44 protein-coding genes and 2 tRNA genes are annotated in these 51,504 nt (G+C 56.2%); 8 read left to right on the top strand and 38 right to left on the bottom strand.

Annotated features, from left to right (window positions below):
• Positions 1–92: 92 nt before the first annotated feature.
• The 15 genes from DW211_RS04800 to DW211_RS04735 all read right to left on the bottom strand — a co-directional run bounded on the left by DW211_RS04800 (position 93) and on the right by DW211_RS04735 (position 9,231).
• A complete protein-coding gene (locus DW211_RS04800) occupies positions 93–1,250 on the bottom strand; it encodes a hypothetical protein (protein ID WP_118259560.1) in 1,158 nt (385 codons plus the stop codon).
• A gap of 392 nt (positions 1,251–1,642) precedes the next feature.
• A tRNA-Val gene (locus tag DW211_RS04795) sits at positions 1,643–1,717 on the bottom strand.
• A gap of 137 nt (positions 1,718–1,854) precedes the next feature.
• Entirely contained in the window at positions 1,855–2,466 is a 612-nt protein-coding gene (locus tag DW211_RS04790; RefSeq protein ID WP_147357244.1) for a DUF3825 domain-containing protein, read from the bottom strand.
• A gap of 33 nt (positions 2,467–2,499) precedes the next feature.
• On the bottom strand, positions 2,500–2,643 hold the full coding sequence (locus tag DW211_RS10135; RefSeq protein WP_158568493.1) for a hypothetical protein: 144 nt from the start codon (positions 2,641–2,643) through the stop codon (positions 2,500–2,502).
• Positions 2,644–2,688: 45 nt separating this feature from the next.
• Positions 2,689–3,204 (bottom strand): Fic family protein, encoded by a 516-nt coding sequence (locus DW211_RS04785; protein WP_118259556.1) that lies wholly within the window; start codon positions 3,202–3,204, stop codon positions 2,689–2,691.
• A complete protein-coding gene (locus DW211_RS04780; protein ID WP_118259555.1) occupies positions 3,201–3,386 on the bottom strand; it encodes a hypothetical protein in 186 nt (61 codons plus the stop codon). Before DW211_RS04780 ends, DW211_RS04785 begins: the two co-directional genes overlap by 4 nt.
• A gap of 11 nt (positions 3,387–3,397) precedes the next feature.
• Entirely contained in the window at positions 3,398–4,087 is a 690-nt protein-coding gene (locus DW211_RS04775) for a helix-turn-helix domain-containing protein (protein ID WP_118259553.1), read from the bottom strand.
• A complete protein-coding gene (locus tag DW211_RS04770) occupies positions 4,068–4,736 on the bottom strand; it encodes a DUF3990 domain-containing protein (protein ID WP_118259551.1) in 669 nt (222 codons plus the stop codon). The genes DW211_RS04775 and DW211_RS04770 overlap by 20 nt, the downstream gene beginning before the upstream one ends.
• 198 nt (positions 4,737–4,934) lie before the next feature.
• Positions 4,935–5,234, bottom strand: a complete 300-nt coding sequence (locus tag DW211_RS04765; protein WP_118259549.1) for a nucleotidyltransferase family protein — start codon at positions 5,232–5,234, stop codon at positions 4,935–4,937.
• A 27-nt stretch (positions 5,235–5,261) separates the two neighbouring features.
• A complete protein-coding gene (locus DW211_RS04760) occupies positions 5,262–5,540 on the bottom strand; it encodes a hypothetical protein (protein WP_118259547.1) in 279 nt (92 codons plus the stop codon).
• Positions 5,541–5,779: 239 nt separating this feature from the next.
• Positions 5,780–6,487, bottom strand: a complete 708-nt coding sequence (locus DW211_RS04755; protein WP_147357243.1) for a hypothetical protein — start codon at positions 6,485–6,487, stop codon at positions 5,780–5,782.
• Positions 6,488–6,629: 142 nt separating this feature from the next.
• Complete coding sequence (locus DW211_RS04750) at positions 6,630–7,910, bottom strand: IS256 family transposase (protein ID WP_118259543.1); 1,281 nt, start codon at positions 7,908–7,910, stop codon at positions 6,630–6,632.
• 96 nt (positions 7,911–8,006) lie between these two features.
• Entirely contained in the window at positions 8,007–8,360 is a 354-nt protein-coding gene (locus tag DW211_RS04745) for a hypothetical protein (RefSeq protein WP_147357242.1), read from the bottom strand.
• Positions 8,361–8,576: 216 nt separating this feature from the next.
• Entirely contained in the window at positions 8,577–8,945 is a 369-nt protein-coding gene (locus tag DW211_RS04740; RefSeq protein ID WP_158568492.1) for a DUF86 domain-containing protein, read from the bottom strand.
• Positions 8,932–9,231: a nucleotidyltransferase family protein gene (locus DW211_RS04735; RefSeq protein ID WP_118259537.1), complete on the bottom strand. Its 300-nt coding sequence runs from the start codon at positions 9,229–9,231 to the stop codon at positions 8,932–8,934. Before DW211_RS04735 ends, DW211_RS04740 begins: the two co-directional genes overlap by 14 nt.
• Before the next feature lie 337 nt (positions 9,232–9,568).
• Between DW211_RS04735 and DW211_RS10200 the strand changes: the two genes are divergently transcribed.
• Positions 9,569–10,036 (top strand): transposase, encoded by a 468-nt coding sequence (locus DW211_RS10200; RefSeq protein WP_199576688.1) that lies wholly within the window; start codon positions 9,569–9,571, stop codon positions 10,034–10,036.
• Here DW211_RS10200 and DW211_RS04725 read toward each other — a convergent pair.
• The 21 genes from DW211_RS04725 to DW211_RS04625 all read right to left on the bottom strand — a co-directional run bounded on the left by DW211_RS04725 (position 10,031) and on the right by DW211_RS04625 (position 34,851).
• A complete protein-coding gene (locus DW211_RS04725) occupies positions 10,031–13,105 on the bottom strand; it encodes a metallophosphoesterase (protein ID WP_118259535.1) in 3,075 nt (1,024 codons plus the stop codon). The two genes, DW211_RS10200 and DW211_RS04725, sit on opposite strands and share 6 nt — an antisense overlap.
• Positions 13,106–13,448: 343 nt before the next feature.
• On the bottom strand, positions 13,449–13,670 hold the full coding sequence (locus DW211_RS04720) for a hypothetical protein (protein WP_199576686.1): 222 nt from the start codon (positions 13,668–13,670) through the stop codon (positions 13,449–13,451).
• A 134-nt stretch (positions 13,671–13,804) separates the two neighbouring features.
• On the bottom strand, positions 13,805–16,204 hold the full coding sequence (locus tag DW211_RS04715; protein WP_118259533.1) for a tetratricopeptide repeat protein: 2,400 nt from the start codon (positions 16,202–16,204) through the stop codon (positions 13,805–13,807).
• A 383-nt stretch (positions 16,205–16,587) separates the two neighbouring features.
• A complete protein-coding gene (locus tag DW211_RS04710) occupies positions 16,588–17,847 on the bottom strand; it encodes a nucleotide sugar dehydrogenase (RefSeq protein ID WP_118259531.1) in 1,260 nt (419 codons plus the stop codon).
• A 163-nt stretch (positions 17,848–18,010) separates the two neighbouring features.
• Complete coding sequence (locus tag DW211_RS10395; protein ID WP_118259530.1) at positions 18,011–18,727, bottom strand: DapH/DapD/GlmU-related protein; 717 nt, start codon at positions 18,725–18,727, stop codon at positions 18,011–18,013.
• On the bottom strand, positions 18,724–19,293 hold the full coding sequence (locus DW211_RS04700) for a serine acetyltransferase (RefSeq protein ID WP_118259528.1): 570 nt from the start codon (positions 19,291–19,293) through the stop codon (positions 18,724–18,726). The genes DW211_RS10395 and DW211_RS04700 overlap by 4 nt, the downstream gene beginning before the upstream one ends.
• Positions 19,290–20,498, bottom strand: coding sequence for a glycosyltransferase (locus DW211_RS04695; protein ID WP_118259526.1), 1,209 nt, complete (start codon positions 20,496–20,498; stop codon positions 19,290–19,292). Before DW211_RS04695 ends, DW211_RS04700 begins: the two co-directional genes overlap by 4 nt.
• 3 nt (positions 20,499–20,501) lie before the next feature.
• Positions 20,502–21,491, bottom strand: a complete 990-nt coding sequence (locus DW211_RS04690; protein WP_118259524.1) for an ATP-grasp fold amidoligase family protein — start codon at positions 21,489–21,491, stop codon at positions 20,502–20,504.
• Positions 21,492–21,494: 3 nt separating this feature from the next.
• Positions 21,495–22,244, bottom strand: coding sequence for a hypothetical protein (locus DW211_RS04685; RefSeq protein ID WP_118259522.1), 750 nt, complete (start codon positions 22,242–22,244; stop codon positions 21,495–21,497).
• Positions 22,245–22,471: 227 nt separating this feature from the next.
• A complete protein-coding gene (locus DW211_RS04680) occupies positions 22,472–23,554 on the bottom strand; it encodes a Gfo/Idh/MocA family protein (RefSeq protein WP_118259520.1) in 1,083 nt (360 codons plus the stop codon).
• A 26-nt stretch (positions 23,555–23,580) separates the two neighbouring features.
• Positions 23,581–24,696: a DegT/DnrJ/EryC1/StrS aminotransferase family protein gene (locus DW211_RS04675; RefSeq protein ID WP_118259518.1), complete on the bottom strand. Its 1,116-nt coding sequence runs from the start codon at positions 24,694–24,696 to the stop codon at positions 23,581–23,583.
• Positions 24,697–24,707: 11 nt separating this feature from the next.
• On the bottom strand, positions 24,708–26,243 hold the full coding sequence (locus DW211_RS04670; RefSeq protein WP_118259516.1) for a lipopolysaccharide biosynthesis protein: 1,536 nt from the start codon (positions 26,241–26,243) through the stop codon (positions 24,708–24,710).
• On the bottom strand, positions 26,243–27,535 hold the full coding sequence (locus tag DW211_RS04665) for an O-antigen ligase (protein ID WP_118259514.1): 1,293 nt from the start codon (positions 27,533–27,535) through the stop codon (positions 26,243–26,245). The genes DW211_RS04670 and DW211_RS04665 overlap by 1 nt, the downstream gene beginning before the upstream one ends.
• Positions 27,529–28,467 (bottom strand): glycosyltransferase family A protein, encoded by a 939-nt coding sequence (locus DW211_RS04660; RefSeq protein ID WP_118259512.1) that lies wholly within the window; start codon positions 28,465–28,467, stop codon positions 27,529–27,531. The genes DW211_RS04665 and DW211_RS04660 overlap by 7 nt, the downstream gene beginning before the upstream one ends.
• A complete protein-coding gene (locus DW211_RS04655; RefSeq protein ID WP_158568491.1) occupies positions 28,457–29,308 on the bottom strand; it encodes a glycosyltransferase in 852 nt (283 codons plus the stop codon). The genes DW211_RS04660 and DW211_RS04655 overlap by 11 nt, the downstream gene beginning before the upstream one ends.
• Positions 29,301–30,056: a sugar transferase gene (locus DW211_RS04650; RefSeq protein ID WP_233540947.1), complete on the bottom strand. Its 756-nt coding sequence runs from the start codon at positions 30,054–30,056 to the stop codon at positions 29,301–29,303. Before DW211_RS04650 ends, DW211_RS04655 begins: the two co-directional genes overlap by 8 nt.
• 6 nt (positions 30,057–30,062) lie before the next feature.
• Positions 30,063–31,943: a nucleoside-diphosphate sugar epimerase/dehydratase gene (locus DW211_RS04645; protein ID WP_233540946.1), complete on the bottom strand. Its 1,881-nt coding sequence runs from the start codon at positions 31,941–31,943 to the stop codon at positions 30,063–30,065.
• An 81-nt stretch (positions 31,944–32,024) separates the two neighbouring features.
• Positions 32,025–32,570 carry an antiterminator LoaP gene (loaP, locus tag DW211_RS04640; RefSeq protein WP_233540945.1) on the bottom strand — a complete coding sequence of 182 codons (546 nt, stop codon included), beginning with the start codon at positions 32,568–32,570 and terminating at the stop codon, positions 32,025–32,027.
• Positions 32,571–33,365: 795 nt separating this feature from the next.
• Positions 33,366–33,441, bottom strand: a tRNA-Ala gene (locus DW211_RS04635).
• Positions 33,442–33,510: 69 nt separating this feature from the next.
• The gene (locus tag DW211_RS04630) at positions 33,511–34,152 is read right to left on the bottom strand and encodes a thiamine diphosphokinase (RefSeq protein WP_118259504.1); all 642 of its coding nucleotides are present in this window, start codon (positions 34,150–34,152) and stop codon (positions 33,511–33,513) included.
• A gap of 9 nt (positions 34,153–34,161) precedes the next feature.
• Positions 34,162–34,851 (bottom strand): HAD family phosphatase, encoded by a 690-nt coding sequence (locus tag DW211_RS04625; protein WP_118259502.1) that lies wholly within the window; start codon positions 34,849–34,851, stop codon positions 34,162–34,164.
• A 346-nt stretch (positions 34,852–35,197) separates the two neighbouring features.
• Here DW211_RS04625 and glgB point away from each other — a divergent pair, with 346 nt between their 5' ends.
• The 7 genes from glgB to DW211_RS04590 all read left to right on the top strand — a co-directional run bounded on the left by glgB (position 35,198) and on the right by DW211_RS04590 (position 48,599).
• Positions 35,198–37,420, top strand: a complete 2,223-nt coding sequence (gene glgB / locus DW211_RS04620; RefSeq protein WP_369832379.1) for a 1,4-alpha-glucan branching protein GlgB — start codon at positions 35,198–35,200, stop codon at positions 37,418–37,420.
• 116 nt (positions 37,421–37,536) lie between these two features.
• Positions 37,537–39,963, top strand: coding sequence for a glycogen/starch/alpha-glucan phosphorylase (locus DW211_RS04615; protein ID WP_118259499.1), 2,427 nt, complete (start codon positions 37,537–37,539; stop codon positions 39,961–39,963).
• A gap of 106 nt (positions 39,964–40,069) precedes the next feature.
• On the top strand, positions 40,070–41,218 hold the full coding sequence (locus DW211_RS04610) for a glucose-1-phosphate adenylyltransferase (RefSeq protein WP_117820213.1): 1,149 nt from the start codon (positions 40,070–40,072) through the stop codon (positions 41,216–41,218).
• Between the two features lie 4 nt (positions 41,219–41,222).
• Positions 41,223–42,350 (top strand): glucose-1-phosphate adenylyltransferase subunit GlgD, encoded by a 1,128-nt coding sequence (gene glgD, locus DW211_RS04605; RefSeq protein WP_118259497.1) that lies wholly within the window; start codon positions 41,223–41,225, stop codon positions 42,348–42,350.
• Positions 42,351–42,440: 90 nt separating this feature from the next.
• Entirely contained in the window at positions 42,441–44,759 is a 2,319-nt protein-coding gene (glgA, locus tag DW211_RS04600) for a glycogen synthase GlgA (protein WP_199576684.1), read from the top strand.
• A 218-nt stretch (positions 44,760–44,977) separates the two neighbouring features.
• Positions 44,978–48,274 carry a 4-alpha-glucanotransferase gene (locus DW211_RS04595; RefSeq protein WP_118259495.1) on the top strand — a complete coding sequence of 1,099 codons (3,297 nt, stop codon included), beginning with the start codon at positions 44,978–44,980 and terminating at the stop codon, positions 48,272–48,274.
• A gap of 88 nt (positions 48,275–48,362) precedes the next feature.
• The gene (locus DW211_RS04590; protein WP_089571835.1) at positions 48,363–48,599 is read left to right on the top strand and encodes an FmdB family zinc ribbon protein; all 237 of its coding nucleotides are present in this window, start codon (positions 48,363–48,365) and stop codon (positions 48,597–48,599) included.
• 280 nt (positions 48,600–48,879) lie between these two features.
• Here the strand turns inward: DW211_RS04590 and DW211_RS04585 are convergent, their stop codons facing one another.
• Both DW211_RS04585 and fmt read right to left on the bottom strand, forming a co-directional pair.
• Positions 48,880–50,280 carry an RsmB/NOP family class I SAM-dependent RNA methyltransferase gene (locus tag DW211_RS04585; protein WP_118259493.1) on the bottom strand — a complete coding sequence of 467 codons (1,401 nt, stop codon included), beginning with the start codon at positions 50,278–50,280 and terminating at the stop codon, positions 48,880–48,882.
• Positions 50,277–51,197 carry a methionyl-tRNA formyltransferase gene (gene fmt / locus DW211_RS04580; protein ID WP_118259491.1) on the bottom strand — a complete coding sequence of 307 codons (921 nt, stop codon included), beginning with the start codon at positions 51,195–51,197 and terminating at the stop codon, positions 50,277–50,279. The genes DW211_RS04585 and fmt overlap by 4 nt, the downstream gene beginning before the upstream one ends.
• Positions 51,198–51,504 lie beyond the last annotated feature (307 nt).

Genomic DNA, 51,504 nt, shown 5'->3' with positions numbered 1-51,504 from the left:
GGTCCGGGTCCAGCCCCGTAATCCGACATAGTTTTGAAATGACACTAATTCACTGGCAACCAAACTAGATCGATCTAGTTCCTTATCGCCGGCTAATTTCCGATGTCCATCCAGTTGCACAAAACATTTGCTCGCAGTCGCGTCTCGGCGCACTTCATTGCCTCGGATTTGGCTTTATATCGAATCCCCAAACGGCTGCAAACGCTTTTGACTATGGTATCTAGTTGCTTTTTATCGTTAAGCATATCGTGGGTTACCAGGAACACGTCGAAACCCATGCTCTGGAGCGCAGTCATGCGCTCCGCATCGTGATCAAGTACCGCGCCTGAGCCATGGATGACCTCACCTTGGATCTCGATAATTACTGCCTTCATTAGCATTGGGTTTACAATCACGATGTCCCCGTAGCAGACCTTTTGACCAGCGATGCTTTGGGCAGCCTCGGATAGAGGGGTTAAATCGTTGAGGTACACGTATCTGAATCCTGAACCACCTAGACGTCGAGAACGACTTAGGAGCAGGACCCCCGCAACCTCGAGTGGAGATGCAGCAATGCCGATAACCTGCTGAGCGGCATCATAAAACTGCTTTCCCCACATTTGACTTTTGACCTTGTCGGCGAAACGATGCAGGTCGCTCAGTTCGATGAGCGGCTTTCTCATCCAAAGAGAAGTACCTTTGAGTTTCGTAACCTCTCTTCCATCCTCACGCTTGCTTGTTTGGCCATCACTATCTGGGTCCTTTACGGTTGCGCGGGCATAAACTCGTTTCCAGGGAATCTCGTCTTCGCCTTCTCCAAGTTCGAACAGATCCTGCGTGCTGGAATTGCGATTCTTTTCTACCGCCAGTTTTAACCGCATTTCGGCAGCGGGAGCCGGCTCGAAAACAGAAAACCAGCCGCAAAGTTCGTACATAGCCAGTACGAGATCTATTTGAGACACAAAGCGTGTCATAGTAAATAACGTGTTTAGCGGATTGGTGACACTAAAGCCAAAATGAGTGTCGATTGTTGTGCCGGCATCCGATGCCCCATCCCAGCGAATTGTAGAGCGCAATCCTGAGTGGTGATTACAACAATCTGGCGAAGCAACAGCGATGATCGGGGTCTTGAGGACGTCGGTTACGAAAGGGGCTTGGGATAGAGCTCGCCAACCGTCTTCGGAGTTGGGCAGGCGCGGGTAGAGATCGCACACTTGCGGCGGGCAGCGCCAGTAGCGGAATGCGGTGTTTGCGCAGACGATTTCGTCCATTTGCGCCTCCCTTGGTATCGGCCATAGGCTGTGCGGATTGCGGACATCGCCGATTATCTAGTGGGGCATCATGCGGGTAAGTACCGGAAGCTGACCAAACGCTGACCAAAAGCTTGACGAGTTCTGTCGAAAATCCCTCGTGTGACAGAAATCCGCTGGAAAGAGCTCTGGGCGTGTGGTCCCCGTCTCCACATTTGTGCTCGGATCATATGAGTAATTCAATGAAATTACGCATGCGTTTTATACAAAACGTGCAATGGCGTCAGCAAAAAGGGTGCGATATAAAATGATGCCTTAGACTACGATTAATTTTTTGGTGTCAGTTTTGGTGTCACCCTTGGTGTCAAAAAGAAAAAGGCCAGAGGCTTAACACCTCTGACCTGCGCTTTAGATGGTGGGCGATACAAGATTCGAACTTGTGACCCCATCCGTGTGAAGGATATGCTCTACCCCTGAGCCAATCGCCCGTCGCCTTTCGGCAAAAGAGATACTATCATAGCCTCGCGTGGTTTACCAAGAACTTTTTGCCCTCGATTTTAAATTCGTGGGCGCTAGCCAAGCCAAAGCAACCAAAGCAATCGGCAAACCGCAGCTAAACCACCATTTACCGCTTGATCCACGAAGTCTCTGGGCGGCAGATCAACCGCGCGTTGTTGTAGGCCATGTCGAGCGTGAGGCAGGTGCGCGCGGCGTAAAAGCCGTCCTCGCGCTGGATGGTCAGCGCCAGCTCGGGGTTGTCGCCGGTCAGGCACAGCGGCAGCAGCAGCTGGATCCGGCCGCCGTAGAACTGCGGCACGGCGAGCGTGTAGTTGGCGGCGGCGCGGCGGGCGGCCTCGACGACGGCGCCCTCAAAGGCGCGGCGTAGCAGCAGCGAGTTGCCCTCCCCCATCAGGCTGGCGGGAATACGCGTAAGGTTTTCCTCGTCGCCCAGAATGTGGTCGATGTTGGAGCGGATGGGCAGTCGATAGTCAAAAACCAGCTCGGAAGGGCCCTCGGCAAAGCGCACGCGGCATGGCAGGTACTCAAACGAGACCAGCATGGGGTCGCTTTCCTTAAAGAAGCCCTTTAAAAACCAGCGCTGGCGCGCGTCGGTCTTGGTGTTGGGCTCAAACAGGCCGTAGATGGTCTCGTAGCGGCGCGTGTACAGGCCGGTGTTGAACAGGCAGCGGTCCTCGTCGAACAACAACGGCAGGTTGGACGGCGCGGTGTGGTCCACGTCGCGCTCGGTCAAAAGCACCGCGCGGCTAAACTAAAACGACAGGTAGTTTTTGAGGATGCGGTTGCTGGGACCCCAGTCTTCGGGATCGGCGAGGTCGGCCAGGCGGTCGTAGCAGGGCTCGGGGCAAAACGCGAAGTCGTACACATTGCTGCACAAGGTGATGGGGATCTCCATATGGCTTCCAATCAAGATAATGGCAGGCGTGCGGATGCTTTGATTCTATACGTGCGACGGGTCGCCCATGCCCGCAATGCAACCGCGGCGCAGCTCCTCGGCGAGCCCGCCGGTCGTACGGTTTCCGGATACGAGGTCCTGGATCCAGGCGTAGTACTGGTTGTCTTTGGGCTCGGGGCTGTCGGACAGCATGACCGGAGTGCCTGCGAACCTTAAGACGGACAACGCAAAGACAAGGCTGGTTCGTTTATTACCGTCTTCAAAGATGTGGTCCTTGACCATGTGCTCGGCCACGTGGGTGACCTGGTCAAAGATGTCTGCGAAGCGATCGGTTGGCGATTGGCCGAATATCGTACAGAATGCACCCGCAAGCACGGACTCGATGCGTCCAAGCTCAAGCGCGGCCCGGTCGCCTGTGGCGTCGGTCGTATAGCAGCGCCCGACCGTCATCAGCGTGCTGTGTAGGCGCATCACGGCCGCGGCCATAGCTTCGAGCGAACCGGCATCATCGAGCACGAGCGGCGCTAACGGATGCGCGCCTCGCTGCGTAGTCGCCATCATGAGTTCTCCAAGAGTCTGAGCGCGTTGGGCATGGCAGCGATGGTTAACTCAACTGCATGGTCGATCGACATAAAGCCGTCGAGCAAAATCGGTGATGCTGAATTTGCCTCGTGCGCTACTGAGTAATCTTCTTGAGTAGCGCGACCATTGCCGTCATCTGGCTGAACATGACTCCAAAGCATGTGCGTCTCCTTTATAGCTTCGTAGATGGAAAAGACTGCGAGTCGTACTCCAGAACGATCGGTTGCCAGATGAGGTCTTCGATAGTGCAGTCGAGCGTGTTTGCGAGCGCCAATGCCGAGGAGACCGAGGCGCGGCGTAGGTCGAGCTGGTTCTGCTCGTAGAGTTGTATGGCGCGAAGTTTAACCCCCGATTGGGCTGCGAGCTGTTTTTGCGTTAGGCCGGCCGCCTTTCGTGCCGCTTTGAGGCCCTTTTTGTCTGCCTGGGCGTTGTTCCATTTATCAATGACAATCTGGGCGAATTTGTCTTCGGAGACCTCGTGGAGCGGATGGTACGAGCCGATAATCCAATCGAGCGGAGCGACTTCGAGTAGCTCATTAAAGCCCAGGCTGCACATCCATTGCGCATAGGCCAAAACCCAGCCCGCCCAATACTGAGGCGAACGGTCGAACGAATAGGTCTCCCTGCATTCGACGGGGGTCAGTCCCGCATGTGCGATAATATCGCGCGCGAGCTCGTCGCCCGCCATGCCGCAGACGACGCGAGGTATACCGCGCTCAAACTGTTTCATCTCAAAAGCGTTCGACAGGATCGCCGTCAACTCGGTGGGAGTCAGCCCTTGGTCACAGAGGGCAAAATCGACCGCCTCGCCCAGCGTTCTCATGGCATCCTCGAGATACATCTCACTGTAGGCGTGGGTCATCGCCCGTCATCCCCTCTCGAATGATATCGACGATACGGATTCCCTCAAATGGATTTTCGGCAAGTAGCTCACGATACTGCGCCCTTGCCACTTCATCTCGTTCCTTGGCCAATGGACCATACAGAGCTTGCGGAGCACGTTCAAACCCAGCAAAACGAATGCTCTTAAACGCGCGATCGCTTTTGAGTGCAATCTGATCTCCCAAGTTGCCGAGCCTCATAGATCGACCAAGCTGATCGACGGTAATCGTATTGTTCACAAAAGCTCTGGCATAGCTAAAGTACGAGTCGTCCGCGCGCCATCCCCTTATTACGTCGCAAGTGCTAGTGTCAGGTAGAAAATGATCGTGGAGATATTCGCACGCCCCCACGGCAATAGCGGTGTCCTTGCGAAAAGAACGATGTTCTACAAGCAACTCTATCCAATGCAGAACTGAATATTGCGGCGATAGCAGGTCGAGTTCCTTGAGATTGGCCATATCGAGTTCATAGCGATTCGCAAAGCCATCGGCATCACGCGAACATGCCCATTCCCTTGCAAGGTCGAGGCTCTCTGTGCAATAGAATCCCTGTCCATAGTCGTTATGGACTTTCCCCAGGCCAAGCTGGGGAGTCTCAATGATTTTCTGAGAACCATGCCACAGTTCCACGCGAGTCTCCTAACAGGTATCGCCCTAGCGATAGTATAGCACACTATCGCTAGGGCGATACCTGTATTCAAAGAGCAAGAGGGTGCGTAGAACCGAGTTTTGAGTTCAATACTGGCTTCCAAGACTCTCCGAGTCCGGAAGTATGCTGCAAAATTCAGACTTGCTGATCACGACGGAGCACGCTAACGCCTCAGCCTGCTACAGCACTTCATAGATGCACACCTCATCCTGCTCGATGCTTTTGCGGAAGGCCGGGCGCATGTGCTCTGGTGGGTTGGTGACGATATCAACCTTTCGCCCAAGCTCCTTCTCGAGCTCATGGGAGAGTTCGTAAAGCGTGCAGAACGTCATGGTGTTGCCGCAGACTAGGCGCAAGTCAATATCGCTATCAGGCGTTTGCTCGCCTCGGGCAAACGAACCAAATAAATATGCCTCGCTGGCGTCGTAGCGAGCCAGCACGCGGGAGACCGCAGTGGATATGTCGGTAGGCGAGATCATGGATAATTGCCGTACAACAGTAGAAAGTCAGCGGGCCAGCGCCGAAACCGCCGGTCCGGCTTTTTGGCGTTCGGCGAGCTCGAAGATAAACGGGGCGTTTGATCTAACAAATTCGGTCAAGAAATTGAGGTCATCAGCAGTAAATCCTTCGACGTTGAACCATTTGACCGCAGGCAAGAAGCATTCCGCATGGTCAAAGCCAAAGTCAACCGGGCGCTCGACGGCCACGCGAACGGTTCCGTCTTCTCTTGTCTCTGAGTAGGCAAATTGGGTGCCATCATCAAGCTGAACATAGCTCCAAAACATGACTACCTCCTTAGTGTTTATATTCGAGTATAAAGAGCAGACTAGACTTAACGCGGCGTGAATTAAATTATTCCTATAAGACACGAACTCTGACAGCTGGCCTTGTCCAGAAGTGGTGGGGGCCGAGTTCTGCCGACCAGAACCCGGTTTTGCGCTTTCGCGACCTGCGGTTTTATTAACAGAATTTGGCTTGCGCTCGGCGGGCTCCGGTTTTCCCGCACATACGGAAATCGGGAGCATCAGCAACGGCGCGCAGCTTTAAGAACCGCTGTTCCCAGCACGAACAGCAAGCCGGACACGGCGATCCAGTTGTTGTCGCTGGTTTTGGGAAGTGATGAGGAGGTCGCGGTGGCGGTCTTGGGCCTAGAGGCCTTGGCGGCCGTGGTGTTGGTCACTGTAGTCGTGGTCACCGTCTTAGTCGCGGCCGCGGGCTTCAGCGTGGGAATCGTCGACGGATCCGCAGCGGGCTCGCCGGTAGCGGGGTCGGTGCCAGGGGCGGACGGACCATCGCCCGGCACCTCGGGCCCACCGGTCTCCCCCGCCGACGCCGTGGCATCCACGGGCTCGATCGTCACATGCGCTGCCACGGACCCATCGGCATCCACCACGCCGCCTGCGCCAAAGGCCCCGCCCGCAGGCGCCACAAAGCGCGCGGATGCAAGCGACCCGCCCAGGCAGGCGACGCCGCCGTCGGTGCCCGACGCATCAAGCCAGGACGCATCGACGGTAAGCTGCCCGGCCGCGCCACCGCCGGCAGCCCCGCCCAGCAAACACACACCATAGACGCGTACGCTCGTCCCGGAGCCCGTGCCCGCGGCGACAACGCGCCCATCGCCGCGAACGGCAAGTCCGTCCGCGATCACGCCGGCCACCCGCGCATCCGCGATGTCGGCGCCGTCGGCCCGCGCGTCAACCTTGCAGCCGTCCACCGCGAGCGTCCCCGACACGTAGATTCCGCACTGCGAGCCCGTGGCCACCAGCGACCCGGAGCCGCGGAGCGTCAGATCGGTAGTGTCGAGAAAGTTGGTGTAGCGCCCGATCCGAAGCGAGTCGGCCCGGCGTCCAGGAACCTGGAATACGTTTGATATCCTATGCCGTCTCGATCCTGTCCGCAAGCTCGAGGCCGGATTCGATCATCTTCCTGGCCTCAGCCTCCAGCCGCGACCAGTCGACCGTCCCGTCGACCCCGCGCGTTCGGCCCTCGTCGTAGAGCTCCCTCATCTTCGCCTCCGAGAAGTACCTGGACTCCTGCCATGTCTCGTCCTGCTCGCACATGACCGCGCCTGCCAGCCGCACCAGCGACGCCGTCGAGGGGAACGCCTGCACCACCCTCGACCTGCGCTTTATCTCGCGGTTCGTCCGCTCCTGGACGTTGTTGGTGCGCAGGCGCTTCCAGTGCGACGGCGGGAAGTCGAGGTATGCCAGGGCGTCCGGCTCGGCCTCCTCGAGGATCGCCGCCGCCCTCGGGCAGCACCCCTCCAGCATGTCGCACGCCACGTGGTACATGGCGGTCACGGTGGCGGCGTCGCGCCCGCGGAACACCTGCGAGACGATCCTGCCCACGCGGCGCCTGAGCTGCCAGGAGCCCGCCTCGCGCATGCAGTCGCGCATGAGGTGGACGGCGCAGCGCTGCCATGCCGCCCCCTGGAAGACCTCCGCCGCGGCCGCGGCGAGGCCCGCGTGCGCATCGGAGACGACGAGCTCCACGCCGGAGACGCCGCGGTCGCGGATCTTCCTGAGGAATGCCAGCCACGAGTCGTACGACTCCGTGTCCACCACGTCGACGCCCAGGACGCGCCTCCAGCCGCCCGCGTCGCAGCCGATGGCCGTGACGACGGCCGTGGAGGCCACGCGGCCCCCGCGGCGGCATTTGACGTAGGTGGCATCGAGCCAGACGTAGGGCACCGGCGAGCCGTCGAGGGGCCTCGCGCAGAGCTCCTCGATGTCGGCGTCAAGGCTCGACGCGATGGCGCTCACCTGGTCCTTGGAGAGCCTGGACACGCCCATCTTCTCCGCGACGCGCCGCACCTTGCGGGTGCTCGTGCCGGTGGCGTACATCTCGGCGACGGCGGCCACGAGGGCGCGGTCCGCGCGCTGGTAGCGCTCGATCACGTCGTCCGGGAAGAAGCTGCCGGTGCGGAGCTTCGGGATGCGCAGCGTCAGCGTGCCGATGCAGGTGGCGAGGCCGCGCTCCCGGTAGCCGTTGCGGCTGTTCGCCCCGCCTCCGCACAGCTGGTCGGCCTCGGCGTCCATCACGGCGTTCACGACCTGCTCGGCGAGGCGCCTGAGCAGCTCCTGCATGTCGATGGCACCGTCGTCGAACCGCGGCATGGCGAGCATGTCCGGCTTCGGGTCTGATAAGATTTCCATAGCGGTCTTCGTCCTTTCCTAGAACCTGTTGTTGTGGTGATTTCAGATTCTAGGACGAAGGCCGCTCTTCGTTAAACGGACTCTAGGGCGCCACCCTTACACCAACATTTTCGACGCGATCGTCAGATCGCCCCACACCTCCATGCCGCAACGCGAGATGTCCACGTCGGGCGCGCTCGTCTCGACAACAGCGTTCTGTCCGGTCAGCGTCACCACCAGGTCGTCGTCGGCGCCGATGGCCTCGCCAGTGTAGCCGTTAAGCTCCAGATGGTCGGCATCGGTCCAGGCCCACCCGTGACCCGATACACCCGGCTCGTAGTACGTGGCGCCCGCAATGAACAGGCTTTCCGCGCCCGCGGCATAAGAAGGCCCGCCCAGCAAAACGCATAGGCAGGCCATGGCAGTAATCAGGATGTAGTGACGGCTAGTGTGGAACGCGGCAGTAAACATAACCGTTCCGATCTTCGCAAGAGCCAATGGAAGCTGCTTCAGGAAATGTCCTGGTAGCAGCTGTTATTAGTGTAGCGAGATCGTGCGAGTGGCGAACGAATTACCTGTAAGCGAACCCGGTAATTAGGCGTAAATCGTTTTGCCAATCGGTGAAAGGAAGCTAAGTTCGACGAAGCTCCGTAGACTGTCGAGGGCAAAGCGACAGCCAACGACACATCAGCTCTGACGCTCCTTAAAGATTCGCAAAGCTTTCTCTAGCTCGGGAATATCATCGACGATTACTTTCCAAGCAAGGGATCGATCAACCTCTCGATAACCATGAGCTACGAAGTTGCGAAAACCCCTAATATCATTCCAGGGATACTCCGGAAAAGCTGATTGGACCTCATCAGATAGATGGAGTGCGTCCTCGGCGATTCTGTAAACAGGGCTCATGATCGCGTCGTAGGCAAGTTCGCCTTCCTCGCTCCTATCGCAAACAAAGGAACTCTCCGTAGAGCCAAAATGGTCGATACGTTTAGCCAGCGTCTCGCAATCAGACAGAATGACATCGATGAGCTCAGCGTCTCGCTTACGCCGCTTCATAAAGACGCACCTCATCCTGTTCAATGTTTTTGCGGAAAGCCGGACGCATGTGCTCAGGCGGATTAGTCACAATCTCAACCTCTCGCCCGAGTTCCTCTTCGAGTTCAAGGGACAGTTCGTATAGCGTGCCAAACGTCATGCTATCTCCGCAAACAAGACGCAGGTCAATATCGCTATCTGGCGTCTGCTCGCCGCGGGCGAATGAGCCAAATAGATATGCCTCGCGGACGTCGTAACGAGACAGTACACGAGAAACAGCAGCGGATATGTCGACAAGAGTAATCATGGCTCAATTTTACTTACCGATTGCACGGAAGGCAATTCTTACGCGTCTAGTCAACAGGCCGGTGTTATTAGATGTTGAGTCAGATAGCAAGTTGAAGCGCCTTAAGCGTCGGGGCTTTATGGAGTCGTAACGTTTAGATTGGCAGCGTTGTTAGGACGAGTAAATTCCTCCGTAGCATTAAGCTAGGTCTTTACAAATGGCATCAAGTATTTCTGGGTGGAGAACTTTGGAATCAAGACGGTTCAGAATGGCATCCGTGTCTTTAACTCGCCCGCGGCGAGCTTTATTTTAAATACTGAAGAATAAGCGGACTTACTCAAGGCGTTTCACTCTGCGCTTGGTTGGATCAACCCGGCGGAGTTCGAGGAGAGGCACGCAAGCAAAGGCCGATCGAAGACGGCATAGAACCTGTCAACGAAAACGGGGCGGATTAAAGGAGGCCGAACCCGACGCGCTGGCCCACCTCGCCTTCCCGCCGGCGCGCTGGAAGCGGCTGCGCACGAACAACGTGGAGGAGCGCGCGAACCGCGAGAGAAAGCGCCGCAGCCGTGTGGTGCAGGTGTTCCCGACGGAGAGGTCGCTTGAGCACCTGGTCGGGGCCGTGTTGTGCAAGCAGGACGAACAGTGGTCCGCTTCGCGGTGCTTCGCCTACGACAAGATGCAGGAGCTGTACGACGGCCGAAGCCCCTCGCCGTTCCGTTTCGCCGTTCTCGCTCGGGCTGCCTTCGCAGTGCCTAGCAAGAACGGCTTACGTCAACATTCTCGACATTACCTCCATATATTAATGCAAATGCCTTGCTCATAAGGCCCCGTAATCGCCGTTTCGGTTTTCCGCGGTACTCTGCCTATTTCTCGCAATTAGCGATTTTGGCGAATCACAAAAGAAGATCTTTTTGCTTGCTTTTTGCAGCGTGCTTGGCTTGATGTTTGGCGTATTGATGATGTGTTTGTTCGTTATTACCTGAATGCAAAGAATCTCGAAACGCCTGTTCTCCTTCTGCGCTTTTTCCATTAACGTTACTGCTTGGTCTATATAATCCTCTGAAGAGAATGTGGAGTTTTCCATCATCATGAGACGCTGAATTCGATACGTCGAGCACTCTTGTTCGCGTGTGCTGAGTAGCTTAACGGTATCTCCTGTAGAACAATAATATGAAGCTTGGTCGTAAACGCTGAGACAGGTGGCAATTCCAACCTTGTATAGGATATCTTTCAGCTCGTCTTTTGTGATATTCGATAGGCTACCATCCTCAGAAATAATCTCAAGCAATTGGTCGATTATTTCGTCATAGTTTTCATCTGTTTTGTGCAGCATTCCGAAAATAATTCTGTTGGGCAATTCATAAAGAGCCTTAATTGTCTGGTATTTTTCAATTTTGGGTGTTGTTGCAAAATGCATGACGAATGATTTTCCAGCTATTTCGAGATACTTAAGCGCGCGCAGTATTCTATTGCTGTTGGTGAGCCGGTCCTTTTCGTCGTAGTCGTAAAGGCCGGCATATTCCAGTAGGCCTTCTTCCTGGCGCTTATTGGATATCTCTTCCTCGCACTGTGAAACCATTTTGTCAGCAGCGTGTCGATCGTCCTCGTTTGCCATATTTATTTTTGCATATTGACCGGTAGTCAAAAAGCGAATGTTTTTCGCTTCAACGGAAAACTCCTCGAACGGGGAGAGTGCTTCTTCTGCGCAAGAGAGAAGCTTTCCTGCAAAGCTAGAATTATTTCGCAGATACGATAAGAAGAGAAGAATATTCTCATTGATGTTGAAGCAGATGTTCTCGACCAGGTAATCTACGTCACCGTGTATATCATCTCCCTTATCTTTCATAAGGTTAATTCGCCTTGCGACAAAGTAAGCGAAGACAGTGGTAGAAATGAAATAGTAGCATGGTGCCGTCTCCCCCATGCGTATTATGTCTGCTTCGCATGCGAGCTCAACGAAATCTCTTGGGCAGCTTTCGAGGGCATACTCATCAGCGTATTGCTGGATTTTATCGAAAAGGGTGCTGGCCTCAATTGTGGCGTTTTTGGCTTTATGCATGCGGTACGCGATCTCGCCTAGAAGCGCGAGGGCTTCGCGGACCCCGCCCTCCTTTGTCGCTCCGTATTTCGATTTGCTCCATGCTTGTCTTAGCCGGTTTACAATATTAGCTTCGAAGATTTCGTTAAAAGGAATTGTCTTTTCCCTGCCTGTAGGGTTTTTATCGGCATAGTAGATGACACTTTGAAGGATGAACTCCGGGCTGAGGGAGAAGATGTCGCTATGCGAATGGACAGCCCTATCGATTGCTCCAATAACCCCCTGGATATTATTGGGTGCAACATGTAGTTCTCGACATGTGTTGTATACCAGCTCGTCCCTTTTACCTTTAAAGAAGTTTTTGATGCTATAGGTGACTATGGCATCGTCGTCCCCCAATTCTCTCCGAACATCTTCGATGATGCCTGTGTCGATTTTTTGAGATGAAGTAAGGACGACGCAACCGACATTGTTCAGGGCCTCTCGAATGAACGCTGCATCTGATCCGTTGCGTTTTAGTCTGTCGAAATCATCGATAAATAGGACTTTCTTCTGGATGGAAGATTGTTTAAATCTCGCTGAGGCTGACTCATTACGGCCGTATTGCTCTCCAATCAAGTCGTCAAAAAGATACTTAATTGATGGTCTACTATTGCTTTCGCCGAGAAATAGCGGGCTGTAGCCTTGGGCGATACTTGAATTGTACAGATGCATTAAGAGCGCCGTTTTACCCGAACTTTTTGAGCCAACGATATTAAGGCATGGGTTTGTGCTGATGAAATCAAAGAACTCACTGTCTGACGCGATGACGGGAAAGGGGCCATCGTCAACATGAATGCTGGTTTCAAGGACTGGAAAAACGAAATAGCTTTCCAATGGGGCGTTGATTAGGTTGAAGTTTGGTTTCAGCGCTTCTATGAATTCCGTATTGGGAATGGCTTGACCAGGTGTTTTCGGTCTCAAAGTCATTAATTCACGGTTGTGTTCGGTGTATATGGAACATTGCCTGTCCCAAATGAAGTAAATTGTTGTGAGCAGCATCGTCTCAGAGTTGTAATGTAGTAGCGAGAATGACGACTCGTCGTATGATGAGGTACTTATAACACCGCCCCTTGAAACGGTTAAGTGCTGTCTATTACTATTTGTATACGACTCGGCGAAGCCATCGTGCTCATGTCCTATAAACAAAATGTCGCAATGCTCATACAGTCGCTGCTCGAGACGTCTTTTCGATTCATCGTCGAACCACTCACAGCCATGGTGCATTATTACAATATTGAGATTCGTATTGCTACTTTTCTCAATTGAGCATATCGCTCTTTCGGGAAGGTAATGTATCTCTTTGTCTGTTCGCTCTCTGGTTGAAAACGGAGCACTATTGAGCATCGTCGCCTTGATGCAGTAGGCTTGATCCCCGATGTCGAATTGTTCAGTGGAATCCGAGTATTCACTGCGAAAGAGGCGGTGCTCGTTTGCGAACTCGAAAAATGGATCCATTTTCTCGAGTTCATGCGCGTATGCGTCATCCAAGGAATTGCGTTTTCTTTCGATTAGCATTTCTGCAGTCGGGGAGCCTTGCGGTATCGAGATATCATGATTTCCTGGAACAAAGAGAATCCCTGGTTTTATTCCTTTGGAACGAAACCCGCAAATCAAATCATCGATCAGGCGTTTTGCGACGTGATACTCGGCTGCACTTCCTGATTTCGCAAGGTCGCCAGAAATTATGAGGAATGCGCAGCCGAACGGTAATTCGCATGGAACAGTATCGACGATTCGGCGAATCTTATCCGATGAGTAGTCGTGGTTCACCTGAAGGTGAATATCGCTGAGATGGAGAAAGAGAATCTGCATTTCGCCCTCCGTTGTACCTTATCTAAATCCGCGCCGCACGGACGCAGACAAACGCTCTGATGTTGATTGTACAGGATGCAGCCATTAGAGGATAAAAGCCGACCCTTTTGGTCGATATCGCTGTCTGAGTGCTCCCCGGAATGCGCTCACGAAGCTTCTAGCGAGTATGCAAACCTCAGCTCGCACGATTATGCGCGCGTCACCCAACCCCGTGCTGCGCGCCGCCCAAGCCAAACACAAAACTCGCCTCAGCCCACACTAAAAGAGAGGTGCACCGGCGCAAGCCGATACACCTCTCGATTCAATCCAGCAGAATCGCCACCAAACAGAGACCCCGTCTGCGCTAGTCCCTCTTAAACAGATCCCACGTGTACACCTTGTCTGCCACGTCCGCAAGCTCGTCGCTCCAGCGGTTGGCGACAATCACGTCGCAGCCGGCCTTGAAGGCCTCCAGGTCGTGGGTCACTTCGGAGCCGAAGAACTCCGGCGCGTCCAGCGTGGGCTCGTAGACCACTACGGGCACGCCCTTGGCCTTCACGTCAGCATAGTGGCGGCGGGGAGTCATGGTGGTCATTATTCGACGACTGGGATTGGTCAAAACAGCTAGACCATTAGTGGCAAAATCCTCTGGCGCTAACACGGCAAGAAAGCTTTCTACGGATACGCATTCTTCGGCGGTTCGACGTTAACCATATTCCGCTAAAGCTCTGCCAAAAACTTTTCAGCAGCCTTTACTGCATCTCTCGACTTTCCCGTATCGACAGCCCATTCAGTCAGGCATTCCTTCTTGTCGTTATAAACCTTCTGGTGCAACTCAAGCGCTTTACGCCCCTCGATGCGCGCCTCATCGATCAAGCCAGCATCCTTGAGCTCTCTTGCTTTGTTAGAACTAACATTGGCCAGCTGAAATCTAGCTCTCAAATAAGAGGAATCTCCCGTGGGGAAACCACCGCTTTTAAAGCCTCTATAGGCTTTTTCAAGCATGTTTTCAGCTTCAGGATACTTGCCCATCAACATGTTGGCAACGCCCTTGTTGGTAAGCACGATTAAAGCCTGAAGGCTGTTTGTGCCAAACAGAGCCTTACGCGCTTTGTAGGCCTTGTCGTAATACTTCAAAGCCCTTTTAAGGTACTCTTGCCCTTCGGAAGCGTTGCCCTCTTGTTTAAGCTTAGCACCGTATTGTTGGCATGTTGCTCCGTAGTTGTTAATAAAGCGAGCCTCATCAGCATCTAGTTCCTTGGCTTTTTTATCCTTAAGAGCTCTCACAACTTGATCCTGGTAGAAGAAAGCTTGGTCGAAGTCTTTGAATCGTTTCCAGGAAATACCAAGGTCGTTAAGAGCAGAGAGATAAATGAGTCGTTCGCTCGGATAATACTTCTTTACGGCATCTAGAACTTCGACGGTATCTTCGATGGCTTCTTCATGCCATCTTCTTTCACCCCTGCTTAACCAAAGCTGAGTTTTAAGAGCTGCAGTCTTGAGTTTTGCTTTCAAGAAATAAATGCTGGGTTCATCCGCAGAGCTTGTAGGAGCGTAAGAACATTGAATTTCTTTATAAAGGTCATATGCCTGCTCAACTTGACCGTTATGCCATGCCGCCTCGGCATATTGCATGCGAGCATTAAAAGCTGCCTCGGATCCAAGAACGTCCGCACCTTCTACAGCAAGAAGTTGCCTTGCCTTGAGCACATGAAGTCTATATGTATCCTTTGCATAGGCAGTCCTTTTATCGTCTGAGCCCAGCTGCCCGAGCAAATCTCCGCATGCCTTGAAAAGCTTCAATATGACAGGGCCCTTAGCAGATCTACGAATGAGATCGGCGACAACCTCATGCATTTCAAAGCTATCTTGCCGCTTCCATACAAAGGAAAGATTTTCAAGTTGAGCAATAGCATTAGGATCAATGAAGGATTCCCCCACTGCCATCATAAATTCGTAGTCCCAGTACTCAATAAAAGCAGCGGTATAGATGGCAGGCTTAAGGGAGGCATCGAGGCCCCGTAAATACACTTCGACGAGATTATCATAATCAACAATGCAAAGAAGGTCGCGCCTTGCCTCCGCGACTGACGATCTATTAATCATGTCAGCAAGCATTATTAAGTATACGGGTATTCCTCTGGCTTTCTCCACAGCCAAGCTACGCAGCTCGGAATCACTGACTCCGCATTTCACCAACAGGTCGTCTGCTTCAGATGAGCTCATGGGCTCAAGCTGAACAGGAAAACGAACCACATTTTTCCATGCAAGTCTGCAGCGCCCAGCGACAATCCAGAGAGACCCCTTTGCCTCCGAGATGGTCTTTGCCCAATCGTATCGACCTATTCGCCATTCACCAGCAACCCAACCCAGCTTCTCAAATGTATCCAGAAAGAAGATAAGCTTCCGTTCATTGCGACCAGTCCACGCTTCGATATCAGACTTAAGACTAGCCGCCAATGACCTTTTCAAATCACTGGAGGTTTTCTCTTCCGTTAGGCTCTTCCATTCATTACACGCTTTGGCACTTTTAATAGAATCGGCTGTATAAACCCCAATCTCAATGGCAGCATTAAGAATAGAGCCACCAAGGCCTTGGGTAAATTGATCAATAAAGGGAGCAGCAAGACCCGACAACATCGTCGAAATCTCGACTCCCTTATTTTTTGCTTGCTCAAAATCAGCGCAGAACTCGGCTTTAGCCAATGCAAAATTCGATGCTTTTGCTCTCCATGCGTAGTAATTCATCCTAAAAGTTGGACTTGGCACTCCGTTGCATGCAAGAAGATCCGAGAGCTCTTTTAGAATCTTCTCTTCAGAGGTTATCTCTTCGCCTTCAAAGCTATGCCTAGTAACAACGGTATTGTGGGTAAACCTATGTGTAAAGTCGGAATACAACTCTTCCATGAGGAACGTCTTCCCAAGCCCGCCGGTCCCGTAGATCGAAAAGACCTTGCCAGTCCCGTTTTCCTTCGAAAGCACTTCGGCAGCAACTTCTTGAATATGCGCTCGCGAACTTGAACGACCGCTCATCTCAGACGACGGCTTCAAGGTGTAGTCATTGGCCATGCTTGCTGCATAGCTCTGATCGTCGCCAAGAACAAAGACATCAGTTCCCATTGCAGTACCCCAATCTTATAGTTTCAGAAGTTATCGATAGTCGCTTCCAGTTTCTTTTCGAAGGAATTTCAGAGTTTTATCCTTTCTGGCCTTACGACCATCAGAGTTCCTAAGTGTTCCTGCAGGAAGGTCATGCTTCTTCTCGTAGGTACCAACCGTACAATCACTTCTGGTTTTCCTGACTTTTCCAAACATTCCTTTCCTCCTTAATAGAACCCAATTTAGTCGTGATGTATACGACAACAAATAGTTCTAGATAGTCTCATTCGTATAAGGGGCACATTCATTGCATCGCCATGCGAACTAAATCATGGCCCTAACAGCAATAAAGGCTATGAGGCAAAGAGACATATATCAAACACGCAAAGAAACAAAGATCACGACTAGTCCCTCTTAAACAAATCTCTTGTGTACACCTTGTCCGCCACGTCCGCGAGCTCGTCGCTCCAGCGGTTGGCCACGATCACGTCGCAGCCGGCCTTGAAGGCCTCCAGGTCGTGGGTCACTTCGGAGCCGAAGAACTCCGGCGCGTCCAGCGTGGGCTCGTAGACCACCACGGGCACGCCCTTGGCCTTCACGCGCTTCATGACGCCCTGGATGGAGCTCGCGCGGAAGTTGTCGGAGTTGGACTTCATCGTCAGGCGGTAGACGCCCACGACCGGCTTCGGCTTGCCCTCGTACACGCGGTCCCACACCATCTGCAGCACCTCTTCGGCCACGAAGTCCTTGCGGGTGCGGTTGGCCTCCACGATGGCCTCGATCAGGTTCTGCGGCACGTCCTTGTAGTTGGCCAGCAGCTGCTTGGTGTCCTTGGGCAGGCAGTAGCCGCCGTATCCGAAGCTGGGGTTGTTGTAGTGGCTGCCGATGCGCGGCTCCAGGCACACGCCGTCGATGACATCGCGGGTGTTGAGGCCGCGGACCTCGCAGTAGGTGTCGAGCTCGTTGAAGTAGGCCACGCGCAGCGCCAGGTAGGTGTTGGCGAAGAGCTTCACCGCCTCGGCCTCGGTGGTGCCCAGCACGAGCTCCGGGATGCCGATAGTTCCGTCGGCGTTCACGCGCTCCAGCTCGGCGGGGTCCGCCCCTTGGGCAAGCAGGCGTGCGAAGCGCTCGGCGGCCGCGACGGCGTCGGCGTCATCCTTGGGCGCGCCCACCACGATGCGGCTGGGGTGCAGGTTGTCGTAGAGCGCCTTGCTCTCGCGCAGAAACTCGGGGCTGAAGAATATCTTCGCGTCGCCGAGCCTCTCGCGAAGGCCCGCGGTGTAGCCGACGGGGATGGTCGATTTGATGACGATCCAGGCGTCCGGGTTCACCGAGCGCACGGCGGCGATGGCGGCCTCGACGGAGCTCGTGTCGAAGAAGTTCTTGTCCGAGTCGTAGTTGGTGGGCGTGGCGATGACGGCGTAGTCGGCACCCGCGTAGGCCTCTGCCACGTCGACGGTGGCGTGCAGGTCGAGCTCGCGCTCCCCCGCCTCGGCCTCCGCCAGGAAGCGCTCGATCTCGTCGTCCTGGATGGGCGACTGGTAGTCGTTGATCTTCTCGACCTTCTCGGGCACGATGTCCAGCGCGTGCACCTCGTTGTGCTGCGAGAGCAGGACGGCGAGGGACAGGCCGACGTAGCCGGTACCGGCGACAGCGATCTTCATGTCATTCTCCAATTGTCAAAGAACAATAATTCATGCGAAATGTGGCTATTACCGCAGGGTCATGGTTAATTGCTCGCTCCTACATTTCATTTAAATGAATGTAGGACCTTCCTAAGCTTGGATGCAGGCCCTCAGTGCAGGACTTCCGTCTAACCTTTTAATTTCAAACTGAATTATTGGCACAATAATCCAAAAAATCTTGATAGCTATCAAACTTTGGCTTCGAAGCAAGAAATGCCTTTTTGAGTACATCTGGATCGACTCCATTCAGCTTGAAAAGCCCTGCATATTTATGAAGAGTCTCTTCAGAATGTGGCAAATAGAGCCATACAAAAGCATTGGACATTTGATTAATGTTTGGCCAGCAACCATTACTCTTTTTAAACGCGTTCGCATATGAAACTGCGCTCTTGAGTTCACGTTCCTTGCGTTTCGAGGCAAATTCCGATAAAGAACAAACGAGCTTGGCTGGGTTGCCAGCGATTACAGAGCCTTCGGGCCATGAGCCGGAGACAACCGCACCTGCGCCAATAATTGAGTTTGCGCCAATATTGGATCCCATCAGCACGATGGCGTGAGCGCCAATGAAGACATTGTCCCCAATGACTGTTTCTCCAGCCTCTCCGAAATGCCCCCCCCCAGATTGCAACACTACTGAGCGACTGTAGTCATGGCAGAGAATGTGCACATACCCGGTTACCTTCACGTACTTCCCAAACCGAAGCATGTGCGGCCGCTGCAGGTCGACGTTGATGGTCTGCGCGTCGAAGAAGTAGCACCCCTCGCCGACCTCGACGCCCCTGCGCCTAAGATAGTCCGCGAACGCCTCGGACGAGTGAGCATGCGGATAGAGGATCCTCTTGGCTAGCTCCTTTATCATTCAGGCTTGCCTCCCTTGTAGTCGGGGTTTCCCTTGTCGCTGATTTTCTTGGCTGGCACTCCACCGATAGAGATACCCGGCTCGCCGAAACTCTTGTTCACCACGGCGTTCGCCCCCACGGCGATGCGGTCGGACACCTCAATGCGCCCGAACAGCTTCGCACCCGGCCCAATGTAGACGTCGTCGCCAATGGTCGGAGCCTCATCGGGCACGCCAGCCCGCGTACCTATGTTCACGCCCACGTGGATTCTGCAGTTCCTGCCGATGCGCGCATAGGGGCTGACGACGATAGGGCCAACATGCGCGATGCTGAGCCCGCTGTCGAAGACGTTGAGCGGGATCGAGAACCCGAGCCGAGCTTCCATGCGCGCCAGCCGTAGCGAGAGAAACTTGCCCCAAAACACGGTGAGGGGCGTCTTGGGCCGGTTGTGCCAGTACTCCGACCGGCGCAGCAGCCGCTCGAACTTCCAGACGTAATCCACAGGACCGGGACGAACCCCCCCCCGTTCGAGCATCCTCTTGTCAGCTTCCATGTAGCGGCGCAGGTCTTCCTTCGTGCGTATCATCGCTGGCGTGCCTCCTTCACTGCGTCTTCCAAGATGCCCTCTATGAGCTTGTTCTGGTGCCTACGCGAGAACCGGTCGCGGTCAAGGTTCGGGTCAAGGCAGTCCAAGCGCTCCGCCGCAATCCTCTCCACCGCAGCGCGAACCTCGTCGCTCGTCGTACACACAAAACCGTTGGCAAAGCCCGAGAGCAGCTTGGCGAGCGGCCCCTCGGGCGGCACCACCGCGACAACCGGCTTGTTCCAGAAGATGTAGTCGTAGATCTTGGTACCCACGTCATCAGGCGAGGTGTCCTCCACCACAAAGAAATCGGCGTCTCCCAGACGCGCCATACCTGCTTGGTATTCCATCAGCCCAAGGTTCAAGTAGCAGGCCGAATCGATGCCCTTGGACTTCATGACCCCATCAATCCAGTCGTACTTCTTTCCGATGTGGGCGAGTCCAGCGTCAACGCCACGCGCCCGAATCTCACAAATCGCCTCCAAAATGGCAGCCGCCTTGTCTTTGTCGTAGTACATGAACTTGCCAAAGACGGCGGCGGTGAGGTCAAAGGGCTTATCGCCACTTGGACGAATGGAGACGAGCCTGGCTTCGTCGAAGCCGTTGGTGGCGACGCTCGCCTTCGAGCCCAGGCCGTAGGCCCGCTCCATCGCCTCGAGGTCGATGCCGCTGATGCAAATGACGCGGTCGGCAAGGCTCACCGCCCTGCGCTCGCGGCGCTTTATGAGCTTGCCATAGAGCCGCTTGAGCGCAGCTTTGGCCGCGCCGGCCCCGGAACCTGATACAATCGCAGGCCGATAGTTGATAGCCCCCAGGTCGCGGAAGTCCAGAACGTAGGGGATTCCCCAGCGCCCAATGATCGATGCTGCCTCCAGCGGGTAATACGGCCCGCAGGTATTGAGCACGACGTCGTAGTTCGCAGGGTCCACCAAGCTCGAAAGGGCTCGAGCGAACCGCTTGCCGTTCAGGTAATCGGCTACCAGCGGTGCGGTCGAATAGTCCAAATCGAAACGTATGGTCCGCACTCCGTCGGGCACGCTAGCAGTCAGCTCCTCGGGTGTGTTCTCGCGCAGCAGACCCTTTCGAGAGAGGCATAGCACAGTAACGGAATGGCCGTCAGAGACGAGCTGCGACGACAGGCTCACCATGCGAACAGAAGCAACCTCTGGGTTCGGGGCGAAGTAGGGGGCGATGATCAGTATGCGCATGGACTACCTCCCGGCTTTGCCAAGCGGCAGCTCAATGCCCTCGCCGAGCAACAGGTCGGTGCTCGCTGGGACCCAGTCGATCATGCCGCCGGCAGGGATGAAAGTCATCTCGCCGAATTTGACTGTCCCGTCGTCCAGACGGTACAGGTCGACGCGCACGAATGGCCAGTCTTCCGAGAGTGCACGGGCCACGTCGAGCATCTCGTCAAAATTGTCAGGACGCTCAATATTCTCAGTAATGAGAGCATGCTGAGAATTTCGGAACGTCTGCTTATTCCATTCGTTGTCGAAATATGCCATGCGAAGACCCGTTGCCCTGTCACAGAGGAACTGGGTGTAGAGCGGCTCACCGTCGTAGCAATAAATCTTATAGTCATAGATGTCGCCGCCGGCGTTCTCCATGTATTCTTCGGCAAAGACCTTGGGCGCAATATGTTCGTACTGCAGCTCCATCATCTGGCCGTAGGCATAGTTCTCACTCATCCATCCATCGACCTTGACCTTCGCATCTGCAAGATCAAGGTTCGACTTGTCATGGACGATAATGTTGTAACCTGCGCCATGATTGCACTTGAGAGCGAACCGGTCAGGCAGCGTATCGAAGTCAATCTCATCGAAGGAATCCCAAACGCCGAGCATTGGCACGACGTACTTCTCGCCAACCTTTTCGGCGACCCATTCGCGGGCGACCACCTTGTCGATGAGGCGTGCCCTTAGGTCTGATTCACCGTAGAGCTTGAGCCACTGCATCTTCTCGTCGAAGGTTTTAGGATTGGAGAGGTCGAGCCTCCTTCCCGTGCCGCACATGAAGAGTCTCTTGAGCTCGGCAGCGCGCTCCGCCACCGACATGCCGGCATAAAGCTCCTGCCTCTTCCTCATGCAGGGAAGACTACCGATCTGGTTGTGCGGTGCTCTTGCGCGCTCGATAATATAGGCGAACCCGTACGTGTCGACACTTGCTGCCAGACGCTTAAGCTTAGAGCTGATTGTCACGGTTTATTCCTCCTTAAGGGCACCCGCGCCGTTAATAGCTCGGACCCTGCTCCATTCATTGTCGAGCAACCTCGCTGCATCGGGAAACTTCTCCAGTACCGCGCCAAACTGCTTCCAGAACAGCCTTTCCCCCTGATCGTTAACCTTGGTAAGCGCCTGCTCCTGCGAGCCCTCCACATAGAAGAGCGCGGGCTCGCTGCCCCGCACCACGTTGCAGGGCAGGCCCGCACGGGCCGCCATCAGCCAAAACCAAATGTCGTCGTTTGTTGGGGCGATCTTCATGAACAGCGATTCGTCCACCATCTCGGGGGGCAGTGGTGCGGGCGGATAGATCGCGCCACTGCTCCCCGTCAGCTTATGGAGGTAGGTCGGAAACGGGTACACATCGTATCCGCCGGGAGAAGTGCGCCACTGACCCTCGTCCTTGTAGAACTTCGTCACCCGGTGACAATGCACCGCCCTAGGATTCTCCATATAGGCACGGTAAAGCTTTTCGGCCCAATGCGGTCCGTAGTAGATGTCATCGTCCGCCGTAATCACTACGGCCCCTGGAAACTCGCGCAGTGTCGGTATGAGCTTCTTATATGAGCGCATGTCACTGCACCAGCGTATATCGAGGCCGTACCTCTTCAATCCGGTTAAGCTCTCTGGCAAATCGGCCTCGCCGCCCGGGTACTGTTCGCGCGCGAGCCAAAGTACAAGCACGTCAGGCTTACAGGTCTGCATGAGCAATGACTCGACAACGAGATGCACAGTCCTCGTCCTCGCAGGAAACGTTGTTAGCGAGATTACGAGAGGAACCTCGTGGTGCTCGGCGGAGAGCCCGGAATACCCAGCCTCAGATGAGTGTTTCGACCAGCGCATCTTGTGGATAGCGGGGACTAGAGGTGCAACGGCCCTGTCCCGTGCCCATTTAGCAGATGGTCCAACTCCAACGTGTCGCAACGTTTGGATATGTTTCAGAATAGGCAAATTAGCTCCTATTTGCCGAACTCGCCGGCCATGTCAATGGAGGCAAAATTTTGTAGAGGGAGCTTGACAGGCTCGTCGGTCTTCTGACTCTTGTAAATCGCAAGCACGATTTCAAGTGCATTCCTACCGGCAATGGCATCCACATAGGGTGCGCGGTCATTCTTGATGGCGTCAATCATGTCAGCATAGAGCGCGGTGTGTCCATTGCCGTAAACATTGCTCGTGACCTCATGAAGTCTCTTCGTCTCTGCATCGGCACCGGTCTCCTCAGCGAAGTCCCATACGTCAATGTTGTTCGTCGAGGTGCCGCCGACCTTGACGGTGCCTGTCTCTCCGAAAACGTAGAGCGTCTCCTCGAGATTCTTTGGGTAAACGTTTGCGGTGCCTTCTATGGTGCCAACAGCGCCGTTCTTGAACTTCAGGACGGCAACGCCCACATCTTCGGCCTCAAGGTAGTCATGAAAACGCTGTCGCGTGGCACCGTAGACTTCTTCGACCTCGTTTCCGAGCATCCATCTGAGCAGGTCGATGCCATGGATGCACTGGTTCATGAGCGTGCCGCCATCCTGCTCCCATGTTCCTCGCCAGGGTGCCTGATCGTAATAGGATTTGCCACGGTTCCAGCGAACATTGATCGAACCATGGGAGATAGTCCCAAAACGACCCCCGTCTAGTGCCTCCCTCAGCTTTTGGATAGCGAGATTAAAGCGGTTCTGATGACAGACGGAGACTTTAACGCCCTTCTCGTGGGATCGCTCGACGATCAGGTCGGCGTCCTGCATGGACATTGCCATCGGTTTCTCGATGATAACGTTGATGCCGCGCTCGATGCAGTCGAGGGCGATCTTCGCATGCTCGCCGCTCTCGGTCGCGATGCCAACGAGCTCGATCTCAGGGTGAGCGTCGAGCATCGCGGAGTAGTCACTGCAACGCTCAGTTCCGGGGAAGTCACCGAAGCCGGCCTTCTCGAACATGGTATCGAACTTGGAAGGGTCTATGTCACAGACGGCAATGAGATCCAAGTTGTTGTTGGCGACAGCCTTGATATGGTTGACTGCGATTCTTCCACAGCCAATAAGAGCGTATTTCATGTTCCTTCCTTCCCATACGTGCTGGTCTAGAGAGCTGCGAGGACAGCAGAGACGACCTCGTCCTGCTCCTCCTCGGTAATGTAGGGTGAAAATGGGATGCCAAAGTTGCACCGCGCGTAGTGTTCGGCGTTTGGGAACGATTGGACGACGTGACCGCCGAAGGCCTTCATCTGGTGAAGGGACTTCGGGTAGTAGACGAGGGATGGCACGCCCACTTTCTTCATGGAAGCGACAACATGATCTCGTTGCTCCTCGGACTCTGCGATAAGCACGAACTGAGCGAAGGAACTCGTGGAATCCTCAGTGATCTTCGGGGTTTGAATCTTGCCCTCAAATGCCTTCCAATAACGAGCTGCGACTTCCTGACGTTTATCCATCTCGGTGTCGAGCAAGTCCATCTTCGCAAGAAGGACCGCCGCCTGAATAGTGTCGAGACGCGAATTCATGCCAACGCGGACGTTGTCGTACTTGCTCGACCCTTTGCCGTGCACCTTCAAAGAGGAGATTAGGCCGGCAACCTCATTGTCATCGGTAAAGACAGCACCGCCGTCACCGTAACAGCCGAGCGGCTTCGAGGGGAAGAAACTCGTGCAGGAGATGTCGCCAAACGAGCCGCATCGGGAACCCTTGTAAGAGGCACCAGTACCTTGTGCGGCGTCCTCGATCAGCAGAAGACCGTGGTCAGCGCAAATTTTAGAAATCTCGTCGAAGCGGGCAGGATTGCCAAGGAAGTCAACCGCGACGACCGCGCGAGGCCTAAGCTTGCCCTCGCGCTCGACGCTCTCTATCTGTTCTACGAGAGAGCTTGGCGAAAGGTTGAAGGTGTCAGGCTCGATATCGCAGAAGACCGGGGTGGCGCCAAGCATCGCGGCGGGCTCCACGGATGCAATAAAAGTCATCGCGGGGCAGAAGACTGCGTCGCCAGCGCCGATTCCGTAAGCCATATAAGCGAGCTGGAGCGCCTCCGTGCCATTGCCACACCCGAGGCAGTGAGATCGGCCAACGTAGTCTGCTAGCCTCTCCTCGAGCTCACCCACTTCTGAACCTCCGATGAAATGAGCACCGGCCATGATCTCTTCGACCTTTACGGAAAGGGTCGGTCGGAGCAGCTCATACTGCTTCTTAAGGTTGATAAACTCCATTATTTCCTCCTTTAGACTGTTTTACTGGATAGGAGTCGCAGGGTCCCCTTCATGAAGTCCAAGCTCTGGCTGAACAGGTCGGACTTAAAGCTGAAGGCCCATAGGACCGCCAATGACAACATGAGTGAGCAAGCGAGCTTCAGGCAGAGCCCAGGGAGGCCGGCGACACCGATGAAGCCGCAAATGAAATATGAGACGGCGCAGGCGGCGATCATGGCAATGAGCTGCCGCGCCTGAAGGGCGAGGTAATCACCTATACCACGCTTAAAGTAGTGCTTGAAAAGGATGTACGCACCCCAGCCGAAATTGATGAGCAAGAGGGTCGTGATCGTGGCCAGCAGGATACCGGCAAATCCCCAGAGTTGGACGAACAACAGATTCAGAATGACATTAGCGATAGATTCGATAATCGGTCGCATGCGGTCCTGCCACCAAAGCCCAGCTGCTGTCCTATAGAGATATACGATATCGCCCATTGTCTGGACATAGAAATAAAGGACGAATAGCGCAGCGAGGCCGTCCGCGATTGACAGATCACTACCAACCCAAATTTTCATGAAGGGTTGAATGAGGCAAAGAAGACAAGATGAGCAGACGGCAGCAATTACCATGTAGAGAAACACGAAGACTCTGAAGTCTCCATAGTTTTCTTCGCGAGATTTTGAAACAATGCCGTCGCCGACACTTGCCGTAATTGCGTTGATGACAACGGCGAGCATACCTGACACCGAACTGACAATCATGAAGTAGTTCTGGTACTGCGTTAGCACCGAAAGGCCTAGGAACGCAGAAATTACGACGCTGTCGAATGAGGTCCTGGTCGTTGAACTGAGTTTATAAAGGAACACGCCTGAGACGCGCTTTGCAATGTCGCTGACGGTCTCACGATCGAGCTCGCCTTCACAGACAATGTCCGGGTAAAGCCGGTTCGAGACAACGTTGCAGACGATATTATTGACGATAGTTGAGAGGGGCAACAGCACCGCATAGACGTAGAAGTTCTGGGTGAGAACGAGGGCGGCGATTTGAAAGGTGTACATCCCTACACTCGTAACCAGGCCTACCTTGCTCACCACATCGCCGCGCTGGTAAGCGGTAAGCAAGGAGACCTTATACGCATACAGGAAGTAACCGATGACGGTGTTCGAAAGGTAGATGGCATATAAGAGGTAGATATTGATACCGCCGGGGGCGCTGCCTTTAATGAGAGACGGCAGGAATGGCATAAGGGCGACGCCGACGATGAGTACGGCGATGCCGATAACGCGGTATACGAGGCGGTAGAACGAAAGAAGCGCGCAAAGCTTCGGCTTGGCGCGCTTGTTGATGGGCTCGTACATACTAAAGACCATCGCACTACTGAAACCGAGTTCGGCAAGCGACAGGACAGTAAGGACTGAAGTGAAAAGGCTTCCCAGGCCGGTGTACTCAACACCCAGGTAGTAAATCATGGCCGTGCGCGCTGCGAACGGCATGATGATTACGAAAATCTTATTAATGACTGCCCAAACGATGTTTCGGGCAGCGTTGTATCGTCTGGATGCCATCAGCGAGCGGCCTCCTTCGAAGCGGCGGCTGCATTCTTTTTGAGGTCGGCGGTGCAAAGCCCCATAACCGCGAGCAGCCCCCAGAAATAGGTTTCCGTCCAGAAAGTGCCGGAGAGTCCGAGGCGCCCGATGCAAAACGCCAGAAGAGTAAGGAAAATGGGGAACCAGGGGGACACGTTGCAGCTCCTAAATGAGAGAATGAGGAACCAGGCGAGGACGCACAAAATGACAATTCCGAACGGAATACCAAAGTCATAAAAGACCTCGAGAAAGAAGTTGTGGCAGTAGTTGCCGGGCCCCAGATACGCCTGATCCGAAAAAGGCCCGTTACCGAACAACGAAATGCGCGGAGTCAAGGCATTCCAGATGGTGGAACGACCACTGTCACTCATAACGTCGGCGTATAGGAACTTTTCCAAGGTGCGCGAGGTTATACCCATCGAATTAAGTTGATGATTAAGCGCCAAAGCCAGATCTGTGAGCGAAAATACCAGGATCAACGCAGCACAGAGAATCGCGGCAGATATTAAGAACTTCTTAATGACGGAAGTCTTTGAACCGAAAACAAAGACCAGGAACCTGAGGGCTGCAAAAGCGATAATGCCGAGAAGGGGTCCACGGGAGCCGTACGAAAGGATAAGCGCAATATTCGAAAGCGCACACACAAGCCAAAGGACAAAGGAGGGGATATTGAATCCGTCTGCATCGTCTACGATGAAGTGAAGAGAGAGCAAGGCGAAAAACATAGCATCGAAGCCAAGCCCCATGTCGTAGCCATATAGCGTCGTGGCCTGCATAACCGAGCTCAGGGAGGCCTGTAGGTATAAGGTCATGATGATGCAAGCAAACTTGAGTGCCGCATCAGCGCGTTTGGCATCGTTCTGAGAAGCAAGAAATAGGAACGCAATCATGCCTCCCATCGGATTAATCGCCTGCGGAAGGGCATAATCATCAAAGATGAAGTAGTCGACATCGCAGAGCACCACATATATAGAAAAAATTGCGAATACAGCGACGGCGGGCAGGATTACCCTTCCGCTCAACCTCAAACCACAACGAAACCAGTAAACAATAAGCAGGAGATAAGAGATTCCGGTTAACGTATAAACGACAGCCCCATACATCCCGATGGTCGAAGCAATGAAGTCGCGAAGACCGTGGTAGGCAACGAAAATGAATAAAGCAATGGCAGGAAAGCAGTCAATGACTCTAGCCTCAAGGGCCACATCCTCATTCTTGGGTCGCCTTAACTCAATGCGCCTTGAAACACGCATGGCCTTGTCAGCTAACATGAGATATCGCCCGCCTTGCGTGCGTTATGATTTCCGCGCATCCTGAGCATTGTCTTTTCTGCAGTCTTCCACAGAGCTTCAGGAGCTGAGAGCAAACCAAGAATGTCGACAATCCCCTGCAGTTTCTGACCATTCTTGATCCTCATCCGACCAACCTCCGCACGCTGAGCCGACGCCACGGCATGTTTCTCGAATAGCGTTAGGCTGCCATATACGTCAGCTACTGAGGTAAAGAGGGCCTTCTTTGCCTTAATGAGGTCATCGGGGCCAAGTCTATTCTGCCCGTCGCTAACATCACAGCAATGAAGAGGTTCATTGAGTTGGTACAACTTTTTTCGAAAAGTGAGCTCGATAAGGAGCTGAAGGTCCTGATGACGAATGAGCTCCTCATCGAACCCCCCGACTTGCTCAAAGAGATCGCGGCGAACCAAGAGCGTGCCTGTGGGAAAGTCGGAGACAATGAGCATGATGTCCTTGTAAACATGCCCATCAGGATGTTTGGGGAGAACACTTATCAGATCATCCCCCCTGAAGCGTTTAACGCGACATGAAACAACTCCCCAATCATCGGATAGCGATGTAAACGCCTCAACCTGACGTTCAATCTTCTCAGGCTCCCACCAGTCGTCGTCGTCTAAAAAAGCGAGGTAGGAGCCAGACGACGATTCGACTCCCCTGTTGCGCGCAAAGGCGCCGTTCTTATGAATGGAAGGTTCGAGAAGGCGTACTCTTGAATCTGAAGAGGAAAACGACGAAACAATCTCGTGCACGCGGGGTGTAAAGCAATCTTCGCCGCCGTTGTCATTAACAATGATGAGCTCGAGATTCCGATAGGTTTGACTCAAGACGCTACCAATAGCGCGGCCCAGAGTGTCGGTCCTGCGATACGTCGGCATGATTACGCTCACAAGGGGCAAGCCGCTACCGATCAATGTTGCCACCTGCCTTGGAACGCAGGAACTTGTTATAGGCGACCTTCACCAGATCGGCAGGCATGAAAGTGACAAGAACACGCTGGAGAACAGAGAAAAACTCCCCAAAGCGCGAAGTAAGGCCGAGTTTACGAAGCTCCCTGAAGAATGCGGCATTGCTCTTGAGGTAGGCAATGTTGGAACGTCGGGCATACATGCCGTCACCGGTTCGAACGTCAACAAGAACATCAGGAATATTCGCGCATGCGCAGCCAAGAGAGAGCATACGAACCCAAAGCCAATAATCCTCCATCCAAGAGAAGGGCTGATAGCCTCCAGCGGACTCGACCGCGTCACGTCTAAACATAACGGTTACATGGTTAAAAGGATTCCTATTCCTGGCCCATTTAATGATCTCCTCTCGTGTAAGAGGAACATTTCTGATAGACCCCATGTCGCCGGGAGTTTTGTCGAACTCTTCAATCATTCCGCCAACAAGATCCAGCTTATCTTCAATAAGGCAAGAGATTAGCCTCTCGCAGCGATCGGGTCGTGAGATGTCATCGGAGTCCATACGCGCGACTATGCCGCACGCGCAGGCCGGTAAGCCCGCATTTAAGGCGTAACCAAGACCATGGTTCTCGCTGAGGCGAACTACATTAAGACTCGACCCGAGTTTGTCTTGCCATATTGAGATTTTATAGTCCAATTCATCATTTAGTGGACCGTCGCAGACGAGGACCAAGTCATTGAAAGGAAGCGTCTGATTGGCCATGGACTCAATGGCATCATCAAGATAAGCTGGCTTGTCGTTGCGGTAGACAGACATCAGCACGCTGTATTTTATGGCGGAATTATTCATTGGCATTAGTACTTTCGATAGATACAGCAGAGGTCGTGGACTCTGATTGATTGCCCTCGACCACCTCAGAGCCAGACAGCTTGGAGAACGTGCCGAAAAAACACCTGAGATCAAAGGCGACACAACGACGACGAACATACTCGCCATCAAGAGCGGATTTCACATCAATGGTTAACTCATCGCGTCCATTAATTTGAGCCCAACCAGTAAGCCCGGGGCGTACGTTGTTTGCGCCGCAAGCGTCGCGCTCAGCCACGAGGTCAAACTGGCTCCACAACGCAGGACGAGGTCCAACGACAGACATATCGCCCTTGAAGATGTTCAGAAGTTGCGGCAGCTCATCCAAGCTAAGCTTGCGCAGGGTAGGACCAACAGGAGTCAACCAGTCACTCGCATTGATCATATGACTAGGCAAATCTGGGGTATCAATCCGCATTGTTCGAAACTTATAGATGTCGAAAAGATTCTTATCTCTTCCGACACGCTTCTGTTTAAAGATGACAGGACCTGGACTCGTGAGCTTTACAGCCAGAGCTGTTCCTGCAATTACCGGACTCAGCACGATAAGTCCTAAACCGCTTGAGATAATGTCAAACGCACGCTTAACGAAGCGATATCCAAGCTTTCCATCAAGATCAAGCTCATCCGCAACCGAATCAGGAACAGAGGTAAGGGCATACACTGCAGGTGCATCAGAAGGTGAAAGGTTGGCGTTCATAGCCTGTTCGATAGTCTTGATTTCAGTCATAAGTGCCTAATCGTTAAACTGCGGATGATACGTAGGTACAACCTCGGCGAGAACGGACTTAACCGTGTCGTTATCCTTGTCGAAGCAGTCATGAAGCTTCTCAAGCTTGTCTTTGATCTCTTCCATCTTGTCGGCCTCGGCTGTGGAGATGCGAATCTCGGAATGCTCGGTAGGCAGGAGCTGCTCGTTGTCCATAAGGAGCTCCTCGTACATCTTCTCGCCAGGACGCAGGCCGACTTCTTTGATCTGGATATCTTTCCCAGGCTTAAGACCGCTGAGCGTAATTAGGTTGATGGCAAGGTCGTAGATCTTGACCGGCTCACCCATGTCCAGTACAAAAATTTCGCCGCCATGCGCCAAAGCGCCGGCAGTAATGACAAGCTTGCTGGCCTCCGGGATGGTCATGAAATAACGCGTGATGTCCTTGTGCGTAATGGTGATAGGGCCACCCTCGCGAAGCTGGCGCTTAAACAGCGGAATGACCGATCCATGACTACCCAGAACATTGCCAAAGCGAACAGCAGTAAAAATGGTCTTGCTGTTGGCCGCATAATACTGAACGATCATCTCGTCCATACGCTTGGTGGCACCCATTACGTTCGTGGGATTAACGGCCTTATCAGTAGAAATCTGCACGTAGTGGCTGCACTGGTACTTGTCGGCAAGACGTACAACATTGAGCGTGCCAAAGACGTTATTCTCGATTGCCTCGCGGGCGTTGTGTTCCATAAGAGGAACGTGCTTGTGGGCTGCAGCGTGGAAAACGACTTGAGGACGGTACTTCTCAAAGACCTTGGTAATCGCTGGGAGATGCGTAATGGAACCGATATAAACTTGAATATCAGTGCCTTGATCATGAGCGGTCTTGATGATGTCGTGATACAACTCGTAGGTTGTGTTCTCGTAAATGTCGAACAACACGATTTGCGCAGGCTTCGCCGGAAGCAGCTGACGTACAAGCTCTGAGCCAATAGATCCGCCGCCACCCGTGACCAAAACGCGCTTACCGGTAACGTAGCCCATCTGGTTAAGGTCAAGCGATTTCTCCTCGCGAGAAAGCAAGTCGCTGATTTCGACCTCACGAAGGGCAACCCTACCTATACCATCCTGCGGAATATCGCGGACATTGGGAAGCGTGAGGACCCTAAGTCCCGTCTTCATGCACAGGTCATAGATTCGCTGACGTTCTTCATGCGTGGCACTCGGAATTGCCACGACAATCTGTTCAGCCTCACAATCGTGCGCAATAGTAGGGATATCGGCGCAAGTACCACAGACCTTAACGTCATGAATACGCTGATTTTGCTTATTGGGATCATCGTCAACAACGGCAACTGGATCTCCGATCATATCGGGGTCTCCGTTGAGCATACGTTTGATGGAAAGAGAGCCGGTCTCCCCTGCTCCTACGATGAGCGTACGCGGGAGATGCGCATCGGAATTGCTTTTAAAGCGCCAGAGCTGGCTACCATAAATTGCGCGAATGGCAAAACGGCCGCCACCGCAAATAATGAGGACGACAGCCCACGCCATAACGTCCTCACGAAGGGTCATGCCCTTGCCAAATAACACGTTAAAGATAACGTCGCCAATTACTGAGCCTACCGTTACAGCAGCAACAATACGTCCGGCCTCGGAAATGCTCGCATAGCGCCACAAGCTGCTATACATATGGAAGAACCAAAAGACGACAACGTTAACAAGCGCAAGAACAAGAATAGCCGGGCATGCGCCGGCTGCTCCGCTGAGCGTCGCCCATTGCTGCGTTCCCCACGATGCAACAAACACGGCGATAAAAGTTGCCGCGATGTCATATGCCATCAACGCATACGGTTCAAAGGCGCTCAGCTTCCCCTTTTGCTTTGCGCTCTTAGATTCAGTGTTCAAGATTTATACTTCTCTTCCCTATTGATCCCGTTGTCCCCGCCCCCAGGGCTCCTCCCTGTCCCGTTAAACAGTCGCCTGCAGCTAGGCGATCGCCTTTTTTAGGTTTCGCATCACGCGCTGCTCAGCCGAAAGCACGGCGAGGCCAACGCGGGTGGTTACACGTCGGCCGCACAGATCGAGCTCCAGATAAGCAGTGCTCTTGCGTCTGTTAATGGTTTTGATAAGGCCTTCGTGGCCCAGCAGTGGACCAGCCGTTACTACGACCTGGTCGCCGTTTTTTAGGGCCTCACTCATGGGCACTACGCGGTCTCCCCTATGCGTAATGCTGCTTATGAGTTGGGCCTCTTCTTTTGCCAGCGGCACAAACTGACCGTCCTGGGCAAGCACTCGGGCAAAGTCGTCCATGCGCAGCAGATACCGTTGCACGGTGCGAGGATCTGCCGTATCGCAGATCAGATAACCGGGAAAGAGCGGCTTGGTCGTGTTGACCCATTCGCCGTGTACCTTGATCTCGGTTTGAAATTGGGGATAAAAGAGCTCCTGCATGGCGCCAGCCGGCACCACGCGCTCGATGCGCTCGCGCATTACGTCTTCGCGACCGTTAATGACCTGGATCACATACCACACGAGCACCACCCCCTTGCTGTCTTACGTGTGGCTCACGGGGTTTGGGTATGGCTTCGCCAGGGCGCTTGTGCGCGAAGGCGCTCCATATTCAAACCCTGAGCCCAGTTAGACAAGCACGTGGCTCTGCCCCACCGTGAACGGTATGTATAAACGCAGTTGCTAGAGACGCGGACGTGTATCGCAAAAAGACCGCATCCCCAGCTGGCTGCATGCGGCCCAGTCAAGCAGGTACAAAACTGGACCGCATGCAGCCAGCTGAAGGACTGCTGCGATTAGTCATCGAATATCAAATCGAAAGAACAGCTTGCCCGTAGACAAAAACAAAGCCTTTCGATGCGATACGCATGACGACGCTACTGGAGCTCGTGGTTTTTCTGGCACCGCCGTTACGGCCGGATGCTGATCGACCCTGCGCTTTGCGGCCTGGTGGAGCCGTGGGCACAGTTGAACCCATGTAACGTTAGCTATCCTAGCACAGCAGGTGGCCCATACGTTTTGGGGTGTGTTGAGCAACATATTGTTTATTCACCGTGGTTATGAGGGATATTGTGCCGTCTTGCACACATTGCCGCAGGTTTATGGGGGTATGTTGGTTAATGAGCACTGCCTGAGTTGCATTGCTGCCGGCGTGAATTGCTCAAACTATTAAGTTTGGCTAACAAACTTTGTACAAAACCGGGAAGGAATTGCGCAACTTTTTGGGGTGCAGTTGTCGCAAATTTTGCGACAACTGCACCTTATGGCAAACTTTTGCAAATAAAAAGGCCACTCGATTGAGTGGCCTTGCATTCACGATGGTGGAGACGAGGGGGATCGAACCCCTGACCTCTTGACTGCCAGTCAAGCGCTCTCCCAGCTGAGCTACGCCCCCGTGACGAGGTAGTACTATAGGGGAAGTTGGAGCGGCGTGCAAGGACTTTTTTGGGCACGCTCTAAATCTTTATTGGTATAGGTAAGCGATGGCGGTGCCGGTGTGGACTTCGATCTCTGCGGTGGATCGAACTATGTTGCTAATGCCTGTGTCGGCTAAAAGGCCCAGGGGGTTGTGGTCTAGTTCCCATTCTAGGCCATGTTCGCTTACCTCGGTGTTGGGGGCAATGGCAATGATGGAGAACGTCTTGCCTTCGGAGCCTTCGATGATCCAGGATTCGCCTGCGCGAAGGATGCGGGCGACCACATTGTTTTCGGCAATCCAGACTGGGGCGTCATCGTAGCCTGCAAGCAGGCCCAGTACGGAAAGCGCCATATCCGGGCGGCCGCCCGTAGCGCAAGTCGCAACTACTTCGGCACCCGGCCAGCGGCGGCGGACGGAATCGAGCGCCAGCGCCAGATCGGTATAGTCCTTGTACGGGTCATGGCGCTCAACTTCAAAGTCGGTGGCGGCATCCACCAACGCGCGACCCGCGTCGCTCACCGTGTCGGCATCCCCCACATAAACGTCGCAGCCCAGACCGGCGCTCAGCAGCGCATCGAGTCCGCGGTCCACGGCGACAACGTGGTCGCACTCCCCTGCTAGCCTACGCAACAGATCCGCGCTCGCCACCACGGGCGAGCCGCAGACCACTAATACCTTGCAAGCCACAGCCCTCGCCTATCCCTCAAACGAAAGCACGCGGGCCAGATCCAGGTCCTCATAGCTATCGATAAAGATGTCGCAGTTTTCGCGAACCTCGTCGCGCTCCATACGGCCGAGCGGGTCATAAATGCCCACGCGCTTAAAGCCGGCGACCCCAGAACTCTTAAGGCCAAAAACCGCGTCCTCAAACACCCACGTGCGCTCAAACTTGTGCCCGTGGCGCTCCTCCAGACGGCGCAGCGCCAACTCGTATACGTCGGGGAACCGTTTGGAGCGTCCTGCCTCACCCGTCGTGGTAACAAACTCCATGTAGGCATCGAGCCCGGCGCCCGCAAGCGCAGACTTAACCAGCTCGGCTGGCGTAGACGTGGCAACGCACATGGCAATGCCCGCCGCCTTCGCCTGCTCCAAAAATGCCAGAAGCCCCTCGCGCGGCGGCACCTTGGAGTACCCATCAATCAGAATGTCGCTCAGCTCGCGATAGAGCTCCTCGCCATTTGCGCCAATGCCCCAGGTGTCGTGGTAGGCCTGGCACTCGTCCTCCAGCGAAAGATGTTCAAACTGGGCAAAATCGTCGACCGTTACATCAATGCCATGGCGGCGCAATAACTCAGTCTGTGCATGGCCCCAAACGGGGGTGCTATTAACCAGTGTGCCGTCGCAATCGAAAATAAAAGCAACGTTGGGGGCGGCGGTCTGGGACATAAACGAACCTTTCGATGTCAAATGGTAAACATCCTGCTAAAAACGTTTTACCAAACGTCAGACTAACAATCTTGAAACCCTAATTGGTAAAACTGTCAAGAGTTTTACCACGGCAATTCTGCCAGTGGTCTAAACATGGCGCTTACCGATTAAACGCCGCCCTAAAACCACTTTCCTTCATAAAAGTAACGTACAGGTGTTATCGTAGTTTCTGCCGAAAGTTCCACCGAGCACGCGAGGTGGAACGAATCATAGAACTATCGCCGTCCCTTCGATTCGTGCAGCCTTGGACCTTTCGCATCTAGTCACCAAGGCAACACGCTGCCGCGTCATGATGGGATCAAACGTGAGCGATACAAAGCTAAAGCCAACGGCTAAAAAGCCCGCAACCCGTAAAGCCGCCCCGCACGCACCGGAGCTCACCAAGGACGATGTCTATCTATTTGGCATCGGCACGTGGGAGCGCAGCTGGGAAAAGATGGGCGCGCACCCCGACACGCAGAACCGTACGCGCGGCTGGCGTTTTTGCGTTTGGGCGCCCGACGTAAAGAGCGTCCATGTCATTGGCGAATTTAACGACTGGGATGAGGAAGCCAACCCGCTGGTGCCCGTGCATACGAGCGCTATCTGGGAAGGCTTTATTCCTGGCGCCGAGCAGGGCCAACTCTATAAATATCTCATCGAGACAAACGAGGGAGAAAAGCTCTATAAGGCCGATCCGTATGCCTTTAAGGCCGAGTGCCCTCCGGGTACCGCCAGCGTGCTGTGGACCCTGGATGGCTACAAGTGGAACGACGCCGCGTGGCTCAAGCGCCGCGCCGGCCATAACCACATGTCACAGCCACTCAACATCTACGAGGTGCATATTGGCTCATGGAAGCGCCACGGCGACGCGCCGCAGGGCGAGCCGGACGAGTTCGGTAACTACCCCGGCCCCATGGATCCCTTCCCCGCGCAGCGCGGCGAGTTTTACACCTACGACGACCTGTCGGTGGAGCTCGTGGACTACGTGCGCGACATGGGCTACACACATATCGAGGTCATGCCGCTTATGGAGCATCCCTTCGATGGCTCCTGGGGCTACCAGACGACCGGCTACTATGCCGCCACGTCGCGCTACGGCAACCCACAGCAGCTCATGCACTTTATCGATGCGTGCCACGAGGCTGGCATCGGCGTGATCATGGACTGGGTGCCCGGCGGTTTTTGCGCCGACTCCCACGGCCTGGCCACCTTTAACGGCCACATGCTGTTTGAGCACGAGATTCACCCCAACTGGGGCACGCACAAGTTCGACTTTGCCCGCGGCGAGGTCCGCTCCTTCCTGGTCTCCAACGTGCTGTACTGGCTCGAGAACTTCCACGTGGACGGCATTCGCATGGACGGCGTGTCCAGCATGCTGTACCTCAACTTTGGCATCGACGATCCGGGGCAAAAGAAGTTCAACAAGTACGGTACCGAGGAGGATCTGGACGCCAGCGCGTTTATCCGCCAGGTCAACTGCGCCGTGGAGGCGCACTACCCCGACGTGATGATGATGGCCGAGGAGTCCACCGCGTGGCCGCTCGTGACCTATCCGCCGCAGGACGGCGGCCTGGGCTTCCACTACAAGTGGGACATGGGCTGGATGAACGACACCCTGCACTACATGCAGACCGATTTTCCGTGGCGCCCCGGCAACCACGGGCTGCTCACGTTCTCCATCATGTACGCCTTTACCGAGAACTTCATTTGCCCGTTGAGCCACGACGAGGTCGTGCACGGCAAGTGCTCGCTCATCGGTCGCATGCCGGGCGACTGGTGGCGCCAGTTTGCCGGCCTGCGCACGCTCGCCTTCTACCAGATGACGCACCCCGGTGCCAAGCTCAACTTTATGGGCAACGAGATCGGCCAGTTTATCGAGTGGCGCTACTACGAGTCCATCCAGTGGTTCCTGACCGAGGAGTACGAGACCCACCGTCATCATCAGGCATTCATCAAGGCGCTCAATCACCTATACACCGACGAGCCCGCCCTGTACGAGCGCGGCTACACCGACGACGGCTTTACCTGGATCGACGCGGACAACTCCAAGCAGTCCATCGTGAGCTTTGTGCGTCAGGGCGAGGACGTCGATGACGACCTGGTGATCCTGATCAACTTTGACCCGGCGAGCTACGAGAGCTTCCGCGTGGGCGTGCCGCGCGAGGGCGACTGGGAGGTCATCTTTGACTCCGACCGTCCCGAGTTTGGCGGCAGCGGATACGCCGGTGAGGAGCCTTACACCTGCTCGAGCGAGCCCTATCCCTGGAACGGGCAGATGGACTCCATTGAGATTAAGGTGCCCGGCCTAGCTGGCGTGGTGCTTAAGCGCCGCGGTCCCAGCAGCTACAAGCCGCCGGTGGTTGAGGAGCCCAAGAAGGCGACGCGCAAGCGTGCGTCCCCGGTGAAGCCCAAGACCGCGGCAGCCAAGAAGGCTCCGGCTAAGGCGAAGGCAAAGGCTGACGCAAAGCCCGCTGCTAAAGCTACCGCGGCCAAGAAGCCGGCTGCCAAAAAGGCCGCTACCAAGGCCAAGTCTGCTTCGTGTTAAGCCGTCTGCCAAGGATGCGTAACAAAGCCGTTACAGCTGTAATCACCCGCCCCGACGGGGCGTAGGATACAAGTCATAACCGTTCCGGGAGAAACATCCCCGGGGGAAAGGAACGTATGAATAAGATCTTTGACAACAAGCAGGAGTTTACCGAGCTCTATCGCGATGCCGTCATGAGCATCAGCGGCAAGAGCGTCGAGGCCGCCAGCGACCTCGACCGCTTTAACGCCCTGGCCAAGCTCGTGGCCGAGAAGGCGCGCACCGTTGCCACCAAAAGTGACGCCCGCGCCACCGCCGAGGGCAAAAAGCGCGTGTACTACTTCTCGATCGAGTTTTTGATCGGTCGCCTGCTCGACAACTACCTGCTCAACTTTGGCGTGCGCGACATGGTCGCCGAGGCGCTCGACGACATGGGCTTTGACCTTTCCGTCATCGAGAACCAGGAGCCCGATCCGGCTCTGGGCAACGGTGGCCTGGGCCGTCTGGCCGCATGCTTCCTGGATTCCATGGCAGCCGAGGGCATTGCCGGCTACGGCAACGGCATGCGCTACCGCTACGGCCTGTTTAAGCAGGAGATTGTCAACGGCAGCCAGGTCGAGGCCACCGACGAGTGGCTCACCCACGGCTATCCCTGGGAGGTCCGTCGTCAGGACAAGGCCGTGACCATCAAGTTTGGTGGCCATGTCGAGGGCTTTGAGGAGAACGGTCGCACGTTCTACCGCACGGTGGACACGCAGGACATCCTGGCCGTCCCTTATGACATCCCCGTGGTGGGCTATGCCGGCGAGACCGTCAACAAGCTGCGCGTCTGGGCCGCCGAGCCGGTCGAGGAGCACTTTGACCTTGAGGCCTTCAACCGCGGCGATTACGCCCTGGCCGATGCCGAGCGCGCCGAGGCCGAGGCCATCAGCGCCATCCTCTACCCCAACGACGCCGGCGAGCACGGCCGTCTGCTGCGCCTGAAGCAGGAGTACCTGTTTGTCTCTGCCGGCATCTACAGCCTGCTCGACACCTTTGAGAAGGAGCACGGTGAGAACTGGGAGCTGCTGCCGCAGTTTGTGGCCATCCACACCAACGACACGCACCCCGCCATGTGCGGCCCCGAACTCATGCGCATCCTCATCGACGAGAAGAAGCTCGAGTGGGACGACGCCTGGAACATCGTGACGCAGGTCGTGAGCTACACCAACCACACCATCCTGCCCGAGGCTCTGGAGAAGTGGCCCATCGGTACTTTCTCCAAGCTCCTCCCCCGCGTGTACCAGATCATCGACGAGATCAGCCGTCGTTGGCACGAGTCGTTCGACACCACGCAGGAGGGCTGGCAGGAGCGCCTGCGCCAGACCGCCATTCTGTGGGACGGCGAGATTCGCATGGCCAACCTGTCCGTGATCTGCAGCCATAGCGTCAACGGCGTGGCCAAGATCCACTCCGACATCATCAAGAACATCGTGCTCAAGGACTTCTATGCCCTGACGCCCGAGAAGTTCAACAACAAGACCAACGGCATCTCGCACCGTCGTTTCTTTGCCGAGGCCAACCCCACCTATGCCAAGCTCGTGACCGAGGCCATTGGCGATGGCTGGCTGAAGGACGCCTTTGAGCTGGAGAAGCTCAAGGAATTCCAGAACGACACCGAGTTCCTGAAGGCCGTGGGTGCCTCCAAGCGCGCCAACAAGGAGCGCCTGGCCGCCTACGTTAAGGCCGAAACCGGTCTGGTCATCGACCCCAACACCGTCTTCGATGTTCAGGTGAAGCGCTTCCACGCCTACAAGCGCCAGCTCATGAACATCATGAAGGTGATGGACATCTACAACCGCCGCATCGCCGATCCCAACTTCCACGTGACGCCGACGACCTTCATCTTTAGCGGCAAGGCTGCCTCGAGCTACACCTTTGCCAAGGAGACCATCCGCCTCATTAACTCCGTTGCCGACGTCATCAACAACGACGCCCGCGTCAACGAGGTCATGAAGGTCTGCTTCATCCCCAACTTCCGCGTGAGCAACGCCCAGCTCATCTACCCCGCCGCCGAGATCTCGGAGCAGATTTCCACGGCCGGCAAAGAAGCCTCGGGCACGTCCAACATGAAGCTCATGATGAACGGCGCCATTACGCTGGGCACCCTCGACGGCGCCAACATCGAGATCGCCGACCTGGCCGGTCGCGAGAACGAGGCCATCTTTGGCCTGACCGCCCCCGAGGTCGAGCAGCTCTGGGCGTCGAACAGCTACTTTGCATGGGATACACTCAACGGCGACCGCGAGCGTCTGGGCCGCGTGATGGACGAGCTCAAGGACAACACCTTTGCGGGTCTTTCGGGCAACTTCGAGAGCATCTACAACGAGCTCATGAACAACAACGACCCCGACCTGGTCATGGCCGACTTCCGCAGCTACGTCGACGCCTGGGAGAAGCTCACGAACAGCTACGGCGACCAGGAGACCTGGAACCGCAAGGCCCTGCTCAACACCGCCTCGAGCGGCTGGTTCTCGAGCGACCGCACCATTCGCGAGTACCGCGACGAGATCTGGCACGCGTAAAGGCGCGCGAGCTCCCTTTGCCGCACGGCATTACTCGACGGGCGCGACCGAGCGCCGCGCCCGTCGCTAATGGGTTTAGGAACATCGATGACAGAAGGAGAAATCGATGAGTAAGAAAGAATGCATCGCGATGCTCCTCGCAGGAGGACAGGGCAGCCGATTGGGGGCACTCACCCAAAAGATCGCTAAGCCGGCGGTTAGCTTTGGTGGCAAGTTCCGCATTATCGACTTTTCGCTCTCCAACTGCTCCAACTCGGGCATCGACACGGTGGGCGTTCTGACGCAGTACCGTCCCTACCTGCTGCATGCCTACGTGGGCTCCGGCGAGGCGTGGGATCTGGACAGCCGCGACGGCGGCGTGTCGATTCTGCCGCCGTACGAGACGCAGACCGGCGGCGCCTGGTATGCGGGCACGGCCGACGCCATTACGCAGAACCTCGACTACATCAAGGCCAACGACCCCAAGTACGTCCTGATTCTTTCGGGCGATCACTTGTATCGCATGGACTACCGCAAGATGCTCAAGACGCACATTGAGAACAACGCCGACCTCACGGTGAGCGTTATGCCCGTGCCGTGGGAGGAGGCCAGCCGCTTTGGCATCCTGACCACCGACCCCGAGGACGGCCGCATCACCAAGTTTACCGAGAAGCCCGAGAAGCCCGATTCGAACCTCGCTTCCATGGGCATCTACATCTTCTCGGCCGACGTCCTGATCGAGGCGCTCGAGGAGGACGCTCTGGACCAGCGCTCGAGCCACGACTTTGGCAAGGACATCATCCCAAAGCTGCTCGGGGAGAACAAGCGCCTGTACAGTTACGAGTTCCACGGCTTTTGGAAGGACGTCGGCACCATCGCCAGCTTCCATGAGACCTCGATGGACCTGCTGGGCAACAACCCCGAGTTCGATCTGTTTGACAAGCACTTCCCCATCATGTCCAACATCACCACGCGTCCGCCGCACTACATTGGACCGGACGGCCGCCTGGACGACTGCCTGGTCTCCAACGGCTGCAAGATCTACGGCACCGCTCGCCATTCGATCCTTTCGACCGATGTCATCATCGAGGAGCGCGCCGTGGTCGAGGACTCCGTGCTGCTGCCGGGTGCGCACGTTAAGAGCGGCGCGCACATCTGCCGCGCTATTTTGGGCGAGAACTCCACGGTCGAAGAGGGCGTGAAGCTCGGCTCTGTCGATACCACCAAGGATACGGCCGTCGTTGGAAATGACGTCGTTATCGGGAAGGGGGAATGATCCGATGATCAATCGCAAGGCCATCGGTTATATCACCGCTAACTACTCTTCGTCCTACGGCAGTGTCCTGCTCAAGGACCGCCCCATCGCGTCCGTTCCGTTTTTGGGCCGCTACCGCCTGATCGACTTTCCGCTGTCCAACATGATGAATGCCGGCATCAAGACCGTCGGCGTCGTCATGCCGGGCAACTACCGTTCGCTGATCGACCACGTGGGCTCGGGCAAGGACTGGGGCCTGGACCGCAAGAAGGGCGGCCTGTTCATGGTGCCCGGCAACGCTTATGGCACCACCAAGGGCGGCATGCGCTTCCTGCTGCGCGACATCATCTCCAACAAGACGCTGTTCCAGCGCTCGGAGAAGCCCTATGTCGTGATGATGGGCACCAACATCATCTTTAACATGGACCTCAACACCATCATCGAGGCGCACGAGAACTCCGGTGCCCAGATGACCGTGGTGTACTGCAAGGCCACGCGCAATGTCGAGGACGAGACCAAACTCGAGATTAACGAGAACGGCCGCCTGACGGGCGTGAGCGCCGGCGTCGCGTACGGTGACAACGCCTCCATGGACTGCTGCATCGTTAACCGCGAGACGCTGCTCGAGATCATCGATCACTACCAGGCCGCCGACTATCTGGACCTGCTCGAGGCACTCCAGGGCGACTTTGGCAACATCGACGTGTGCAGCTACGAGTACAAGGGCGAGGTCGTGGGCGTGTTTAGCGAGAAGTCGCTGTATCGCCGCAGCATGGACCTGCTCGACCAGACCGTGGCCGACCATCTCTTTGACCCCGAGCGCCCGATCCTGACCAAGGCCCACGATGTGCCGCCTTCGCGCTATGCGACCGGCAGCCACGCGTGCAACTCGATCATCTCGGCCGGCTGCATCATCAAGGGCACCGTGCGCAACTCGATCCTGTCGCGCGGCGTCGTGGTCGAGGAAGGTGCTTCGGTGACCAACTCGATCATCAACCAAAGCTGCATCATCAAGAGCGGCGCCCGCGTCGAGAACGCCATCCTGGACAAGAACAACGTGGTCCCCACCAACACCGAGCTTCGCGGCACACCCGAGAACATCCTGGTGCTGGGCAAGGCTCCGTTAACTTCCGACACCACCATCGTACGTTAACGTTGGCACCGCAACATCGCTCGTAACATGTAGAATAGCCGCCCGGTTAGCGCCAGGCGGCTATTCTCGAATTGCAACATGGGAGACAATATGGCAGATTCCAGCAAAAAGATGCAGATCGTGTTTGCCTCGGCCGAGTGCGCACCGTTTGTTAAGACCGGTGGCCTGGGAGACGTGGCGGGCTCGCTGCCTGCGGCGCTTGTGCGCGCCGGCGCCGAAGTTATCGTGATGGTGCCCAAGTACGCCACCATCAAGGACGAATACAAGGCGCAAATGGAGCACTTTGCCGACTTTTACGTGAGCCTTGGCTGGCGCAATGAATACTGCGGGCTGGAGAAGCTCGAGCACGACGGCGTCACGTATATGTTCATCGACAACGAGCGTTACTTTGCGCGCGACTATCCGTACGGCTTCTTTGATGACGGTGAGCGCTTTGCGTTCTTCTCCAAGGCCATCACCGAGAGCCTGCAGCACCTGCCGGCCGGCTTTGAGTGCGACATCCTGCACTGCAATGACTGGCAGACGGCACTGGCGCCCGTATTCTTGCGCGAGTTCTACCAGGGCCTGCCGCTGTACGACCGCGTCAAGACCGTGTTCTCGATCCACAACGTGGCGTTCCAGGGCCAGTTCAGCGACACCGTGATGGAGGACATCCTGGGCGTGGCGCATATTCCGGCGGCCGCCTCGCAGCTGCGTTGCGACGCCTGCAGCATCAACTACATGCTGGGCGCGCTGCGCTATGCCGATGCCATCACCACGGTGAGCCCCACCTATGCCAACGAGATCCAGACGCCCGAGTTTGGCGAGGGCCTGGACGGTGTGCTGCGCGAGCGCTCCTATGCGCTGCAGGGCATCCTCAACGGCATTGACGTGGCGGGCTTTGACCCGGCGACCGACAAGCGCATCGCGGCAAACTACACCGTCGAGGACCGTTCTGGCAAGGCCGTGTGCAAGGCCAAGCTGCAGGAAGAGCTGGGGCTCGAGGTTCGCGACGACCGTCCGCTCATGGTGATGGTCACGCGCCTGACGCGCCAGAAGGGCATGGACCTGGTCATGTACGCGCTCGACCGCACTTTGGCCGGCGGCGTGCAGGTAGCAGTGCTGGGCACCGGCGACCGCGATTACGAGGACGGCCTGCGCTACTTCCAGGACAAGTACCCCGGCACCATGGCCGCACGCATCGAGTTTGATCCGGTGCTGTCGCAGCGTATGTATGCCGCCGCCGACATGTTCCTGATGCCTTCGAAGTTTGAGCCCTGCGGCCTGTCGCAGATCATCGCCATGCGCTACGGCACCCTGCCGATTGTTCGCGAGACCGGCGGCCTGAAGGACACGGTGATCCCGTATAACGAGTTTACCGGCGAGGGCACGGGTTTCTCGTTTAGTAACTTTAACGGCGACGAGATGGGCGACGCCGTATTCCGCGCGGCGCGCCTGTTCTGGGACAACCGCGATGCCTGGAACCAGCTGGTCACGCAGGCCATGAGCCAGGACTTTAGCTGGACGCGCTCGGCCGACAAGTATCTGGACCTGTACTTCTTTATGCATCCGGAGATTGAGAGGCCTGCGGCTGTTGTCGACGAGCCTGAGGCTGTGGCTGAGCCGGTGGCCGCTGAGGAGCCCAAGGCCGAAGAGAAGCCGGTTAAAGCTGAGCCCGTTAAGGCCGATCCTGAGGTGAAGGTCGAGGCTACTCCCGAGCCCGAGCCTGAGGCGAAGCCCGCTGCAAAGCCTGCGGCAAAGAAGACCACGACTCGTAAGACGACGGCTAAAAAGGCCACGACCACGAAGGCCGCTGCGAGCAAGGCTGCGACTGCGAGCAAGGCCACCGCTGCCAAGGCAACGACCACGCGCAAGCGTACGACCGCCGCTGCCAAGAAGGCCGCCGAGGCCGAGGCTGCTCCCGAGGTAAAGGCTGAGGCTGCCGCCGAGGCAAAGCCTGCGGCAAAGGCTCCGGCCAAGACCGCTGCCAAGAAGACGACCGCGTCCAAGACCACGATCGCCAAGAAGACCACGGCTACGAAGTCGACGACCAAGAAGGCCGCCACGACCAAGGCAGCCGCAAAGCCGGCCGCCAAAGTCGAGGAGACGCCCGCTGCGCCTAAGGCTGAGGAAGCTGTCGAAGCTAAGCCGGCCGCCAAGACCACCACGCGCAAGCGCGCTACGACGACGGTCAAAAAGGCCACGGCCAAGACCGCTGCTCCAAAGGCAGAGGCTAAGGTCGAGGAAAAGCCCGCAGTAAAGGCCAAGCCGGCACCGAAGGCCGCCGAGGTCAAGACCACTCCGAAGGCTACGACAAAGACCGAGCCCACCAAGGAGGCCCCGGTCTCCCCCGCCGCTCCCACTGAGGAAAAGGCTCCGACCAAGAAGACCTCCGTCCGCAAGGCAACGGCCACCCGCAAGCGCCGCTAGCCCACAGACAATCTAAAACCTCATCAAACCCTAAGCAAGGGGCGCTCCAACCGGGCGCCCCTTCTCTGTAGATAGTTGGTAATACGTTTTTCTAGGACAACCGTTCGCCGATGATGAGCGGCTGTAGTTTATACAACTAAAGTGTAACGGATATACTTATCTATTGTGCGTTATGCCCATGGCCCGCTGGCCATGACTGTATAGAACTGGACCGTACTATGAGATTGATTCACAACAGCCGCCTACCGCAGTTTCGCACTCCGTTTGGCGCTGTGACCACCGGAACTTCCGTTGCACTCTCGGTGATTTTGGAGGATGCCGATCCCAACCAGGCAACACTCACCCTGCGCACCTGGGTCGATGAAGTCGGCGAGACCCTGATTCCAATGGAGCACGAAGGTGATGGCATTTTTACCGGCGAGCTCAAATGCACTGAACCTTGTCTGGTGTGGTACAGCTTTATCTGCAATATCGAGGGCCAGCCCGAGGTTCGCCTGGGCGCGCCGCAAGGCCGCACCGGCGGCGAGGGCGTAACCTACGACTACGCCGAGGTGCCGTCCTTCCAGATTACCGTCTACAAGCACCGCGAGAACCGCCCCACCTGGTACGAGCGCGGCATGGTGTACCAGATCTTCCCCGACCGCTATGCCCGCGACGAAAACTGGCACGAGCGCACGCTGGCCGAGGTCGAAAAACCGCGCAACGGAATCCAGCGCCGCATGATCGAGGACTGGGACGAGCCTCCCGTATACGAGCGCGCCGAGGACGGCTCCATCAAGACCTGGGACTTCTACGGCGGCTCGCTCAAGGGTATCCAAAATGACCTGCCCCGCATCGCAGAGCTGGGCTTTACGGCCATCTACCTCAACCCCATCTTTGAGGCCGCGAGCAACCACCGCTACGACACGGCCGACTACACCAAGATCGACCCGATTCTGGGCACCGAGCAGGACTTTACCGAGCTGTGCCAGGCAGCCGAGAAGCTAGGCATCTCCATCATCCTGGACGGCGTCTTCAACCACACGGGTGACGACTCCATCTATTTCAACCGCTATGGCAACTACCCCGGCGTAGGTGCCTGGCAGAGCGAGGATTCGCCGTGGCGCGATGCGTTTTATTTCCACGAGGACGGTTCGTACGACTGCTGGTGGGGCGTGGGCAATATGCCTGCCATCAATGAGAGCTCCGAGCTGGTACGCGAGCGGCTCCTGGGCAAGGACGGCGTGATCCGTAAATGGCTGCGCGCCGGTGCCCATGGTTGGCGCCTGGACGTCGCTGACGAGCTTTCCGACGACTTCCTGGCCGAGATCAAGAAGGCCGTACTTGCCGAAAAGCCTGATGCACTTTTGCTCGGCGAAGTCTGGGAAGACGCCTCAAACAAAATTAGCTACGGCCATCTGCGCCGCTATCTGCAGGGATCCGAGCTGGACTCTGCTATGGATTACCCCTTCCGCGACATGGTCATCGGCTTTTTGATGGGATATAAGAACGCCTACCAGGCAGCTGAGGATATCGAAACCCTGCGCGAGAACTACCCGAGCGAGGCATTGTCCTGCGCGCTCAATTTGCTTTCGAGCCACGACCGCCCGCGCATCATCTCGGTGCTCGGCGGCGGCCCCGACGAGTCGCAGCTACCCGAGTGCGAGCGCAGCAAGTGGCGTCTGGACGAGAACTCGATGGGCCTGGCCAAGAGCCGTTTTTGGCTTGCAACGCTCATGCAGATGACCTTCCCCGGCGTGCCTTCGATCTACTACGGCGACGAATACGGCCTGGAGGGCCTTACCGATCCGGGCAACCGCCGCACCCTGCCGACCAAGGACCAACTGCACGACTTCGACACGCTGGCTATTGTCAAGAACGCCTCTGCCGTACGCCGCGCACTGCCGTTTATGATCGACGGCGAGATCAAGGCCTTCGCGCTCAACGATGAGGTGCTGGCCTACAACCGCACGGGCAAGGATGGCGAGTCCGCGACGGTTATCATCAACCGCAGCCTGCGCAATTCGCACCGCGTGACGATTCCGGCGCTCGGCGAATGCGCGAGTGACGTCATCAGCGGTCACGAGTGCGAGATCCACAACGGTACGGTCACGCTCGATCTGTATCCGCTGGGCTCGTCGATCATCTATCACCATGCCGAGCAGCGCCTGCAGGAGCCGCTCGATCACGGCGCGGGCGTCGTGTGCCACATCACCTCGGTGCCGACCGATGACGGCAAGCCCGGCACGATCGGCGCACCCACGCGTCACTTTATCGACCATCTGTCCGCTATGGGCATGCGCTACTGGCAGGTCCTGCCTGTCAACCCGACGGACTTCTTCCGCTCCCCATACGCTGGGCCTTCGGCTTTTGCGGGCAATGTTGACCTGCTGCCCGAGAGCCAAGTGGAACTGGCGGCCGACTTTGAGACTTGGAAGGCCCGTGGCGGCGAGGATGCAGACCCGCTCTACACGGCGTTTAAACATCGCAACGCCGATTGGCTCGAGAAGTACTGCGTCTACATGGCCGTCAAGAAGTACTTTGAAGGTGAATCGCGTCACGATTGGCCGGCCGATGTCGCGTGCTACAACGAGCATCTGATTGACGACAAGCGTTTCCACGACGAGGCAGAGCTGCAGGCGTACATGCAGTACCGCTTTGACCTTGCCTGGTGCGAGCTCATGAACTATGCGCACAAGAAGGGCATCGAGGTCATCGGCGACATTCCCATGTACGTTTCGGACGATTCGGCCGACGCGTGGAGCGAGCCCGAAAACTTCTGGCTTTCCGATACCGGCAAGGCAATCGAGATCTCCGGTGCGCCGCCCGATAACTTTGCGCCCGAGGGCCAGGTGTGGGGCAACCCGACGTTCCGCTGGGACCACATGAAGCAGAACGGCTACCGCTGGTGGATGGACCGCCTGCGTCGCGCGTTCTCGCTCTACGACCGTGTGCGCCTGGACCACTTCCTGGGCTTCCACAGCTACTTTAGCATTCCCGCAGGCAAGGCCTGCGCCGACGGCCGCTGGCTGGCGGGTCCGGGCAAGGACCTGTTCCAAACCGCCTTTGACGAGCTGGGTCCGCTCAATTTTATCGCCGAGGACCTGGGCTACCTGACGCCCGGTGTTCGCGCCATGGCTTCGACCTGCGGCTTCCCCGGCATGGACGTGCTGGAGTTTAGCGATTACGACGTTCGCTGCGGCGTGCATCCAACGCCGGGCAAGATTCTATACACCTCGACGCACGACACGTCGACGCTCGCCGGTTGGTGCACGCGCTCCTTCGCAGGCGGCGACGAGCCGAGCGGTGTTGAGGTGGCGGCCAAGCTGATGAACGACGCGCTGGCAAGCGACGCTCCCCTGGTGATGATGCCGCTGCAGGATGTCCTGGGGCTTGGCGACGATGCACGCATGAACGTTCCGGGCGTGGCCACGGGCAACTGGACCTGGCAGGCCGACGAGGCCGACGTTGCGGCCGCCGAGGGCAAAACTGCACAGCTCCTGCGCAACACCCATAGATTCTGGGGCGAAGCGTGATAAAACCCCCGATATAGGGTACAGTTACAGCTGTTTGAATTTATGCGGGCAGAGCGATCTGCCCGCTTTGTGCTGAAAAGGAAGTATTATGGCGCGCTACGATTACAAGTGCTCGAGCTGCGGCAACGTGTTTGAGGTTGAGCATCCCATGTCCGAGACCCCCGAGGTCGTGTGCCCGAACTGCGGCGCTCCGGCGGCCAAGACGTTCTCGGCCAGTGGCATCAAGTTTGAGGGCAGCGGCTTCTACAACACCGACCAGCGCAGCGGTGGTTCCAGCACCAGCGCCACCAACGGCTGCTGCGCCAACTGCCCGCACAACCACTAACAGCCGAGCGGTCTCGTTGCCATGTGAGTAGTCAATTTGGGGCCGTGCCACGAAAACGGCCCATCTACTACGTTTGACCCGTATTGGTCGAGCATAGCCGCCTTTTTACAAAATCGACGAGCCGTCTACCTGCGGTTTTGATTTCACAAAATTCGGCATGAATGAGGACAACCGGTTAAACGTAGTAGATAACCACATTTCATGGCGAACGAATCGAAGAGGCACAAAGTAGCTAAAATAGCCCCGTCCCAAATTAGCTGATTTGGGACGGGGCTTCGATTTACTGGCGGACGAGCCTTGCGCAGAAGTGGCCGTCGTAGGCGTCAGCATTTACGGGGACACTTTGGAAGAGGCCTCGAGCGTTTTGGCGCAGGGTGACGAGGCTCTTGGCGTGATCGTACTCGGGCAGCTGCAGAATCTGGGCTTCGGAGAGCGGTGCAACGGTAAAGCCGGCGCCCTCGGGAGAAGCCAGGAAAGCATCCACGACCTGCGTGTTCTCTTCATCAAAAACCGAGCAGGTAGCATAGATAAGCTCACCGCCGGCAGCCACGCGCGCGGCTGCTTCCTTGAGCATCGTCAGCTGCAGGCGGGGCAACTCGGTCGTAACATCGTTCTCGGTCAGGCGCCACGGAATCTCGGGATGACGGCGCATGGTGCCGGTGCCAGAGCACGGCGCATCGATAAACACCGTGTCGAACAGGGCGGGCTCGCCGAGCATGGCATCAAACGACGTAAGCACCTCATTGAGCTCGCAGGCATCGCCCGACACCGTACGAACACCCGAGATGCCCGCCTTATGCAGGCGCGCGAGATTCTGATCACATTTACGATCATGCAGATCGAGCGCGGTATGCTGGCGCTCGTACCCGGCACGTTTGGCCTGGCACATCATCACATAGGTCTTGGTTCCGCGACCGGCACCAATCTCCAAGCAACGACCGGGACGTGTCGCGGCAGTAGCGATAAGCTGGGCGTTGAGGTCCGAGGCAACCGCGGCCGCACGCTCAAACACGCCCGATGCAACCGTGACCTGCGCATCGACCGGAGCATGACAGCCCGGAAAGACAGGCGCAACGAGCTGCGAGATATTCGGGTCGTCCTTGGTCGCAAACGCATTCTCGTGCAGCGCAAGCGGCGCAGGCGCCAGATTGCCGGCAAAGTTGAGCACGCCCTCGGGCGTATCGAACGACGCCATAATGCGGGCGCACAGCCAGCGAGGGAGACCCATCAAACGCGAAAGGCGAACCAGGCGGCGCTCGGACTCATCCACGTCGGATGCCGTGGCAAAGTCCTCAACGTTGTCCGCAACCTTGTGCAGTACCGCGTTTGCCAGGCCCGCAGCAGACTTAGCACCGCTGCGCACCAGCTCAACACCCTGGCTCACGGCAACGCGACCAGGCGTATGCAGATAAAGCATCTCGAAGGCCGAGATACGAAGCGCCATGCGAACGCGCGGCGCAACCTTTTTGGGCTTATCCAAAAACTGATCGAGCAACTCATCCAAAATACCCTGCGTGGCGGCAACACCGAGCGCCAAACGGGCGGCAAAAGCAGAATCGCGCTGGTCAATGGCCTTAGCGGAAGCACGGGAAGACAACACGTCGCGTGCGTACATACCGCGGCGATCGGCCTCCATCAACACATCGAGCGCAAGCTTGCGCGCGGGAGACAACTTGCTCATGACAGTACACCCCACCTAAGTTCGGCACCCTGCAGGCCGGAAGCCCAGGCAGAAGCAGCCATGGCACGCTTGCCGTCGGGCTTAACCTCGAACAGCTCAACCGCACCATCGGAAAGGCCCAGGTAGACGCGCTTGCTCTTGACGGCAACAGCTCCCTCGACAAGCGACACATCGGCCAGCGCAGCATCGAGGACGCGAACCGTCTTGCCGACAATCACGCAACGAGCAGGAGCGGTATCAGACGAAGCAAGCACATGACGCACGCAATCGAGCGCTGTCATCTGCGGATCCAGACGCATCTCCTGCTTGGAAATCTTGGCAGCATGCGTGACGAGCGACTCATCCTGCTCAATCCAAACAGCCGAGCCATCGGCAAGCGACGGCAGTGTATCGGCAAGCAACTTACCGCCAAGCTCACCAAGCTCCATGGTCAGTGCCTCGGCATGCTTACCGGCAACCGACGTAGAGGCCTGCGCACAATAAGCGCCCGTATCCACGCCATGCCCAATGCGCATAATGGAAACGCCAGCAACCTCATCACCAGCAAGAATGGAACGCTGAATGGGAGCAGCCCCACGCCAACGAGGCAACAAGGACGCATGAACATTCACAATACCAAGCGGCGCCATATGCAGCACCTCATCAGGCAAAATGCAGCCATAGGCAGCCACACAGAAAATATCAGCCTGCGCAGCCTGGAGCGCCTCAACAACCTCAGGCGTCATGCGATTGGCCTCAACAACCGGCAACCCCAGCTCAAGCGCCTTGGCCTTAACAGGAGAAGGCTCAAGCTTCTTACCACGCCCACGAACAGCATCGGGACGAGTAATAACAAGCGCAATCTCGTTCCCAGCCTCGACAAGCGAAGTCAGCGAAGGCACAGCAAAATCAGGCGTACCCATAAACACAATACGCATATAAGTTTGTCTCCTCTCAATAACGAGCCGAGACGGCTACAAAAGAAGCGTTCCAGGCCGCATGCGCGCCCATCCGCAATAACAATTCAACAAGAACAAATATACCCAAAACCAAAGAAAGAGCCGCAATAAAAGCAGCTCTCTCTCAACAAAGCAATTATCAGCGAAGACGCCCCTCCCTGGCCCGACGGTACCCGGGCGAGACAAGCAGCGTCAACGTAGTCCCCGGGGCGCCCGCCTATATCGTCCCGCGCGCAGTTTCGCAGCGCAGCGAGAATGTTTGAGCACGGGATGATATAGGCGGGGG

Source organism: Collinsella sp. AM18-10 (genome assembly GCF_003471585.1).
GTDB lineage: Bacteria > Actinomycetota > Coriobacteriia > Coriobacteriales > Coriobacteriaceae > Collinsella.
This window is presented reverse-complemented; position numbering and strand designations above follow the sequence as displayed.

Coding starts and splice junctions, on each gene's coding strand:
- DW211_RS04800 (WP_118259560.1), bottom strand. CDS start 1,250: ATGGACGAAATCGTCTGCGCAAACACCGCATTCCGCTACTGGCGCTGC.
- DW211_RS10135 (WP_158568493.1), bottom strand. CDS start 2,643: ATGGAGATCCCCATCACCTTGTGCAGCAATGTGTACGACTTCGCGTTT.
- DW211_RS04785 (WP_118259556.1), bottom strand. CDS start 3,204: ATGATGGCGACTACGCAGCGAGGCGCGCATCCGTTAGCGCCGCTCGTG.
- DW211_RS04780 (WP_118259555.1), bottom strand. CDS start 3,386: ATGCTTTGGAGTCATGTTCAGCCAGATGACGGCAATGGTCGCGCTACT.
- DW211_RS04775 (WP_118259553.1), bottom strand. CDS start 4,087: ATGACCCACGCCTACAGTGAGATGTATCTCGAGGATGCCATGAGAACG.
- DW211_RS04765 (WP_118259549.1), bottom strand. CDS start 5,234: ATGATCTCGCCTACCGACATATCCACTGCGGTCTCCCGCGTGCTGGCT.
- DW211_RS04760 (WP_118259547.1), bottom strand. CDS start 5,540: ATGTTTTGGAGCTATGTTCAGCTTGATGATGGCACCCAATTTGCCTAC.
- DW211_RS04750 (WP_118259543.1), bottom strand. CDS start 7,910: ATGGAAATCTTATCAGACCCGAAGCCGGACATGCTCGCCATGCCGCGG.
- DW211_RS04745 (WP_147357242.1), bottom strand. CDS start 8,360: ATGTTTACTGCCGCGTTCCACACTAGCCGTCACTACATCCTGATTACT.
- DW211_RS04740 (WP_158568492.1), bottom strand. CDS start 8,945: ATGAAGCGGCGTAAGCGAGACGCTGAGCTCATCGATGTCATTCTGTCT.
- DW211_RS04735 (WP_118259537.1), bottom strand. CDS start 9,231: ATGATTACTCTTGTCGACATATCCGCTGCTGTTTCTCGTGTACTGTCT.
- DW211_RS04725 (WP_118259535.1), bottom strand. CDS start 13,105: ATGCAGATTCTCTTTCTCCATCTCAGCGATATTCACCTTCAGGTGAAC.
- DW211_RS04720 (WP_199576686.1), bottom strand. CDS start 13,670: ATGACTCCCCGCCGCCACTATGCTGACGTGAAGGCCAAGGGCGTGCCC.
- DW211_RS04715 (WP_118259533.1), bottom strand. CDS start 16,204: ATGGGAACTGATGTCTTTGTTCTTGGCGACGATCAGAGCTATGCAGCA.
- DW211_RS04710 (WP_118259531.1), bottom strand. CDS start 17,847: ATGAAGATCGCTGTCGCCGGTACCGGCTACGTCGGCCTGTCCCTCGCC.
- DW211_RS10395 (WP_118259530.1), bottom strand. CDS start 18,727: ATGATAAAGGAGCTAGCCAAGAGGATCCTCTATCCGCATGCTCACTCG.
- DW211_RS04700 (WP_118259528.1), bottom strand. CDS start 19,293: ATGATACGCACGAAGGAAGACCTGCGCCGCTACATGGAAGCTGACAAG.
- DW211_RS04695 (WP_118259526.1), bottom strand. CDS start 20,498: ATGCGCATACTGATCATCGCCCCCTACTTCGCCCCGAACCCAGAGGTT.
- DW211_RS04680 (WP_118259520.1), bottom strand. CDS start 23,554: ATGAAATACGCTCTTATTGGCTGTGGAAGAATCGCAGTCAACCATATC.
- DW211_RS04675 (WP_118259518.1), bottom strand. CDS start 24,696: ATGGAGTTTATCAACCTTAAGAAGCAGTATGAGCTGCTCCGACCGACC.
- DW211_RS04670 (WP_118259516.1), bottom strand. CDS start 26,243: ATGGCATCCAGACGATACAACGCTGCCCGAAACATCGTTTGGGCAGTC.
- DW211_RS04665 (WP_118259514.1), bottom strand. CDS start 27,535: ATGTTAGCTGACAAGGCCATGCGTGTTTCAAGGCGCATTGAGTTAAGG.
- DW211_RS04655 (WP_158568491.1), bottom strand. CDS start 29,308: ATGAATAATTCCGCCATAAAATACAGCGTGCTGATGTCTGTCTACCGC.
- DW211_RS04650 (WP_233540947.1), bottom strand. CDS start 30,056: ATGACTGAAATCAAGACTATCGAACAGGCTATGAACGCCAACCTTTCA.
- DW211_RS04625 (WP_118259502.1), bottom strand. CDS start 34,851: ATGTCCCAGACCGCCGCCCCCAACGTTGCTTTTATTTTCGATTGCGAC.
- DW211_RS04615 (WP_118259499.1), top strand. CDS start 37,537: ATGAATAAGATCTTTGACAACAAGCAGGAGTTTACCGAGCTCTATCGC.
- DW211_RS04610 (WP_117820213.1), top strand. CDS start 40,070: ATGAGTAAGAAAGAATGCATCGCGATGCTCCTCGCAGGAGGACAGGGC.
- glgD (WP_118259497.1), top strand. CDS start 41,223: ATGATCAATCGCAAGGCCATCGGTTATATCACCGCTAACTACTCTTCG.
- glgA (WP_199576684.1), top strand. CDS start 42,441: ATGGCAGATTCCAGCAAAAAGATGCAGATCGTGTTTGCCTCGGCCGAG.
- DW211_RS04595 (WP_118259495.1), top strand. CDS start 44,978: ATGAGATTGATTCACAACAGCCGCCTACCGCAGTTTCGCACTCCGTTT.
- DW211_RS04590 (WP_089571835.1), top strand. CDS start 48,363: ATGGCGCGCTACGATTACAAGTGCTCGAGCTGCGGCAACGTGTTTGAG.
- DW211_RS04585 (WP_118259493.1), bottom strand. CDS start 50,280: ATGAGCAAGTTGTCTCCCGCGCGCAAGCTTGCGCTCGATGTGTTGATG.
- fmt (WP_118259491.1), bottom strand. CDS start 51,197: ATGCGTATTGTGTTTATGGGTACGCCTGATTTTGCTGTGCCTTCGCTG.